The organism is Lysinibacillus alkalisoli (genome assembly GCF_014643595.1).
Lineage (GTDB): Bacteria > Bacillota > Bacilli > Bacillales_A > Planococcaceae > Metalysinibacillus > Metalysinibacillus alkalisoli.
This window is the reverse complement of the sequence record NZ_BMJT01000002.1, coordinates 57,672-115,342: the sequence shown is the minus strand read 5'-3', so window position 1 is coordinate 115,342 and position 57,671 is coordinate 57,672. Positions and strand designations below refer to the sequence as shown.

Genomic DNA, 57,671 nt, shown 5'->3' with positions numbered 1-57,671 from the left:
AAACTACTACGCAAAAGTAGGATAAAAGGTTTCATACTTTTACATTTCATTGTACAATAAAAGAGTAAAACTGTACGTTTTTTTAAAGGAGGGCATTCACAATGTCAACAGTATTCGGAATTGGTTTCCTTGCATTATTAGCATACTTAACATCATTAAACTTTACAAACTAAAGGAAGGGCGAGCACAAATTTGTGCTCGTTCTCTTTTTTACACTACCCTTTTCATGCTACACTTACACTAAAGGGGGAATGTAAATGATTAACAAAGATGAAGCTTGTTTAGTGATTGTGGATGTACAAGGGAAATTGGCAGAAATGGTGTACGATAGTGAAAGACTTCTTGCTAATATTGAACGTTTGGTACAGGCCGTTACCATTTTTAATGTGCCTATTTTATGGTTAGAGCAATATCCTAAAGGTTTAGGTAAAACCTCAGAACAAATTGCTCAACATTTAACCCATCAACAACCTATTGAAAAAATCGAGTTTAATGCTTGTTTAAACGCTCAATTTACCAATGCCCTACAACAAACGGCACGTAAACAAATGATTGTTTGCGGTATTGAATCTCATATTTGTGTCTACCAAACTGCTGCTTCACTACAACAACTTGGTTATGAAGTAGAAGTCGTTGTAGATGCTGTATCCTCGCGCACAGAAGCGAATAAAAGGATTGGCATTGATAAGATGAAGGCAAAAGGAATTGCCCCAACAGCTACAGAAAGTGTCATTTATGAGTTAATGGCACGTGCTGGCACACCAGAGTTCAAACAAATCTTACCACTTATTAAATAACAGTAAAAAGGAAAAGGAATACCGCATTTGTGGTATTCCTTTTTATATGAGTATTTATTTTTACGCTTTTCACAGACCTCGTTCGCCTCATATACCATACAGAAAGCATGCTTATACAAAATAAAGCAATCTGCTTTGGCGCTCATACTATGGCTATTTCTTTTTCCACGACTATTCATCAATTTGCCACTTTATCTTGTATAGCCTCGCGCTGCTTAGCAACACTTATTGTAATAGCCTGTGTTACAACATTGTTTTTATTTTGACGCAAACGTAGATTCGCTTGACCGGTAATATTTGGATTAAACTGCATGTTAATCTGCTTTGTTGCCACACCTTGTGCATTTGCTAACATGGAGAAGGGGGTACTATATCCGTAACTTGTTGGCCAAGAGCCATTTATATTTTGTACTTTAGCAATTTGCTGACCACCTGTAATATAAGCACCTAATGTGATATCTGTTATCATTTGGTTTGGTTGCAATCCTTCAATTTTTACGGTTACAGTTTCTGTTGTATGATTTGCCATTATAGCATTATGCAATAACCTATAAAGTGGCTCTGCTATAGGTAACTCACTTGAACCAAATGAACCCGCAGCAAAGGAAGTTGCCTCATACCAACGATAGGTTGGTAATGGATTTGACCATGGTTCTTGTTGAGGTTCCGTTGAATGAAGAGGTTCTTCTATCGCTAATTGTGGCGATACTGTATCACGTGAGATATTTGTTTCCATAAATGACTGATAATCTTCTTGATTGGCTAACCAGTCTACCATATTTAACAGTAATGTACCATTATCGGCATCGGTAAAACCATCATATGTTTTCTTTATTTTTCCTGTCTCTTCATTGCGATATTTTGGTGTAGCATCCTCTACAGGTGATGAGTCACCAATGAAAGCAGCCTTACCTGCACCTAACTTAGCAATCGCAGCATATGCGCCCTCTGCAATACCTCCGCCATGGTATACTCCTTGGTCAACAGATGGCCCCCACTTATGAGTTGTTGTTAAACCATTTGGCATATGCACAATCCCTTTTGCTTGTTGAGGATTCGTAATTGCTAAAGTTGAACCTGCATGCATGGTCACTGTTGACACACCTGTTGTGATATTAAATGTATCTTGCGCGTTAACAACTGCTGTTGTTTTAATATCGCCAAGGGCATTATAACGGAAACGAATACCAAAGTTATCACTTAACCAGTCTGTACTCGCTATACCTTGCATGGCATTTGAATTTTTCTCAGATACTGACATCCCTTTTGTAGGATCTGTATAGGCACCTCTACGATAACCATTCATTACTTCTGAAGAATCCCAGCGATTTTTATTACGATCTGCATTATAATGGTCAGAAATAAAGAAAATACTACCTCCGTTTTCCACATAGGCAATCATAGCATCTTGCTCAGACTTTTTAAAAGGGATATTAGCTTCGGGAATAATAAATACATCATAGTTTTGTAAGTCTTGCCATGTAAATGGTGTTGTTTTACGCAACTCTGTTACGTAATAACCTCTACTTGCAATCCCTTCTGCAAAGTCAGAAAATGCACCATCAATTACCCAATCCGCTTGCCCAGCAGTTTGAGCATGCATATTATCGAAGAGTACAGATTGGCCATTCGGCTGTGTTGGCACAATCTCTGGTGCAGGGTCGTCTAAACCTTCTGCATACGTTGTACTAACGCTGACTATATTTACACACAAAAGCATAGTAATAATAGCAATAAACTTGTTTGGTATTTTCATTATTTTCCCTCCTCTCTGCTATTACACTCCCACATTAGCAAATTACTGTTATAAAAATTTGAATATATCGTAAATTTTTGATTAACATAAGTAAATCCCATTGATAAATCCAACTAAAAGATACTAATCTCTTTTATCATTTTAGTATGGAACTTTATCCGATTAATAATACATATTACTCAATTTTTTATTATAAAAAAGCAATGATTTCACCTAATCTTTGGTGTGAATCATTGCTTTTTGAAATTAAACTATAGCCATTATATGCAATCATTAATGTATATTTTTCTCCCTTATTCAAGGATTGCATAAAGTGTGAAAATAATGTCCCCCATAATCTAAAACGCTATATAGACGATTAGCGCCATAACTTGCATTTGTTTGGTTACTTAGTGTCCCTGCAAACACAGATATTGATACTAGACTAATTGTTGCGGCTAATCCTATAGTTGCTATTTTTTTCAACAAAATAAACTACCTTTTTTATATTTAAAGGAAATATATTTATATAATGGTAATAAATTAAACAAAAGATATAATAAATGGAATATAATATTTCAAATGAAATGATTTATCAATATCACCACTCTATATCTGTAGAGCAAGATAAGTGTACTGTTACAATCAAGGTTATTTTATGATGATTGACGAATAACAATATCACCGTTCGTCGCTTCTGTTTGGATTTGTTGTGTACCTTTGCCCATATTGATCGTTGTTGCCTTGCTAAATTCTTGCTTAATATCGCCTATATCAATAACAATATCACCTGATGTGACATTGGCTTTTATGCTAAAATCTTTATTTTTTTCTGGGAGTTGTATGTTTTGCTCTCCACTTGTTGTATGAGCTTTTATGGTGCCATCCCACTTTATAAAGTCTATGACAATGTCACCACTCGTAGCTATCATGGTTGCATTTGTTGTTGCAATTTCACGAAATGTTTGCTCTCCACTTGTCGTTTCAACTTCAAGTTGTGCAGCTTTTAGCGCATTGGCTGTAATATCACCACTTGTGGCATGTAAGGTTATTGTTTGTGCTTCACTATTATGTAATGTGACGTCACCACTTGTCGTTATCATTTTATGTTGTTCACTCGTAATATTCTTGGCTATAATATCACCACTTGTCGCTACCATCTCCATTTTCATGGCATGAATATAGTTTGCCTTAATATCACCACTTGTGGCATTCGCTATTATCGATTGTGCAGTCCTTATTTCTTTGATGACTTGATCCCCTGATGACGTTTTTAACGTAATATTTGTTATTTTATTTGGCACATATACTGTCATTTTTACATTTTTCGCTCTACTCCATGCAAAGATACTAATATGATTGCTTGGCTTATATGTAAGCTCAATAGTATCTTCGCTTTTTTCGACGTGTAGCTTCGTCATTTCTTTATACTTGGGTGACACCTGCCCTGTGACAGCTACCGTAATGTTATGTTGGTCTGTTGCCACAACTTCAATGTCGGCATTAGTTGTTTCAACTGCAATAGCTTGCTTATGCTGTAGCGGGATTTCCATCTCCTCTGAGACATCAACACGTGTTACGTTCATATAATTCTAGACAATTGCTATTATAGCTACTGCACCTAATCCTATTACTACTTTCTTATTCATACTTGAACCACCTTTCTGTTCTGTTATACCATATTGTACCCGTTGCATATAGCAACTCTTATGCCATTTACGCAACGTAAAGGCAATAACATTAGATATCTAACAGAACAAGTCATACTCTAACACAAATGATAACCATCCCTCTTAGTGATGAATATAAAAACATGTTTGCATCATTTGTGCAAACATGTTTCTCATGCGATTATGACTTAATATCACGCGTGGCAAGTACGCGAATAAAAGTATGAAACATAATATAACAATCCAAACGCCACCCTCTATGCTCCACATAATATTGGTCATAGTATACTTTTTGTTCATCTGTGATAAAATCGCGTCCATTAATTTGAGCATAACCTGTTAAACCTGGCTTTACAGATTCAATATTACACATTTCGCGCATTTCAATTAATTCGTATTGAGTGTACAGTGCCGGTCTCGGACCAACAAAAGACATATCGCCTCTTATAATATTAATGAGTTGTGGTAATTCATCCAAGCTCGTTTTACGTAAAAAGCGTCCACTTGGTGTAATATATTGCGCATGGTTAGCTAAAGCATCAGTAGCAACATTGGGTGTATTGATGTACATGGTGCGAAACTTCCAAATATAAAAATTTTGATGATGTTGCCCTGCGCGTTTTTGTTTGAATATGATAGGCCCAGGTGAATCATATTTAATCCAAACAGCAATCATTATCATTGGCACACAAGTTACTACTACTAATAATGTTGCTAATACAACGTCAGAAAAACGTTTCATACAGAAGGCGTCACCCTTTCGCTTGTCGTTTGCAAAGTATGATAGACATCTACTTGTTTTTGTAAAACGATAGCTTCATCAAATTGATTTAAGAATATAGCGCGGCTTTTTGCACCGTATTGTTGAATAAGTATTGGTGTTGAGAGTAAATATGCCATACACTCTTTTAAGCTATCCACATCTGCTGGCTCACATAATAGCCCATTCACGGCATGACTAACTTCTTCACGACACCCTCTAATATTAGTTGCAATAATCGCTTTACCCATTGCCATCGCTTCAATAATCGAACGTGGCAAACCCTCACGATAGGAGGGCAAGACAAAAATATCTGCCGCATGTAGTAACGCTGGGATATCATGTCGTAAGCCTAAAAATAGGATGCGTGGATGATGGGTTGTGAGATTAGCTAAACTACGATCACCATTTACTGTATCACCTACAATAAGAAGATATGCCTCTTGCTGAGGTAATTGTTCAAATGCTTGAATTAACTCTTCCACACCTTTCTCCTTCACAAGACGACCCACAAAAATAAAAACAGGTGCTTGTTGGTCAATCCCTAGCTGGTCCCGAATTATGGAATGCTTATAATGCGCTGGATTAAATTTATTGCGGTCTACACCGTTACTAATATGTGTTAAATATTGCGGTGCTTTAAAGCGCTTTTCTACTGCTAATGTATAATCCTCGATACTTTGAAAAAAGATTTCGTCGGTAAAAAGGCGAGCAAACACTTTCTCTAAATGATAAGCTACAGCATATTGCCATTTGGGCATATTATCATGAAAATAAAAGCCATGCGCAGTATAAATAATAGTAGGAACGCCTGCTAATTTTGCCGCAAAACGCGCAATTAAACTAGCTATTGGCGTATGTGCATGTACCACATCATATCGCTCTTGGCGCAATAACTGATAGAGTGCCGCAATACTTTTAACATGAGCTGTTATTTGTAAACTGCGACTAAATGGAATGTGATGTACTTGATAGGCTTGTAACATTGCTTGACTCTCATCACTTACACAGCAAGCAATATGTGTCGTGTACCCCTTGTTTTGTAATGTATCTACGAGTGGTAATAAAAATTTTTGTGCTGTAAAATCAATGGCTGTCACTTGTAAAACCTTCATAATTAAAGTAGCCCCTTTCGCTTTAACAACGTGATTTCTTGTCGTATGCCTTGCTCAAAACTTCGTGGTTGATAGCCAAAGACTTGCGTTGCTTTATTGTGTGGATATGCTTTATCTTCTTGTAAACGCTTGACTTGTTCTTCTTTAATAATGGATTGTGGTAGCCATGTCACAATTTTTTGTGCCCAAGTAAGGGGCACATAACAAAGGACTATAGAGCGATTCAATTCACGTGCAATCAACTGCACAATAGCTTTATACGTCTTGACACTTCCGCCAGATAAATCAAAATCCATATTACGTATGTTTTTTTGCTGATAAATATCATAAATCGCTTGTGCCAAATCTTCTACATGTACAGGTTGCATCGTTGACTCCCCTGAGCCAAACATTGGAAATACACGACTACACTGTAAAAAACGAATGAGTTTATGCATATTATGGTCTTGGTCATTACCATAAATCATTGTCGGTCTTACAATCACATAAGGTACATGGTATGACTGAGAAAAAATGGTATGCTCAATTTCTTCATACTGTGCTCTTGCTTCTTGATAGATTGAATAAACACCTGTAGTATGGACAGCAATTACACGTTTCACTGCATATTGCTCTGCAAGTTGCATGAGCATTGGTGTAAAGCGAATATTAGCAATGTGTATCATTTCTGTAATAGGATATTTTGTGAGCAATTGTGCCACCAAATCTTTATCCGATAAATCGCCATGTATATAAATCACATGAGCAGTTGATTGTTTTGAACGATCTCTTGTGATGGTTACAATAGGGAAATCACTTTCCTGACATAGTGCGAGAAATTGTTGCCCTGTGTTACCTGTTAACCCTGTTACAAATAACATTGACTCCCCACCTCATAACTTTAATGAAAATTTAACGAAATCAATCGCTACCTCATCTACTGGACGTTTCATATCATCTTCAATCCAGCGTACTACCATACCCACTAGAGCAATCAATATATAACGTGTATCATTTTCAATAGTTTTACCTTTTTTAATAAAACGGACGGGACGGTCTTTGTTATATAAAAACAAGTAGTAACGTTCAAAAAGATCACTCAAGTCACGCAGTACTTTAATATGCCCTGTATCACCAAATAAAGTCTTAGTGACATTTTTCTCTTTGCGTAAATAACTTAACATCGCGGTAATTGGCGGTAATGGCGTTGTTGTGTATAACTCAATTTTTTTGTTAATATAGGTCGGGCTTTTAAGAGCACTTAAAATATGCTCAATTTGTTTCATATAACGTTGATAAAAAATAGTATATAATTCTTGTTTATCTTTAAAATATAAATAAAATGTTGCACGATTGATTTGAGCTTGATTTGTGATATCTAACACCGTTATTTTGTCGTAATGTTGATCCTTCAATAATTTCTTAAATGCTTCAAAAATATACTCTTTAGCATCGATCGCTTCATGCTTTTTAAACGGCATTTCATTCACTCCTTAGCGATTAATTTCCCATAGCTTTTGCTCTGTGCCTTCTAAGTCATCATAAATCACTTCATAAGGACCATCACCAATCGCGTTAAACGATACAACACCTTCTGTTTTCTCGCCGGATTTAAGTGCTTGTCCTAAGTTGTTGTCTGCCGCAACAGCTAAGTTATCGCCATCTGCATTTTGTATATTTAATACAAGTGCATCAAATAATCGTTCATCTTCAAACTGATTTTCTACATCTAAATGTAAAGTTAACGTATCGTCTTTTACAGATGTAGATGATAATTTTAAGACAAAATCGTTAACCGTCATCTCTTTATAATCTTCTTTAATATCGCCCGTTTTAATCGTTGTTTTTTTGGCTTGCTCATCGCCACTATCTTGCTGTTTGGTACATGCTGTTACAATAGCTAAAGTTATCGCTAAAATCGTAATTGTCTTTGTTAATTTCCACATCACATATCACTCCATTTTGAAATAGTGAGGGTAAAGCGATAACTCGCCCTACCCTCTACCATAAAGTTATTTAACGATAAACGTTGCTGAACCTGATTTTAATTTCTCGTAATTACGTACCGTAATTTCATCGCCTGCTTTTAGCTTACGCAGTTCATTGCCTACTTTAAAGTATTTACGATTAATGGTAAATGCACCATCTGCTACTTCATAAACCGATAAATTTTGGCCATTTAGCGATAACATCACTTTTGTTACAGATTTGTCTGTCGTGCCTGTAATTACACCATTATCTGCATCAACATTTAAGATTTCAATTGGCGCTACTTCAGCTTCCGATACGGTTGTTTCAACAAAGTAATGTTGTTTACCTGAATCATAAGCAGAAATTTTAACAATATCTCCTGCGCCAAATAATTTTTTATTACCTGCGTTATCATATACATACTTGCGCTCAAATGAATACTTGCCTTCCGCAGTCACTGTCGCCACTTGTAAATCATGTCCATTGACATTTAAAAGTACTCGATTAACGTTGGGGCCTGCTGTACCCGTAATCGTTGTCATATCAAAGTTACGTGGGTCAACTTGTATATCTTGTACAGTAATCTCTAAGTTAGCTGCAGTCACTACCGTCTCAGCAGCTACTATCTTTTCACCACCAGCTCCAAAATGCTCCACACGGATCACATCGCCAGCGCCTAATACTTTTTTATTGCCATCTTTGTCATAAACATATTTGCGGTCAAATGTAAATGTACCATCCGCTGCTACATCAGCTGTTACTAAAGAGTGACCATTCACAATTAATTTAACTTTTTTCGTTGCTTTTGGTGCTGTACCTGTAATCACATAATTAAATTCTTCAATACCATTGATTGAAATCTCACCTGTATCTGTTGCCTCGGCAGGTGGTGTTTTCACATGACCTGAATCTCCTTTATTTCCATCTTTATCTGTTGGAGTAACCGTTAAATCTTTGTCTGGACCTACCGTACCTGGCACATCAATAGAGAAGTTGCCATCACCATCTGCTGTACCTGTACCCACTTCTGTACCATTAGCATCTGTAATGACTACCTCTGCGCCTGGTTCTGTTTTACCTGTTACAGTATAACCATCGTCTGGATTACCCGTTACCTTTAAGTCAGTAGGTGCTTCAGGGCCCGTTGTATCACTATCCTTCGGTGTTTTCGTTGTAGCACCATCACCTTCACCGGCATCATTTTGTGCCTTAACGGTTAAGTCTTGCTCACCGCCTACTGTACCTGGCACAGTAACAGTAAAGTTACCATTATTGTCTGCTGTACCTGTACCGACTTTATTATTATCTTTGTCGTAGACATTCACCGTTGCACCTGGCTCTGCCTTACCTTTTACCTCATAGCCATCTGTGGAGTTACCTGTTGTTGCTACATCTGTTGGGGCTGATGGAGCTACTGCTTGGTCTTTCGGTGTTTTCGTCGTAGTGCCATTACCTTCACCTGCATTATTTTGTGCCTTAACAGTTAAATCTGCCTCTTGACCAACACTACCCGGAACCTGTACGGTAAATGTACCGTCAGTATGAGTAGTACCTGTGCCTACTTTATTATTATCTTTGTCGTAGATATTTACGGTTGCACCTGGTTCTGCTTTACCTGTTACGGTATAACCTGACGTCGAATTACCTGTTGTTGCTACATCTGTTGGAGCAGATGGAGCTACTGCTTGGTCTTTCGGCGTTTTTGTTGTTGTGCTATCGCCTTCACCTGCACTATTTTCACCTTTAACCGTTAAATCTTGCTCTGGACCTACTGTGCCTGGCACAGTAACAGTAAAGTTACCATTATTGTCTGCTGTACCTGTACCGACTTTGTTATTATCTTTATCGTAGACATTCACCGTTGCACCTGGCTCTGTTTTACCTGTTACTTCGTAGCCATCTGTAGAGTTACCTGTTGTTGCTACATCTGTTGGGGCTGATGGAGCTACTGCTTGGTCTTTCGGTGTTGTCACTGTACCTTGTTTTTCACCATAATCATTTTTCGCTGTTACTGTAAGTGTCACTTCTTGCCCAACTGAACCATCAACTGCGATTGTAAATGAACCATCTGCTCCTGAAGTTGTTGTGCCTACTGTTTTACCTGTACTATCTTTAATCGTTACTGTTGTATTTGGTGTTGTTGTTCCTTTTACTTCGTAACCTGTTGTTGAGTCACCTGTTACAGGATCTAGCGTTAATGTGGGTTGTAATGCCGTTGTGTCACCTTTGTAATACAATGTGCTCTTACCATCTGCACCACTTAAAATATCTAAGTCAAGTACATTGCCATGTACCACTGAGCCAGCAAACTGAGCATCTAATGAAGGATTATTTTTTAAATAAGCTACATCGCCATTAATTTTTGTCGGTAATTTGACACGCGTATCCCCTAATACAGCTGCATCTGCTAATTGATTAACTAAGGCTCCTCCTACTGTTAAACCGCCTTTAGCCACTTCAATAGCTCCTTTTGCTGCAAGCTTGGCTGGAGCAAATAAAGTATCAATTAAACCATTAACAACCGTTCTCGGATTCAACGGTCCTAATATAGGTGTATCTGGTACTAATGTAATATCAACATTTATAGCATTCACAGCTGCTTGTAAGTCCGTTAACACACGATTAATACTTTGTGCGATGATTGGTCCTAATCCACCATTTAACTCCGCTTTTACAATGCGACCATCTGGCGTAACTGTAATTGGCGCTTTAAACTGACCTTGCCCAAATTCTGATAAGTTCTCAAGTAAATTTAAATTATCTCTTACTTCTTTTACATTAATTTTTACCAAATGTCCGACAACTTTATTATCAATAATGGAAGCTACAGCATCGAGCAAAGTGTTTGTTGTTGTAATAACGGTTTGGATACCTTGGACTTCATTAATGCGTAGCGTAATGGATGAATCAATACTTGCCTCACCATTCGCCTGTACATGTCCTGCTAACTCTTCTGGTACTGTAATAACAGCTGTTTTCTTGCCGCTTACTACTGCTGAAGCATTAGCTAAAGCTTTACCTTCGATATCAAAGATAACTTCTTGCGAGCCGTTTTGATTTAAGTCAAAACGATGTGTCGCTGTAGTTCCTCCATCATTTGTCAACTTTGTATCGCTAAGTAACTCAATATCAAGAAGCGCAGCGTCTGCTTGATTTTCTGTCACTTTAATTTTCCCATCTTCTCCTACTACTACTGCAAGTGGTGATGCGACAACGCTTAATGCTAATACTGAGGCAGCCATACTTGTAACCCATTTTGATTTATACTTCACCATTTTGTTCTCTCCGTTTCTATTAGTAGTTTGCTCCGTTACCGATGTATCATCAACTTCATCTATTTTTGCGACACTTGTGGTAAAACACCACCTCCTTTAATTTTTTTCATTTTATAGTACAGCTTGATTAGCCACAACTTTATAATTATTATGTTTCATTGCTTTTAACGACATGTGTTTAACGTCAAACATAATACTCTTATTACCTTTTAACAAATGTGTAAACGGAAATTTTTCATCATATTGCCTAATATATTGCTGATGTGGTGTAGCTAGCACAACAATATTTGCAGGCATCAGCTCATTATAAGGCATTAATTCAATACCAAATTGTTCAAGAACTTGCGCCTTATCGGCATAACTATCATGGACTTGAACGTTCATACCACGCACTTTTAACTCATGAATCACCTTGACAATTTGTGTGTTACGAATATCTGGCACATTCGGTTTAAAGGTAATCCCTAAAATTGTGACAACGGCTCCTTTTACAGTCATATTTTGATTTTTCATTTCTTGTAAAATTTTATGAATCATATAGTTAGCCATATTATTATTAATATCACGACCACTTAAAATCATTTTAGGTGTCACTTGGTACTCTTTTGCTTTATAAGCAAGATAATAAGGGTCCACCCCAATGCAATGACCACCTACTAGCCCTGGTGTAAAGGGCAAGAAATTCCATTTTGTACTTGCGGCATCTAATACTGCCTTTGTATCAATATCCATCGCATCTAATAACATCGCAACCTCATTCATAAAGGCAATATTAATATCTCGCTGGGTATTCTCAATCACCTTAGCCGCTTCCGCTACTTTAATAGACGGGGCTTTATGTACACCCGCTTTTACAACAGTGCGATAGAGCTGTGCAATCTTTTCCGTTGTGAGCTCATCCATACCTGCTACTACTTTCATGATTGACGTAAAATTATTTTGTTTATCCCCCGGATTAATACGCTCTGGCGAATAGCCAATGAAGAAGTCTGTGCCTGCTTTCATATGTGAAAAACGCTCTAATAATGGCAAACATTCTTCTTCTGTTAAACCTGGGTATACGGTAGATTCGAAAATAACTGTAGCGCCAGGCTTGATATGCTGTCCTACCATTTTACTTGCCTTTAAAATTGGCTCTAAATAAGGTAAGTTATAAGCATCTAGTGGTGTTGGTACAGCAACGATAATGTAATCACATTCACTGAGTAGTGAAGGTGCTGTCGTAAAGAAAACATTCGATGTTAATAATTCAAATGGCTCCACTTCTTTTGTTGTGTCATAACCTTGTTTTAACGTTGTAATTCGTTCCTCGTTAATATCAAATCCAATGACAGGAAAATGCTTACCAAATGCAACAGCTACTGGTAAACCGACATACCCTAATCCGACAACGCCCACTTTACTTTGATTCATACGAAAATGCCTCCTCCATTTGATAATGTGCTATATACCATGCGACAAACTGTTCAATTCCTTCAACAATAGATGTGTTGGCACGAAAACCTGTTGCCCGTTGTAATGGTGTAATATCAGCAAATGTATTTATCACATCTCCTTGTTGTAAAGGCATGAAATTTTTTCGAGCTGTCATACCGAGTGTTTTCTCTAATGTCTCAATAAAATCAAGTAGCAGTACGGGCTGATTGTTGCCAATATTAAAGACATCATACGGGATACTTCCTTGAGGTATAACATGAAGCAATCGGAAAATTCCGTCTACTATGTCGTCAATATACGTAAAATCACGCAACATCTCGCCATTATTATAAATATCTATAGGTTCTCCATTGATAATCTTCTCCGTAAATGTAAAGAGTGCCATATCAGGTCGCCCCCAAGGCCCATATGCTGTGAAAAAGCGTAATCCTGTTGTGGGGATTTGATATAAACTGCTATAGCTATGTGCCATTAATTCATTAGATTTCTTCGTTGCGGCATATAAACTAATCGGTTGGTCTACTTGATCTTGTGCAGCAAACGGCAAACGATCATTTGCGCCGTAAACGGAACTAGAGGAAGCATATAACACATGAGATACACGATACTGTCTAGCACATTCTAAAATATAAAAATAACCTACAATATTTGACTGTATATAAGCTTCTGGGTTAGTAATGCTGTAACGCACACCTGCTTGCGCTGCTAAATGAATGATGCGTTCAAACACATGCTGTTGAAATACATATTGCAGGGCTACTTGATCGGTAATATCCACTTTATAAAACGTAAAGTGTTTATGTTGCAGCTGTTGCAACCGTTTTTCTTTTAATGTCACATCATAATAATCATTGATGTTATCAATACCGATAACCTCATACCCTTCATGCAATAAACGTTGTGCTGTATGAAAGCCGATAAATCCCGCTACACCTGTCACTAAAATTTTCATGTGACTCCCCCCTCGCTCCGCTTTGCCATGGCTGGCTCTGCATTTGCAAAATCTAAAATATATGCTTTTAGTTGTGTTTCTGGTACATGCCAAACTTCATGAAAAAAAGTGGTTAAATATGCTGGCTCGCAACAAGGTGTACGCATCACATAAATTTTATTAAATGCTTTACGTAAAATTTTTTCATGAGTGCCTTGTAAGGATTCGTGCAATTTCTCTCCTGCTCGCATACCCGTCACCTTAATTTCAATAGCTGACGCTGATAAACCTGATAAATGGATTAAACTTTTAGCAAGTTCTATTATTTTCACAGGTTCACCCATATCCAATACGAATACTTCTCCACCTTCTGTTAATGCGGAAGCTTGTAACACTAAACGAGAGGCTTCTGGTATGGTCATAAAGTATCTCGTCATACGCTCGTCTGTAATCGTAATAGGTCCCCCTCTTGTGATTTGTTGTTGAAAAAGTGGAATTACCGAACCACGAGAACCTAATACATTACCAAAACGTACGATGGCAAATTTTGTAGTGCCTGTTAACGCTAATTGTTGAATAACCATCTCTGCAATACGCTTAGTAGCTCCCATAATATTAGGTGGGTCTACTGCTTTATCAGAAGAAATTAATACAAAACGCTCTACTGCATGTCGCTTAGCTGCAGTGGCAACAATTTTTGTTCCGAAAACATTGTTTTTCACACTTTCTCTTGCATTATCTTCCATCAATGGCACATGTTTATGCGCTGCCGCATGATAAACAATATGTGGTTGGTATTGTGCCATGACATCATTAATGGCGGATTCGTCACGAATATCAGCAATCACTTTTACTAAAGGAATACTTGTACTACTTTTCAGCTCTTCATAGATTGCATAAATCGAGTTTTCGCCATGACCAAGTAAAATTAACTGGTCAGGTTGCAAGTTTGCTAATTGACGGCAAATTTCTGAACCAATCGAGCCCCCCGCACCTGTCACAAGCACGGTGCGCTTTGTTACTGTACTTCGTAAAGCTTCTTCATCCAATGTCACTTCATCACGTCCAAGCAAATCATCAATGTTAATGTCTCTCACTTTATTAATGGCAACATTGTGTATGAGCATCTCTTCTAACGAAGGAACAATACGAGTTTTTAGCCCTGTTGTCACACAAAGTTGCATAATCTTTGCTAACCTCTCTTTTGATAGGGATGGAATAGCAATTAAAATTTGTTCTACTTGTAGTTTAGCCACTGTACTTGGCAAGAGTTTAATTTCACTGAGGACGGGTATTTGATGAATTTCATAACCAATTTTTTGATAGTCATCATCCACAAAGCCAATGATTTGATAGGAAGAATGATTTTTTAATCGTTGTACGACTAAACGCCCTGCTTCACCTGCACCAATTACAATCGTACGTATTCGATTTTCTTGAGGTTGTACTTTAGGGATTTGCCATTGTATTGCTGCACGTGAACACCAAATGAGTGTGATCGCAATTGTTGTAAATACAATGCCTGCTACTAGATTTCCAACAACAAGAAAAGTAGGTATACTTAATGCTGCTGTAATGCTAAGTACATGTATTAATAATTGATGGCTCGGCATTGTCCTCATATCTCTATAATAAAAATGAGATAATTGCGACATGGTTATAAATGCAATTAACAATGTTATATAGCTAATCCAAAATGTTTTAGCGTTATACTCTAATAATAAAAAATGTGTAGTGACATGAGCTATGCTGAGCACTAAAACATCCATTACCATCCATTTTTTATTTCGTTTAATTCCTTTCAATCGCCATCACTCCGTTACTTTCCATCATCTTACTGATTTAGCTACAATATAACACAGTTTTTTCAAATATAAGGATTTTATTGTAGTATAAAATCCCTCCAAATATCATTTTTATATTATATTTTTAGGTAGTATAAAGTAATATTTTTTTCGAGAATCCCTATTTGCCAAGCTAACACATTGTTATTAATACAAATGATAAAAGGTAACAAAACTCGCTAATTTGATATTTTAATGATGTATGTTACACATTAATACAAGCAATTTCCATATATTACTGACTTTTATCTACCAAAAAAGGTTGTTTTCTTTTATTTTTTTATTATGGATAAACAAAACTAACAATAACATTCAAATTCTTTTGTTTTATTTGAGTACAAAGAACTATAATAACAAAACATATTTTTAAATCTTCAGATATTACATCTATTTTTAATGTTATGCATTAAAAATAACTATGTTTTTTCACCTATTTTTTGAATATATCATAAGTTTCATTACTTTTTACTTATTTTTCACTTCTCATTAATCACGAATAAAGTATGAGTTTAAATGATGTAATCTTTATGTTTTTATCCCTTTTTTTAACTATAATGAATAAAAACAATATTAAAATGCTGAAATTTATTATATTATAAAAATTTTTTCTCCGAAAATAAACGTTTTTCATTATGTGAATTTCGCCCACCACATTTATTATATTAATATATTTAAAATTGTATTTTACGTTTAAAAATGATTAAAAAATCAATTTCATAAAAAAATATCATTTATTCATGAATAAACAGATTAACTATTATAAAATAAAACACCAAAAAAGCTAACGAAAATATCTTTTTTCGCTAGCTTTTTCTTTAGATTTACGTTAATGCTGTGTAATAATGAGCAAAAGCTTGTTGACGTTTGACTGTATTAGTTGTCATGTTAAAACGTTGTACAAATGTATAATTTCGCTTGGCATGTTGTTGCCATAACTGTTCGTTGTGGAGTAATGCCTGTATTTTGGTTGCTAGTTGTTGTGGAGACTGCTTTTTTACTAATGCCGTATGGTCTAATAATTCAGGGATCCCACCTACTTGTGTCGCCACTACAGGCAAGCCATGACTCATTGCCTCCATAATGCTGCGCCCCAATGCTTCTGTATGACTTGGCTGTACATACAATTGTAACTTACGATACCATTGATCCATTAATGTGCGGTCTATAATTCCTTCATGTATAACTGTAATGTATTGGTAAGTTAATGGTGGAAGTTTTCCCTCCCCTAATAAATACACTGTAATCGGTATTTGTTGCTGATCTAATATACGTAGCGCGTGAAATAAATCATAGTGCCCTTTATATTTGGTATGCAAAGAGCCTATCATACCTATATTAAAAGTTGTGGTACGTTTAATCGGCAATTGTTTGCTTAAATTTGTATTGTATACCGTGAAGGCCTGCCCATTACTAGGATAAACAGCTTGTAAATAATTTTCTGTCACATAAATGGCTGTATAGGCATTTGCAATTATCTTCTTCATACGCTTGTCAATAAAAGAGGCTAATAAACGGTAACCTTTATTACCATGCCAACGATAAGCCTCTAAAGCGTTCCCTACTACCTCCACCAAATAAGGCTTATTCATTTGTAAACAAGCCTGCCCCATAGCTAATCCAAAATGGGAAGGTAAGCGAATGACAATGGCCTCACTGTTAGCGATTATTTCTTTGCAATGGGCTACAGTAGACCACCACTTTTTATACACATCTTTTGTTTGTTCAATATGTTCTAAAGGCTGGATGTGTAACTCAGGTATGTGAATTGGCAATAAATTTGTAGAGGATTGATAAGGTTGCACAATGGGATAGATGGTAATATGTTTGGCTACTTTTTGATATTGCCACCAAGTTTGATTAGTAAAATTTTTCGAATAATAATCCACCCCATCATACATCATCTTTAAATCGTAAATATAAGTTAGTTTCATGATTTATTTTCCTTTCGCCATACCACCTTATTGTTAATATAGTAAATGAACATCGTTAACAATAAAGTAAATGAAATATCATTTAATAAAATACCTGCATTTTGTCCCATCATAAAGCCTAATCTTGTAATGGGTATTGTTAAAAAAAACACCAGTTCTATTCTTTGCTGGCGTTGCATCACACGATAAAGATATAAAGCAAAACAAATAAAGCCAACATGCAACAATGGGGCAAAGACAAAGCCAAAATAATAATTCCCTTGCCCAATCATCGGTATAATTTGTGCCACATGGTCAGAGAAATAAATACGATAATTGTATAAGTAATTACTAAATTCAAAACCTTCCATCTGCTTAAACAACACATTCAGACCCATCACTGGTCGTCCTAAATCATATAATAAGTTCCCCCATGTTGCTGCATCGGGGAAATAATGAGGTAACTCTGAAGCAAGCGCGACATTATAAGGTCCACCTGCATAAATTTGCAACATATCGGTAAGATCAACTAACCTGTCTCCACCTCTTGTAATGGAGACTGTATTTCGGTACGTTGTAATATTAATAAAAATAAAGAATAAAAGCGCGATTGTACTCATAATATAAGGTAAAGCTCGACGTTGAAATAATCGATAAAATAAGTACAAACTCGCGATAGCACTAATTAAGAAATCAGACCGATTGTCACCAAATAACAAACAGATATGCAATAATACAATGATAAAGCTCCATACAACCCATCTAGTTTGATTTGTTTTTTGATATTTTTGATACACGTTACTAAGCAACAATAAAAATAAAATAGACTTACCTGCAATTAACATAAATTGCACTACACTAACAACAAAACCTCCCTCACCAATATCTAACATATTGGCGTGAGGCATAATAAAAGCAAATGTGCGTAAACTTGATGGCATAAGCACAACGACTACGCCACATAATACAAGATAAAACCAATAAAATTGTTTTTGGGGTGGCAGTAAAATACGATTTTTTGCTACAGATACATGTGGTACTTTTATTGTTTTTTTAGGATAAAAACATAGAGCAATTGTCAATGTTGTAATGAGTAACTCCCACATCATAATCGTAATCGCATAAGTAAATGACTGCGGTAAAGGATCCACTGGAGAGCGCCCCACATACCAACCTGATGCCACAATAAGATATGGTAATAGGGTATAACGTAAAAAGGCAACAAAAGTGAAACTCATAATAAATGTATTAAAACGATAAAATAATAAGGGGAGTAATATAAAACTAAAAGCAAAATAATACAAGAGTGGTAATAAAAACAACCACTCATACCCCGCAAACAATACATTTTGATTCACATATATCGTAATATAAATGGTCATGCCTAACATAACCGCATTAATGATTAATTGAGCAACCATCTTCATACGCGTGCTACATCACTTTCTTGTAAGGGTTTTATCGCTTTAGCGGGAGCACCTGCTGCAAAATAATACGCACTAATGTCTTTCGTAACACTTGAACAAGCACCGATAATGACACCTTCCCCTATTGTTACTCCCTTTGTAATTACACTATTACTTGCAATCCAACTTCCCTTGCCAATGTGAATTGGTGCCAACTCTGTCTTTGTATTACTCACACGCCCTTGACTATAGTGATGTTTTGTTGTCGCAATTACCACCATGGGAGATAAAATAACACCATCTTCTAACGTTAACCCGCCTGCTGCGTTAATCCAACATTGATGCGCAATATATACATCGTCTCCCACAGTCATATGCCACATCACATTAATCGTGACACCTTTAGCTATTTGAAAGTTACGCCCACATTGTTTAAAAAAAGGGCGCATACAAAACCCACGAATCTGATTACTTATTTTTAAATTCGGCAATAAGGCTAACAGTAGCTGTAAAATGTGTAATACAATGAAATATTTTATAAACTTATAAAGTCGACTCACATAGCTCCCTCCTGACTTGCTAACCACTTCGTAAAATAGGCGCGCTTTATCATATATTGTGCAGCACTGCTAATAATCATGGCTAAAGCAGCACCTGTAACACCGTAATAATTAATACATAATAATGAGACTGGTACTGTAATTAACATTCCACATAAAGCAAAATACAATTGCTTACGCAAAATCGTAACACTAATAAATAGCGTATCCATATTCCAATTAAGGGCATTAAAGAAAATACAGATCGACATCCAAACGAGTAATACAGCATGTTGACCATAAGGCTCCCCATAAAATAGGGTTAATAAAAATTTACCTGCTACGAGGCTCACTACTAATAAGGCAACACTTAATACTATAGCCATCCCTAATAATGGACCACGTAACGTTTTTATTATTTTATGCCAATTTTGTTGAGCCACATGACGACTAAAATAGGATAAAAAATTTTGTGAAACAGCTCCCATCACAATATTGGCTACTACAGTAATATAAGCAATTGCTGAGAAGATCCCTAACATTTGTGGTGATGTAACGTACTCCAAGATATACCGCGGAAAGAAAGCATTAAATGAGACTACTAATTGCGTTAGGCCTAAGGGGATGCCCATTTGTAATACACGATAGATTTGTTGCTTTGTTGCTGTTTTCTTATGTGAAAAAGCCATCGTAAAGTAATAATATTCAATGGGTAAAAACAACAAAAATAATACGACTTGAATACGTAATCCCCAAATCAATGATGTAGTCTGAGCTATTGTCAACCAAAAGCTTAACAATAATAATAATTGTTTTATCATTGTGAACACGGCGATATAACGCATTCTTTGCGCGCGATGTGCCAATGCATACATTAAATCTGAAATTAATTCCATACCCTTTATTACACTAACCATCATGATTACTGCCATAAAACTCGGGTAAAAAATAGCAACAATTATAATGATAACAAGTAAGGAGAACAAACCAACACCATTCCGTGCTATTGTGTAAGCGCGGTAATTTGGTGTTACATCACTAACGTAAACGGAACGCAACTTCATATTGGCAAATAGCATGATTGGCGATGTCACAGCTAACGCCAATGCATAAGCCCCTACATCATATGTGGTTAAATATTGTGCAATGACTACAAGCATTAGCCACTTTACTAATGCCGTTACCATATTGGCACTGAATGTCCATGTAATTTTTTTGAGCATATCATTCCCTCACCTTAGTTGCCACCATCTTCTCTTTGTTATTTGTGGCAGTGGCACTTCTACTCGTTCATTACATAATATTTGATAATTATTATGTTGATACTCTATCCAGTTATGCGACTTTTCTGCTTGATGGAAAGCAGCTTCTGCTGCACGCATATAAAAAGTGCGGTGGGTGCTATCATGTGCATCTGAACCAATAAAATGAACAGCGCCCATTGCTACTAATTGCCATGCTGTCTTTTGTACATGCTTCCCGTAATAGCCGACAAGAGAAGGCGCCGTAACTTGAGTATAAGCGCCTAAATGAATGAGTCTCATTACTGTTTGCGGGCTCTTTATAATCATTTGTTGACGCTCCGGATGAGCAATAATAGGTAAATAACCTTGTACTTGTAACTCATGCAATACCTCATCGATATCACTTGGCAAATGACGGCTTGGTAGTTCTAATAACACATAACGACTATTCCCTAACGGCAACGCCTCACCATCGATAATTTTTTGTACGGTTCTCTTATTCAGTGTAATTTCATGCCCTGCCACTAATCGAATACCTAATTGTTGCGCTGAAATATATTGCTGTAAGTGAGCAACTTGCTGTTGCACTATAGTAGCAGGTACATGTAATGCACCTTTATCAAAATGGCTTGTTGCACATATTGTAGTAATGCCTTCTGCTGCTGCTTTTTTCAACATTTCTGTTGTTTCTTCAAAGGTTGTAGGTCCATCATCTACCCCGTATAAAATATGGCAATGGGTATCAATCATAATAATCACTCACTTTGTACATATTCACTGTAGTAGTAAATGTCTTTATTTTGTTCCACATTATTTAACACAACACCTAATAAGTGAGCATCTACTTTTTTCAAGAGAGAGACCGCTTTTTTCGCCATTTTCTTATCGGATTTTGTAGGGTCAATGACTAAGATCGTGCCATCCACTCGATTAGCTAATACTTGTGCATCGGTCACTGCTAACACAGGTGATGTATCAATAATAATCCAGTCATAGTGTTGCTCTGCCGTTCGTAAAAGTGCATGAAAAGCTTGCGAACCTAACATCTCAGAGGGGTTAGGCGGTATTGGTCCACTTGTTAACACATGTAAACTTGTATCTTCAATTTGTTGGATGCAATCTTGTAATGTGGCCTGACCGGATAACACAAAAGAGAGGCCTGTAATATTACTTAAATGAAAGGTAAAATGTACTGTGGGCTTACGCATGTCCGCATCTATAAATAATACGTTTTGACCTTCCTCTGCAAATAAATAAGCCAAATTGGCTGCTGTTGTTGATTTTCCCTCGGCTTGTACAGCAGAGGTAACCACAAGCGTCTGTAACTTCGTTGTATTTGAAAATTTAATGTTGGTGCGTAATGTACGATATTGTTCTGAAATAATAGAGCGTGATTGCCCTTTTACAATGAGTTGCCGACCTACCGTTTGTGCTATTGTCATCTACTCTCCACCTTTTCTCAAGATACGTTGCCAAAGATTACGTTGTGTAGTCACATTTGGCATTTTATTAATTACACCAATTACAGGTACACCAAGCTCCAACTCTAGTTCTTTTTCTGATTTAAACTTGTTATTAAATAAAATGAATAAAACATTGAGGACAATGCCAAACAAAGCACCAATTACAGCACCCAATACAAGATTTAGCGCGTGATTTGGTGAAACAGGGATCAGGCTATTTTTCACTTTAGCTTCAGCTAAAACTTGCACATTATCTACATCCATTAACTTTCCTATTTCTTTTGTAAATATTGTCGCAATGGCATTAGCCGTATCAACTGCAAAAGAAGCATTTTGATCACGTACATAAATATTTAACACTTTAGAATTCTCCTCACTTGAGACAGCAATCTTCTTACGCAATTGTTGGATTGGTGCTATAAAATCAATCTCTTTTGCCACATCTTCTAAAATTACATCACTCTTTAGGATAGCAATGTAAGTATTCATGAGTTGCAAATCATTTTGTGTTGCTTGATACTGTGTCACATTCTCTTCTTTTTGTTTATTAATCAATAACTGGGTCATCGCCTCATATTTTGGTGTAATCACCACGAAAGTTAAAACTGCACTAAAGGCAATACCTATTAGCGCCAGTAAAACAAGCAGTGACCACCGCTTTTTAAGTGCGAGTAATAATTCTTCCATACTAAATGTTGATTCCATAAAAACACCTCGCCTTTAAATAAAATTGGATTTTTTGTAATAATTGTGTATATATTATAAAAAACGATAATTCTTTGTCATCTTTACACATTCCTTTAGTCGATTATCAATAAACATACCTATACTAGTTATTAAGGGGGATTTTATATTGGTTAAAAAGAAACAGTGGTGGAAGTGGCTTTTAGTCATAGTTGTTGTAATAACTGTAGTAATTACAAGTTTTTTATATCATCAATATCGCAAATTTGAGCAAAATTTCACCAATACTCAAATTGAATATAAAAGTAAAGCACGCAAAAAAAGCGATGATAAGCTCATCGAAAATAAGCGTCCTATTTCTTTACTCCTATTAGGCATTGACGAAAGACAAAATGATAGTGGGCGCTCTGATTCTATTGTCGTAGCTACCTTAAATCCCACAAAGGAAAATGCCAAGTTAATTAGCATTCCTCGTGATACTTATGTGGCGATTGCTGGAATGGAAATGTCAGATAAAATCAATCATGCCTATGCCTTTAAAGGCATAAACGGAGCAACTGAAACTGTAGAACAATTACTAAACATTCCGATTGATTATGTCATGACAATGAATATGGAAGGGCTTGTTGATTTAGTAGACTTAACAGGTGGAATAACAATTGATAGTCCTTTTGCTTTTAAAGCTAATTTGCATACTTTTAATAAGGGAAAAAATCATTTAAACGGTGAAGCCGCACTTGCTTACGCGAGAATGCGTAAAAATGATCCCAATGGAGACTTTGGTCGTCAAGAACGACAAAAACAAGTCATTGCGCAACTAGCAAATAACATAAAATCTTTTAATACATTAGCTAAATTAGATGAGATGATGATTATTTTAGGTAGTAATATTAAAACTAATATTGAAATGAAAGAGTTAAATCGCTTACGTACCGACTATTTAATGCCTATGCAAACATACGACAACTTACAATTTAATAAAGGTCAAGGCACTACCAAAAATGGCATTTATTATTTTGAACTTAATACGCAAGAGCTCGAACAAATTTCTGCAACTTTACAAAAACATTTAGCATTATAACGCAACTTTTCAACTACTCACTCGTATTACATATTAAATACGCTTTAGGAGGTTAAAAGATGCAATCTTTAACAAAAAAACGCTTAAAAGCATTTGCCATTGATATCGCAGTATCAACAGTCGTGTCACTAGGCGTAGAAACGCTACTACGTAAAAAGATTAAAAGTGAGTTTGTACATGCCGTTGTAACACCAACTGTCGTAATGTATGGCTTAGAGTACGTACAAATGCGAAAATGCGGCCAAACATTAGGTTATAAACAACAAGGTTTAACATTAACTGATGAGGAAGGTAATACACCAACTTGTGAACAATTAACGAAACGTATGTTTTATCGTGATTATGTAAGCACTGTAAAGTATTTAACGGATCGTAAACAATTTGAACAAAAGGAAGGGGCTATTTTACCTCATGATGCATTTACTCATACGGTTGTACATGAAGGCAACACAAAGTAAAAATACCCCTAAACAGTCGTAAATAATAAAAATACGCTGCGTCAATAATATTGACGAGCGTATTTTTTATGAGGAAAATGCAATTATAACGTCACCCTATACCATAAAATACTAGACTCTGTTATTACTTTGTCATCTATCATTCGTTACTTGGATCTACCCTGAACGATTTGTATTATTTTTCTGCTGCTAAAAAATTATTTAGAATTCAGTCTATTATATGCTCCATTCTCATTATTATATGCTATAATTTTAGTCAAATTTGTAGTAGTACAAGGAGTGCTTGACATGATAAAGTCACTGATTTCTATGACTTTACTTTTGCTACTATCTGGCTGTTCTCAATTGCGTACATTAGATGCGGACTATTTGCCAATTGGAAAGGTTTCTTGGTATGATGAAGATTATGTGATGATACGTGGCGACTATCAGTGGGTGGCGGAGGATAAAGAGGTTACCTACTTTACTGGCCCAAGTGTCGATGCGCTCGTCAAAGATTTTGAACAGATGTATGCGCTTGCAGGTGATGAATTACAACTCCATTTTCCTGAACCTCCGCTGGACATTATAATCCAACAAGAAAATGAAGATGGTACCATACATAACATTCAAATAAAAAATCAAGCATTTACCTTACCTACTGAAAAAGGTTCTTATATTTATGAAATTGAGGCAAAGTGGGATAAAGGCGAAGTTATTTATGTCTTTAATGTGGATGTACAATAAGACTAGCGATAAAAGGCAACCCAGTACTTATACTGCGTTGCCTTTTATCATTAATGAGGGAGAACAAACAATTGAATGACAAACAATACCGCAAAAATATATAAGAGTGGATGTACGACTTTCGCTTGACCACGCACAATTTTAACAAGTGGATAAGAGATAAAACCTAGTGCAATACCTGTTGCAATACTTGAAGTCAACGGCATCGTTAAAATTACTAAAAATGCAGGAAATGCCTCATCCATCTCATGCCAATCAATTTGTTTCACTGCACCAATCATTAAGCTACCTACAATAATAAGGGCTGGTGATGTAATGGCCGCAACGCCTGAAAGTGAACCGACTAATGGACCAAAAAATGAAGCGACCATAAATAATATAGCTACCGTTAATGTAGTTAAACCTGTGCGCCCACCTGCCGCGACGCCTGCTGATGATTCGATATAGGCCGTTGTTGGGCTTGTACCAAACATTGCCCCCACTGTAGAAGCAAAAGAATCGGCTAATAATGCATGTCTGGCTTTTGGCAATGTTTCTCCCTTCATCAATCCTGCCTGCCTTGCTACACCAATCATTGTCCCTGTTGTATCAAACAATGTAACTAAAATAAAAGAGAAAACAACGCCATATAACCCATAGGAAATGACGTCACTAATAGCGGTAATGGGATTCCAAACTAAAATCCCTTCAGGTAAATGAGGGACTGCTACGACTTTGTCAATCGTTAATTGCCCTGTCACTACAGCGACAATTGCGGTAATGATCATACCAATAAAGAGTGCACCATGCACTTTTCTAACCATTAAAATTAAACTAATCGCTAGCCCAAACAAAGTTAATAAGACAGCTGGGCTAGTTAAGTTACCTAAAGCTACTAAATTCACTTCATTTGCCACTACAATATGAGACATACGTAAACCAATAAAAGCAATAAATAAACCGATACCTGCTGTAATCGCTAATTTTAAATTTTTAGGTATTGCAATAATCAACTTCTCTCTAAAAGGCGTTAAACTTAACAAGATAAAAATAAGCCCTGCGACAAAAACAGCTGAAAAAGCAGTCATATAGTTGATATGCTCACTTGATGCCACAACCGCTGTAAAATATGCATTTAACCCCATACCTGGAGCAATTGCAATAGGATAGTTAGCCATTAACGCCATCCATAATGTACCGATTACAGCTGAAATAATAGTTGCCATAAAAACTTGGTCAATCGGCACACCTGCATCTGCCAAAATAACGGGATTGACAATGACAACATAGACCATCGTTAAAAACGTTGTTGTACCTGCCATCACTTCGGTTTTAATTGTGGTTTGATTTTCTTCCAGTTTAAACATGCTATCGCCTCCTAAAAGCGAATGATTTTAAAGAACTTTTATATATTATTCGCTTTTAAATGTTTTTGCAAGCTTTTTTTACTGTATTCATCCTATTACTTCCACACTTTCTATTATCAAAACCATTTCCCAAGAAATAATATTAAAAAACTGCACCTCACAAAGGTACAGTTTGTTTTGTCATCTCTTATTTTGTTATTATGAAATTTTAAATTCATTTGTCATCTCTTGTAAAGAAACTGCTAATTGTGCTAATTGTTCTGAAGCGTTGGCCATTTCGCCCATAGCTGATGCTTGTTCTTCTGTAATAGCTGAAACCGTTAATGTTAATTCATTCACCTCATTAGAATCCTCATAAATCGTTTTCACCTTCGTCACCACATTTTCTAGTTCCTGAGCTACATGTTTTGCGCCATCATTAGCTTCTTCGACATTGTGTTTTAACGTTGTCATTGTATGAGCAATCTGTGTAAAACTTGTGCCTGCTTCTGTGACTGATGTCACACCAGATGTTGTGATTTGTTTACTGGCTTCCATCATACTAACTGTATCTTTCATTTGAGATTGAATAGTGGTCACAATTTCATGAATACCTAGTGACGCTTGACTCGTTTCATTAGCTAACTTCTTTACTTCATCTGCTACAACTGCAAAGCCCTTACCAGCTTCACCAGCTCGTGCTGCTTCAATGGCTGCATTTAATGCCAATAAATTTGTTTGATCTGATATGGTCACAATTAATTTAGCAATCTCGCCAATTTGTAAAGAATGTTGTTGTAGATCATCTACCATAGCAGCACTAGTGGTAATTTGTTCGTGTAATTGTTTGATCTCTTGAATTAACTGTGTCATTTGTTCAGAACCTTGTGAGGCCTTATTGGCTGTAGCATGGGATTGTGTTGTAGCTTGATGTAATTGTTGTACAGCATCTGTGACATTGTGTGATAATGCTGTAATTACTTTATGCAATTGTTCACTTTCTTGTAATTGTGAGCTTGTATTCTCTGCCACTTGTTGAATGGATGTGGCTACTTCTGTCACACTATGATTGACTTCATTGGCACTTGCTGTTAATTCTTCAGCTGTAGCTGCTACTACTTCTGAGCCACTAGTAATTTGCTGAACAATGCCTCTCAAATTACTTACAGATGTATTATAATGTGTGGCTAATTCACCGAACTCATCTTTTGTTTGTAAATCATATACTTGTGTTAAATCACCTGTAGCTAAATAAGCAATATGTTCGTTTGTTACTGCCATTTCTTGGCGCAGATAACGTGCAATCATATAAATTAAACCTACTGTTAGCAAAATAATGACAGCACTAATGCTCACTTGAATGTACATCGATGTTGTGACACCTGCAAAGAATTCTTCCTTTGGTACAATTAAGACGACTTGCCACGGTACATCTACTAACTTTGCTGTAGATATGACATATGTTATCCCATCTTTTATAATTTCGTCATATTTCTTTGTAATATCTAGCCCTAACTCTTCTTGGGCAGTTATTTTTTGGATTTTTTCATTATCTGGATTTGTTAGAAATTTACCTTCTGCATCTAGCAAAAAGGCATAACCACTGTCTTTAATTTTAATATCGGCTATTAATGATTGGATAGAATCCAACACTAGATCTCCTGATATAACGCCAACGGTCTTATTTTTTATAGTGATAGGCTCACTAAAAGAAACAAAAATTTGATCTAAATTTTCATCATAAGAGGGAGGTTGATTATTTAGTTCCTTTAGCCCAGATCGATACCATGGTTGGTCATGAAAGCTATACCCCTCTTTTTCATAATCTCTTGATAACTCATACTTTTTACCTTCATTTGTTTTATGCAAATAAGGACCAAATAATTCACCCTGTTTAAAATCTTTTTCAAACCATAAACCTACACCATAACTTACATCACTAGTATCTAGCACTTGTTTAGCGATTTGTGCAAATTGCTCTCTTGTCATAGTACCGTCTGTTGCTTCTACGCTTGAACGTACAACATGCATGAGATTTTGATGTGCTGCAATGCGGTCATCAATGGCTTCTTGTGCCTTTGTAGCTAGTAAATTCATCTCTTCTCGACTTGCTTGTTGTACTTGTTTAACATCGCTACGATAATTTTGCCATGTTAACAGTAGAAGAAAAGCAACCAGAATAGGAATTAATATCCCTATTTTATAAAAAATCTTCGCATTACCTAATACTTTACGCATAGTGCAGCACCTCTTTTTACTTAATAATGTATCACAAAACATAAAATATGCGTACTACACTTCTGTAAAAAATATATTTTTTTATTGTTAATAACATCTAAAGACCTATTATTTAAGTTACTCCCTTGTACGATATTAGCTTCACAGTTGACTGTGCAATTTGGTACAATAGCCATATTAGGAGGTCTTTTTATGACAATGACTTTACAACAAATTCAATTTCAAAGTAGTATCCCTCACTATGGTGGGCGTGATTATACAATACCTCAACATTGCCCACATTGCGGTATTACAGTATCACCCTACTCACTGCGCGCTTCTGGGATTGATTATACTAAACATGAAGAATTTATTTTTTTACTACATAAATGTAAAGGCTGTGACGAAAAATTTTTAACAACACATATTTTAAATAAAAATACGAAGGAAATACAATTTCGCTCCATTTATCCACCAGCGATGCACACAGCCATTTCATCAACTATTATTCAATTTTCATCTAATTTTATTGAGATTTTTAAACAAGCTCATACAGCTGAACTTGAAAACCATAACCAACTGGCAGCAGCAGGTTATCGATTAGCATTAGAGGTGTTAGTAAAAGACTATGCAAAGCTCATTCAACCTACACATTTAGATAAAATTAAACAAATGTCATTAGTAGATTGTGCCGAAACCTATTTCCCTGATTTATTTGCACTTATCCAAAATGATTTAACTACTGTATTAAGTAGTGACTATATGACTTATACGCAAACATGCCCTACTGAATTTAACGAGCTCAAATATTATCTCGATATTTTCTTACAAAATATTGAGATGAAACTTAAAATTCGACAAGCTACAGTACCCGTTACTAATGAGGACTCATATACATAAAAAATCCGCCTAATTGGCGGATTTTCTATTTAACAATGAAATGTTAAAGGATATCTAAAGTTTTATGGTAATAATTTAACACCTTTAGCAATACATAAAACACCTTCATCATGTGAAAGAACTTTTGTTTCAATACCCTTTATCCTTGGCATAAAGAAAAATTGTACTTTCGTTATTGTATCTTTCGCAAGTTGAATGATAAATCGTTCATGGCTAACTACATCCAATAAATATAACACATCTTCAGCTTCTTCTATTAATACTATAAGGTCTAATGATACAATTACCATTTGCCAAAAGTAATACACTAAAAACATGCATAATTAGCAAATCAAACAATGATCCTTACTTTTCCATCTCAAACGAACAACTCAAAACAGACAATCCGAGTAATCGTCTCTTGCTCTTAGTAGATTCATAAGCATTTAGTTTGCGATAATAAGTTTTAACATACGTGTCTATACGCCGTGCTGTTTTAAGTTGAGCCAATCTTAGCATATCAGATTAATGATAGTCCATCTTCAATACGGTAATCAATATGTAAAAAATGAATGCCGAATACTGTCATATCATGGGTGGCATATAAGTTACCCTCACGCTCAAATAACTTAAAATCTTCATGTAATGGCAATTTCATTACACCAAAACGCGTAGATAAATATGTGCCTGCATCTCCACTGCCGCGACTAGTTAAATATAAGCCGTGCTGATGAGCATCTATTCTCAGAATACCGTGCATACAACTAAAAGGTAGTGGTAATGCAATATTCATATAAGTACGATCACTGTGATGTGTCGCGTACACTGCTCGAAAAACGATAGCACCATTAATTGAACGCTGCCAAACTCTTGGCTTCTCACGACCATCTATTTTAGGATCTATCATATGAATTTGCCCATCCATCTTTACCTCATCTTTTGTAATAGGTAAATGTAGCTGCGCCATATATTTACTAATTAGATGAAAAACAATGGCCAAGGGGCGAAACCATACAGCCCATTTTACACGAGCATATAACTGGTATGACATTGTATCTTCATAAAAACGTAGTACTTTTGGTGCTACTTGCTTACGCGTTACAAATAAAGACATATCATCAACTAACGCATGATATTTTTCTTGATAGGGCGTATTCTTTCCTGTTAAGTTGCTGATTGGAAACGAAGGTGAAGCATAGGCTACTGGCATATATAATATCCATGTCAACACTATACTCATACCAAAAACATAGCAATTAATACGACCATGAAATTGTAACATATCAGGAATGGTCACTAAACCACTGCCTGTAAAATTACTAAAGGCATATAAAAGAGACCAAATAATGGTGAAACAAATCGCACCAATTGCTATACGGAATGGCCAGCGTATGATTTTAGGGATCGGCGTGTTAAATAATAAGAAGAACCACATAAATAGTGCTAAAACATAAAAGCTTGCTCCGATAATTTCAATCCAACGAGAAAAAGTAATACCCATCGCTACTACAAGAGGTCCTGTTACGATAATAAAAGCGATTGGGAAATAGCACTTCCCTTTATACATTCGACCAAAAAGACCTACTGTAATGACTAATAAAAAGGCTGAATAATGAAAATGAATAGCTGTTAGCCATGTAATTAGTTCACTAAAACCTGTATTTATTTTAGCTTGATAAGCAAAAAACCAAGCGCCTCCCATAGCTAAATAAATGATACCAATATCAATACAACATTCCTCTATAGCAACAAAACCACGTGCCATAAAACGGCGAATTCCTAACCATGCGATATAACAAGTCACGATAAAATAAATACCAGCCAACCACCACGCTTCTTGGCTATAAAAAGTTAAGAGTAATACCGCTACTTGACCAACTACAATCACTATGCGGTCCATATAGCGTAAGTTAAGAATTTGTTCTAATAGTATAGGGACAAAGACAAGTTGGGCAATCGTTAAATAATAATACATGGCACTTTGGGGCGATAATGTATATGCTACTCCTAATAACATAATACCAATTATAGGCGTAATAGCTTTAGAATGACGTAGTGAAATACCCTGCATAATGCATTATTCCTCCAATCCATGGATTGTTAATACTAACATGAATGGTATATACATCTTGACGTTCATCGTAACCTTCTTCAACAACAACATGTCCTTGCAAAAACGGAGGCAATGCGATTTCTGTTGATTTTATACAAAATCTTTGCACACCTGAACGAATAAGTAGCCGCCCTTCTTTTGTAACATGCATATGCAAGTCAGAATAAAATAGCGCTGGTGTGCCTAAATAATCTTTCACCTTAGTAAAATTAGCATCGATTGTCATTGTGGCGTTAAAATAACGCGTTTGATTTGCAAAATGAAAGGCGCGCTCCCAGTAAACTTCTGTCTCGCCTTGTGCATTCATACGGCTTATATTCGTAATATGAAATGGAATTGCTCTCCCCTGCTCTGGAAATAAAAAATGATATTTTGTTGCCATTGTATAAAAGGGCTTTAACCAAAATGGCCCTCCTTTAACCCTATGCATTACACCTTGAGCTTGAAACATTGCGCCTGTTGGAATGGTATAACGCTGTTGTAACTTAGGGTGCAATCTTTTAAAATCTTGACCAAGTAAGCGCTGATAAATACTCATTCATTCACTCTTCTTTCTCTTGCAGCTTTTTGTACTAGGTACCTCATATACAAGTAATACACCAATAATAGAGAGAATAAAAAGCGCAGCATTAAAAGTAAACATATTAAAGGGTGCTGTAATAGTTGCTCCCACTGTATAAGCGATTATGGTTAAGATAGGAAAACCAATCACTTGAAGTTGTAATAAACGTTTTTTATGAAAAGGCAATAACCATACCATAGCAAATAGTACTTCCAGTACACCAACCGCTCTAACAACCCATAAGGTAATCTCACTTTTACCCAATGTCAAATACTGTACCATTGCGACTTCTTCAGGGTGCATTATCAATAATTTAGGTACGATACCTTGATAAGCCCAGATAAAAGCCATTACTGCGTAAATTAATATACAAGCAAAAAATCGTCGATACTGTGTTTTAGGTGACTCTCCCTGCTCTAACCAACGTTTTAGCACATCAAAACTTAATGCTGTACCGTATGCTATTAATGGGCGAAATAGTCGATCAATAATACGCCCAAAACGCGGTGTGTAATCATACTGTGTTAAAAATATGACTGTCTCTTTCTCAGGTCGATATTGCCAATAGCCTTTGCCTTCTCTTATCGGCGAAATCTTTTGCGATGTACCAAAGTGTAAAGATGACGTTTTAATTCCGTTTTTTTCATGAGTCCCTTTGCTTACACCCCAACCACTTACCTTTATTCCTGGCATTACACGCGTGCAATATGTAAAATGCTGATCTGCTATTGGTGATGTTTTAGGTTGATAGGTAATGGATGTAAAGCGCAAATCCCATTGTTCATGTAAATGAGGGGTTTGAGTATATCGCCATACTTCGTCAAGAGAGGCTTGGATTTCCGTCTCTACATAAATGGTATTTCTTTTCATTTTTTCACCTCTTTCTATGTTATTATACCAAAGTCAAACAAAAAACGAGCCACACAGTACTATGTGCCACTCGTTCTATACAATCTTATAAGAAAGTCGTTAATTCTGCTGCTGGAATACGTGAAGAACCATAAGCTTCGCCAGCTTTTTTACCTAATGACAATAATACAGCTGGAAATTCATGCTCACCTAATGCGTAACGTTTATGGAACTCTGCTTTATTAAAACCGCCCATTGGCACGGTATCTAATCCTTGATCTTTAGCTAGTAACATAATTTGCATGCTAATAAGACCTGTATCAAATGTTGCAATTTGTGTTAACACATCTATGGGTAATTTTTCATATGTTTTAGTTGTATTAGCAATCATCATATCACGCTGTTCTTCACTTAAATGTCCTTCATCTACACTTTGTTGTTGAATGCGTGTCACTTGCTTATACATTTCACGATTGCCAATTACTGCAATAACAGCTGAAGCTGTTTCCACTTGCTCTTGATTAAATGCCATTGCACGTAATTCTTTTTTATGCTCTTGATCCGTAAAGACAATGAAGCGCCATGGCTGTAGATTGCTACTAGATGGAGCAGTTACTGCATGTTGTAAGATATTTTGAATTTCTTCTTGCGTTAATGTGTGTGTATCATCATATTTACGTACCGATTTGCGTTCATACATTGTTTGTACAATGGTAGATTGTGTAGTTGTTGTCATAAAAATAAAAGCCTCCTCTAGTTACTTACTTTATGTAAGTTTACATTCGATAGCTTACCAAAAGTAAGTAAAATCGTCAATGAATATGATACAATTACATAGAGTAGGAGGGATTTTATGACTTCACCATCGGAACATTTATGCACGGTCTATCATGATACGGTAGAATTTATTGGCAAGCGCTGGATGGGGGCTATTTTATACGTGCTTATACAAGGCCCTCAGCGTTACCACACCATTCATGAAAATATCCCAGGTATTTCAGATCGTTTATTAACGGAACGCCTCAATGAATTATTAACTGCTGGTCTTGTAGAAAAAACTTATTTAGAATCCTCAAAGAAAAAAGTACAGTATGCGCTCACAGAAAAAGGACAAGCTTTCCAAGTAGTTGTAGAGGCCATTCAAACATGGGCAACCTATATCGAAACAATTACAGAAAAGCAACACACATCTCAACAGTAAACCATTTATGACCTTGTCAATAACAGCAAAAAAGTACTACGAGAGATCACTATTCTCTGTAGTACTTCTTTTTATTAATTGCGTTCACATGCCCAGCCATCTTGGTCGCGGTCATGTTTATCAGCATAAGCAGGATGCCCACGCTTTACACCATTTGGGTAATATTTACGCATTTCTGTACAATTTTTAAACATTGTAGGTGCACCAGGTATGATATACTCACCATCGTTTGGGTTACCCGGCTTAGGTTCAGGCTTTGGCGTAGGCGCTGTAGGACGCTCTTCTTCAAATAGTGCGCGGTTCATAAAAACAGCGAAATGTGCACGCGACAGCGTTTGATTCGGTCTAAAAGTCCCGTCTTCATAACCTGTTGTAATACGAGATTTTACCATTGCACCAATGAACGTATTGTAACCGTTTGTTAAAGAGACATCATTAAAAACGGTAGTCGTTTGCAATGGTAATGCAAATGTATTGGCTAAAATCTTAGCCATCTGCCCTCTTGTTAACGCTTTGCCTGGATTAAAATGATCACCCGCTCCATCAATGATGCCTGCTTGATAAAGAGCTTGAATATACGCATGATTTGGATGGTCTTCTGGCACATCTTTAAACCATTTTGGACTTCTTCTTTCAGGCAAGTCAACTGCGCTAGCAATCATCTTAGCTACTTGCGCACGCGTAATATTTTTTTGCGGTTTAAATGTTCCATCACTATAGCCATTAATTATTTTCATATTTGCTAATTTTGTAATGGCTTTTTGCTGTTCAGAATTTGTTGGTAAGTCACTAAATGTAGCCGCCATACCTTGTGGTGCGGTACTAAAAAGTAAACTTAACACCAATGTTCCTGATAATAAAATTTTTCTCATTATTTTACACCCCCAAAATTTATTCTAACATAATTTTTATTTTCCTCTAGCTTTATTTTCCTTTTCATGTATAATGATTGTCACATACGAATATGAATTCTTCGGGGTCGGGTGTAAATCCCAACCGGCGGTATAGCCCGCGAGCTTTTTTAAGCAGGATTTGGTGTGATTCCAAAGCCGACAGTACAGTCTGGATGAGAGAAGGATGTATAAAATGTTAGCAATACTGCTAATGTTTATTTGTGCAACACTTTTTGACCTCGCCATGATTCGTATGGGAGGTTTTTTTAATTGAATGAGTTCCTTCGGGGTCGGGTGTAAGTCCCAACCGGCGGTACAGCCCGCGAGCTTTTTTAAGCAGGATTTGGTGTGATTCCAAAGCCGACAGTATAGTCTGGATGAGAGAAGGAATACACGCTTTAGCATGATATTTTGCTAGGGTTTGTTTGTGTATGCCTTTTACCCCAACCTATGATAACGGTTGGGTTTTTTTTATTAAATAAGGTTCCTTCGGGGTCGGGTGTAAGTCCCAACCGGCGGTATAGCCCGCGAGCTTTTTTAAGCAGGATTTGGTGTGATTCCAAAGCCGACAGTACAGTCTGGATGAGAGAAGGTTTAGGCAAAGCGACGTGTTTCACGTAGGCTTATTTGTTGATGCCTATCCCCCGTATGTTGTATCATACGGGATTTTTTTATGGAGGTGAAAGAAAATTGACTGACGAAAATTATATGCAAACGGCATTACAATTAGCAACGCAAGCAAAAGGACAAACTTCACCTAACCCTGCTGTCGGTTGTGTCATCGTAAAACATAACCGCATTGTAGGTTTAGGCACACACTTACGAGCTGGTGAAGCACATGCCGAAATCCACGCTCTGCATATGGCGGGTCATGATGCTGAGCAAGCTACAGTATATGTCACATTAGAACCATGCCAACATCAAGGACGTACAGGAGCCTGTGTAGATGCCCTTTTACAAGCACAAGTGAAAAGGGTTGTAGTGGCAACACTTGATGCTAACCCACTAGTCGCAGGTAGTGGTGTAAAAAAATTACGTGATAATGGCATTGAGGTCATAGTCGGTGTCTGTGAACGTGAGGCGCAACAAATTAACGAAGCTTTTTTTCACTATATTACAACAAAAATGCCTTTCGTAACGCTTAAACAAGCTATTTCACTTGATGGGAAAATTAGTGCAAATAAGGGACAACAAACGGCGATTACAGGTAATATCGTACAGCAAGATGTTCATAACGCAAGAGCCGAACATGATGCCTTATTAGTTGGGAGCCAAACCATATTGACCGATAATCCTTTACTAACCAATCGTTTAAGTGCTAATAAAAAACAACCGATTCGTATTGTAATTGACCGTCAGGGACTACTTCCACAACATGTTAACGTCATAAAAGATACTACAGTACCCACTTGGCTTTTCACAACAAAGTCGTATTCTTTTACTGCTCACCATGTTCGTGTATTTTTAGCTAACAATTGGTCTTTGGAAGATGTCTTAACAACAATAGCCCAAGCTGGTATTATGACGCTTTATGTAGAAGGTGGGCAACAAATCGCCACCTCTTTTATTCAACAACAATTGGTACAACGTTATGTTTTATATATCGCGCCTTTATTATTAGGGACTGGAGCTGTCTCTATGGCTGCCACAACTACACATAATCAACTACGCATAAAAGAGACAGCAACACTTGGTAACGATATAAAAATCACAATGGAGGTGGACACATGTTCACAGGGATCATTGAAGAATTAGGGCATATTCAAGCAATACAGAAAGAAAGACAGGCAATGCAGCTCGTTATAAATGCACAACAAATTGTGACTGATTTACACATCGGCGATAGTATTGCGGTTAATGGTGTATGTTTAACCGTTACCTCTTTTACAACTACGTATTTTAAAGCAGATATTATGCCAGAAACTGTTAAAGCAACGACTTTGCATACGTTACAACGAGGGGATGTTGTTAATTTAGAAAGAGCTATGCTAGCAAATGGACGATTCGGCGGGCACTTTGTCAGTGGACATATCGATGAGGTTGGCATAATTAAACGCATAAAACCTGTAGCTAATGCCGTGTATATTGATATTGCAATTTCACCAAGTAGTAGTGCATTATGCTTTGAACGTGGCTCTATTGCGATAGATGGCATTAGCTTAACCTTATTTCGTGTACAAGGACTACTCATTACCCTCTCTCTCATACCTCACACGTATCAACAAACGACTTTGGGGCAAAAACGTGTAGGCGATGGTGTCAACATTGAAACGGATTTACTTGGTAAACACGTAGCACAACAAAGACAACAAGTAGCATCAACAATTACAGCTGATTTTTTACAAAGACATGGTTTTTAAGGAGGCCTATGACATGTTTAATACGATTGAAGAAGCTTTATATGCGTTAACACAAGGGGAAGTAATTATTGTAGTGGATGACGAAGATCGTGAAAATGAAGGCGATTTACTCGCATTAGCTGATTATGCTGATGGAGATGTTATCAATTTTATGGCAACGCATGGAAAAGGACTTATTTGCACCCCCATTCACCGTACATTAGCTGATCAACTCCAATTACATCCGATGGTTTCTCATAATACTGACAATCACCAAACCGCTTTTACAGTAACTATTGACCATCAAACAACAACGACAGGTATTAGTGCCTTTGAACGTGCAGATACGATTGCAGCTATGCTGAATCCCTATGCCGTAGCCGAAGAATTTCGTCGCCCCGGTCATATCTTTCCATTAGTGGCTAAAGAAGGTGGTGTCTTAACACGTAATGGACATACAGAAGCTGCAGTTGATCTGGCACAATTAGCAGGCGCTACACCTGCTGGCGTCATTTGCGAAGTAATGAAGGAAAATGGAGAAATGGCGAGACTACCTGAATTATTAATACTGGCTCAAAAGTTCAACCTTAAGCTCATTACAATTGCAGATTTAATACAATATCGTCAACGCATCGTACGCGAAGCTACCATAAACCTCCCCACTGCATTCGGAAACTTTAAAATGATTGGTTATGGTAATACAATTGACAATAAAGAACATCTCACCTTATTTAAAGGAGACATACACAAACAACCTCCTCTTGTACGCATTCACTCGGAATGTTTGACAGGTGATGTCTTTGCTTCATTGCGCTGTGATTGTGGCCCTCAACTCCAAACAGCTATGCAGCAAATCGAACAAGAAGGAGCAGGTATTATTTTATATATGCGTCAAGAAGGACGCGGCATTGGTTTGATTAATAAGCTTAAAACCTACGAGCTACAAGAAGAAGGTATGGATACTGTAGAAGCAAATAAAGCACTTGGTTTTGCGGCAGAGTTACGTGACTATGCACTATGTGCCCAAATGTTGCGTGATTTAGGCGTAACCACTATTCGGCTGCTCACTAATAACCCTGATAAGGTCACACAACTTGAAGAACATGGCATTATAATAGCGGAGCGCCTACCACTTATAGCTGGTTTATCGCCTATTAATGCTACGTATATGCAAACAAAACAACAAAAAATGGCACATTTACTGGAGGCAAATCATAAATGATAAAAACAATTGAAGCCCAACTTATTGGCACAAACTTAACCATTGGTATTGTAGTTGGTCGGTTTAATGAATTTATTAACGATAAATTATTGGCGGGTGCAGTTGATGCGCTTAAACGTCATGGTGTACAAGAGGCTAACATTGAGGTGGTATGGGTACCAGGAGCATTTGAAGTACCTTTCCTTGCTAAAAAAATGGCGACAACTCAAAAATATGATGCCATCATTGGTTTAGGTACAGTCATTCGTGGGTCTACTACACATTATGATTATGTTTGTAATGAAGCGGCTAAAGGCATTGCTCAAGTCGGTTTAACTACTGATGTCCCTACTATTTTTGGTATTGTAACGACTGAGGATATCGAACAGGCGATTGAGCGAGCAGGCACCAAATCTGGCAATAAAGGTTATGATGCTGCAATAGCTGCCATTGAAATGGCAAATTTAAGTCGAATTTTCGAATAAAATAAAAACACTCTTAACTTACTTTACATTAGCGACATTTCATTGTACCGTTTGATAAGAGGTGAAAACAATGAAAAAACTACTTGTATTACTGACAGCTGTTGTATTATTAGCCGCATGTGGTGCACCAAAAGACGAGCAAGACGTGTATAGCGTAAAAGAACGTGGTGCTATCAAACAAATTGAGGAAATTATCGTACTTGCAGAAGTTACTGATGAAAAACGTGACCCTAAAACAGCTAATTATAAAATGAAAGTATTAGGTAGCATTTATTATGTATGGTTAGAAGACGGTGTTGACGAGGGCTACCTCATGTATGAATCTGATAAAAAACAAGTTGTCTATAAAATAGACAATGCGACTAAAGTAAAAGATACGCTAGATAAAATTAAACCAGCATAAGAAAAAGTGTTATCGAGCATATTCGATAACACTTTTTCATTGATGTTTTCTAACCAATATAAAGTCAACAACAGGTACTAAAATTAAGGACATCCCCATAATCATCAGTGTAGTCGGATGAACCATGTGATAGGTAACTTGCTCAATAACTGCTGCACCTAAAATAACAACGAGCAAAATATAATAGCTGATTTTTGTACTCTGCCCTTGAATGCGACGACCTATTTTTTCATTCTGTTGTATGCCGCCCTCTTCATCTTTTTCTTGCCATGTCATACTCGAAAACAATAAACCAGTTAGCACACCCACCGTAGCAACATCTGTAAGGTTTATCGCTTGCGCTTTCATTATTTTTACGCCAATATAAGCTACAACAATGGTTAATGCAAAGCTAGTCACACCGATTTTTAATACGCGGATACGCACTTGTCATCTCCTTATCTACGTTCTATTATCGCTAGTATTTGCTATAAAAAATGCCCTTAATGGTAGATTAAGGACATTTTCTTGCATTATGTTTAGAAAAAAGAAACACCCGACAAGTCGGGTATCTCTTGGTTTACTAAGTATGCGCTTTAATCAAAGATTAAAGTTTTGTTACGTTAGCAGCTTGTGGTCCGCGGTTGCCATCTACAACTTCGAATTCCACTTTTTGACCTTCGTCAAGTGTTTTGAAACCTTCACCTAAAATTGCTGAGAAGTGTACGAATACGTCGTTTTCGCCGTCTACTTCGATGAAGCCAAAACCTTTTTCTGAGTTAAACCATTTTACTGTACCTTGTTTCATTTGAGAAAACCTCCAAAAAATAAATGTAACAATATGCAAATCTTCATAGATATAAAAATCCACATATTACAAAAAGTATCGAACCTAACCCGATCACTCTTTGTAATATGTGAATCTCTGGTTTCCGATGAATCTTTAAATTGTTAAACTTAGTATATCGCTCATTCATAAATTTGTCAATTAAATATGCAAATTAATCTTTGATTATAAATAAACCGTGATAAATTTGCGCATCATCTTCACAAGCTTCACAATATACAATCTCATCATCTGACCAAAATACGTTGTATTGCTCTTTCGTTTGTTCATGGTCATACATTGCTTTAAATTTCATGATTAAAGCTTGTAATGCCTCATTCGCTTCGTTTTCTGTAGTATAGCTCATACGCTGCTCGATTTGTTCTTCCCAACCTTCAAACTGCCACCAAGGCTCATAATCCGCTACCATATAAATGACATGATACATGTTAACTCGACCTTTCCTTCTATATAAAGTAGTTCCAAAGACTGCGCAATAGTAATGACATTATTTTAATCATACGTCATTTTTTTGTATTACGCTATTTATTACGCTTCATATGATAAATAGGTTTCAAAAACCGTATATTAGCTAATTTTTGTACCAAATTAAGTAGTCATATGATACTATTAAAATACAAAATACTTAATGCGATTAGTAGGAGGTTATTCTTGGATGTTCAGTTCTTTGAGACCTAAAGCTGAGTTAGATGACTTATTAAAACGCGGTACAGATTTACCTGTCACCGGGCGTTTCAAAGATAATTTAGCATTTAATCACTTTACAAAAAAAAGTCAGGCACATTTAAAAGAGTTATATGAAAAACTGCAAAATATTCAACCCTCTATGCAGCAGATTTTCACTAATTATCTCGCTGAGATTTCACCAACAGGCGCCAACCGTATTGAAATGAAATATGTAGAGCGTTACTTAGAGATGTTCTTTCTTTATGAACGCGATATTAAATATGTGGATGCAACCGTTAAATTTTTCAACATGTTCCGTGAACGTGGTTATGAGGCAGGTAAGGTAATAGTTGTCTTTAATCAGTTTGCCTTTTATGTGACTACACATATTTTACATAACTTCGGTTTAAAACCTAATACTGCTTTTCAGTACTTACGCTCCTTCCAAGCAGCAATTAATGTCGATCAACAATTGTTAGTAGAGGCACAAGATGAGCGCTTAATGGAAAAAGTAGTTGGCGAGATTTCTACACTAATGGATGCCAATGCTAAAATTATGTATATGAAAGACCTTGTCTTTAGTTTGGATCGCCAAGGCGAAGAATTGCAGTCATCTACTGCCGCTACTGAACAAATTGCTGCCTCTATTAACGAAGTAGCTCGTTCATCTGCACGCATATCAGAAAAAACAACAGAATCTGTCGATAATGCGGTTACAGGTAAAAATGCAATTGAACATGCCTTGTCTGAAATCTTTAAAACAGAAGAAACATTCTCTTCTATTGTAAGTTCTTTTGCTGAATTGCAAAAACGAGTTAATGATATTGAAAGTGTAGTGACATTGATTAACCAAATTGCTGACCAAACGAACTTGCTAGCGCTTAATGCCTCTATTGAAGCAGCAAGAGCGGGTGAGCATGGTAAAGGTTTTGCTGTTGTTGCTCAAGAAGTACGTAAATTAGCTGAAGGTACAGTATCTGCGTTAAGTGAAGTATCATCTAATGTACAACACTTAAAGAGTTATTCTAACGATGTATCAAAATCTATTACTGAAACGACAGGCATTATTAAAGAAGCCACTACAGAAGCTCGCGAGTCACTACCGCTCCTTAATGCCATTGTCGATGCTATTGAGGATATTAATTTAGATGTGACCAATACAGCCGCTATTTCTGAAGAACAAGCAGCCGCAATCGATGAAGTATCTACACGGATGGTAGAGATTTCTGATTTACAAGAAGATATTCGTGAACATGGTTCTAAAACGTCTGTCGATATTCATGCTATGGGACAAGAAATTAATCGTTTCCGTCTCAATTTGATTGAGCAAAACAATATTCAATTATCTAGTATTGCTTTATTACAACTATCAAAAGCTGACCATATTTTATGGAAATGGCGCGTATACAATATGTTCCTTGGACTTGAACAAATTGACCCAAGCTCTGTGACCAGCCACCATGACTGTCGCTTAGGAAAATGGTACGACTTACCTCGTACAAAAGAACGTTTCAGCAACTCTAAAGATTATATTGACTTAGAGCCTTATCACATTGATGTGCATAACAATGCTAAACTTGCCGTTGAAGCGTATAATCGTGGCAATATTGCAGAAGGCGAGAACTATTTAAAAGAATTAGAAGTAGCTTCTCAACATGTGTTGCACTATATTAATCATTTAATTGAACAACTCGAACAAGAACGTTTAATGCGCTAAGTATTAGCCGTCCTCTCATAGGGCGGCTTTTTTCTTGTGAAGTTTCTGTTTTATAAACATAAATCGAAACTTTTTAGTCAAATTACCGTATAATAAAGTAGAGATATAAGGAGGGGTTTTATTATGTTATCCATTGGTCAAGGCTTCCTTCGCCATTTTATAAATATTTTTAGTGCTAGTGTCTTAACAGGTGGTGCATTGTCGACATTCACATTATCAGGTTGGTTTGTGATACCTGTATTTGCCGGGATTTATGGCATTACAAACTTAACTATGCGCAGTATTCAAAAGTTCCGTAAACGTCGTCACTCAGGGTTAACACGTGTTGAGTTTAAACATGTTGATGAACAATTAAAAATTGCCAATCAAAAAATCGCAGTGCTCAACAAATACTATTTACAAGTTCGCTCTATGAATTCCTTTAAACAATTACACGAAATCGCGCGCGTATCAAAAAATATTGTGAAATTAGTACGTGCAGAGCCAGCTAAATTTTTCGCAGCTGAGTCATTCTTTTATGCGCATTTAGACTCTGCGGTAACATTAACAGAAAAATATAGCTTGCTATCTCGCCAACCTGTAAAAGATAGCGAGTTAACCATTGCATTAGCAGATACAAGAGAGACATTAAATGACTTAACTGAACTCTTAAAACTTGATTTAAAACAAACTATTGCTAGCGATATTGAGACATTACATTTAGAAATTGACTTTGCTAAACATTCACAACAAAAACGAAAAAAAGAGTTGGAATGGCGAGGCGATGATCAATGACAAACACCTATGAACTATTAACACCTGAAGAACAAGGGCTCGCTTTAAAACTTGCTGGTGAACTCAATTTAAAAGATTATAATACTGTCCTACAATTTGGCAAGCGTACACAATTAGCTATCTCGCAATTTTCGGATCGATTGCTTTTTCAAATGAAGAAAAGTGATGTCTCACGTATTGGTGGCACATTACAAAATTTAATCACAACGATTCGTGCTGTAGACCCAAGTGATTTTGATGAGGAAGAAACAGGTTTTTTACGCAAACTATTTAAACGTAAAAGCTTATCTCCACAACTCATTATGAATTATGAACGCATTAATGTGCAAATTGACCGTATTGATATTCAATTACAACATGCCAAAAAGCAACTGCTTGAGGATATTGACACATTAGAGCAGTTATTTACTGTCAATCAATCCTACTATCATGACTTAAATACGCATATTGCAGCTGGTGAAATGAAAATGCTCGACTTTGAACGCAATGTGTTACCTGCTTTTGAACAAGAAGCTCGCGAAAATCCAACAGGTTTTGCACCTCAACATTATGAAGATGCCAAAGCGCAGCTAGAAAGCTTAGAAAAACGTCTTTATGATTTGCAAATCGCACGTGAGCTGACCATTCAAGCTGCACCACAAATTCGGATGATTCAGCAAGCTAATCAGCAACTTGCTGAAAAAATTCAAATGTCGATTATGACAACAGTCCCTCTTTGGAAAAGCCAAATGAGTATGTTAATTAATCTACAGCGTGAAAAACAACATAAGCGCTTACAGCAACGTATGGCACAAGCAAATGAGGCAATGCAGTCGCATACGAATGCCATACCAAGTGTAAAAGCATTAAAAAGCACACAAAATGAGTTGTTACAACAAGTTGAAGAAACATTACAATTACAACATGAAACAACAGTACAAAAACAGGAAGTCGAACAACATATGCGTTCTTTAGTAAAATAATAAAAAATGTGAGGCGATTTTGAAAATCGTCTCACATTTTTTTGCTTTCAATTATATCAATTGATTCATTTAGCCAAGAAAGTTGTCACTTGAATTTGATATTTTGCATCAAAATCACGTTATGTCCCAGCCTCTTTTTGTTATACTTAAGCAAAGTATGTTTTATAATAGCCACCAATATGACCTGTATTGTCAATAACAAAAATAAACTCTTCTGTCTCATTTTTGACTTCATACGTTTTACCGACAGTTAATACATTAGATACTAAGTATTTAGCTGCATCTGTATGTGTACAAGTGACTGTACGAATAGTTGGTGCGTCTTTCCAATTTAAATGTAACATATTTATTTCTCTCCTAACACATAAGTTATTATTAGTTTAGCTCATTTTACAACATTTGTGGAGAGCTGGAGGTGAAGTTCTTGATTTTATTAGGTGGGTTTAGCGGTGTACCTGTATGGTTTTTTATTATTGCATTTGCTCTTATTATATTTTTTATCATTTTATCTGAATGGAACTCTCGTAAGTGACATAATTTATGTTAACTATAATAAAATTAAAGTTGACTCAAATGATTTATTTCTCTACAATTAATGCTATACGCATAATTAAAGGAGGAATTCGATGTCAACATCTGTCAATCAACCAACCAAATCGACTAAATTTACTACTCTCGATCTCGTTTATTGTGGTGTATTTTCCACATTGATGATGATTGGAGCAAATATTACTGCATTCGCACCTTTTATGGTTATAGGTGGCGTCCCTATTACATTACAATCTTTTTTTGCTACATTAGCTGGTTTATTGTTAGGTGCGCGTAAAGGAGCCATTGCTATGCTCGTTTACACATTAGTCGGTTTGGCAGGAGCACCTGTTTTTGCACAATTTAAAGGTGGGTTTTCTACTGTGCTATCGCCAACATTCGGCTTTATTATTGTCTTTATTTTAATTGCTTATATTATTGGAAAAATGACAGAAAAAAAAGCTAGCATTAAACGCTATGTCACAGCTTCTCTCATTGGTACTATTATCACTTACATTATAGGAACAAATTGGATGTATATTGCCTATCTATTTTGGTTTGATGCTCCTACTGGTTTTAATTACTGGATGGCTTGGGCTTGGATGCTTGGGCCTCTACCGAAAGATATTTTACTTGGTATTTTTGCGGGATTCTTTGGTTTTCGCATGCATAACATATTACGTATCAATAAATATTAATTACTCTTATAACCATATAAAAAAGCACACATGAATTTAATCGTTTTCATGTGTGCTTTTTATATTATTGATTATTGAGTTGTTTGGTTAATACTTCTACCTTAGCTTCGATTTGTTGCAATGTTGTTGAATTATTAATCGCATTTCGTATTATAGCATATAACACAAATGAATTGATTACTGTAAAAATAATAATCAGTAAAATAAATTCTCCCATCTGGCTACCCTCCTCTTACTATCTCTTTTATCATAACAATTTTATCCATTAAATCAAAATGATTATAAAAGAAGGTAATACCATTCATTACTTAGTATAGGATGAACATAAGCAGCATTCTTATTTTACATTAATCTGTTAGTGATGTTTGCCAAAAAAACTGAGCTTTACACCAGCGTAATACCTTTTTACTCAAATAAGCGAACCAAATAAACAAACCACTCAATACAATACCAAATGGTACGCTTAATGCAACTGGCACATACGCCATTGATACTTCAGTAAAGCCTAGTGTACGTATCACACCAGCTATGACCGCCAAAATGGCACATACTATCATCCCAATATATAACACTGTAAAAATCAACGTCAGTATGAGTGCAATGGGTACTTTAATATACTTCAATAACTTCACCCACTTTCGCCATAGGATGAATATGATAACTTTTTTTGTAGTACACTTTATCAATTTTACACTTTGCTCCAATACGTATTACATCTGCATGTACTGTATTTGCTTTCACAGCCTCAAGTATTACTTCTTGTCCTATTATTGCATTACAATGACACTGCTTGAATAATGTCCACATAGGTTTAATATGAATTATTTCCGCTTGTAAAGTTTGTATAGCACTTGTACCACTCAATAATAAGGTAAAGTGCTTAGCTTCAATTTGTTGAATATGTAAATTTCCACGATGTTTTAACACTGTGGTCTCAAGCTTATGAGCTTTAATCAAACCATCACTTTCTATTTGTTGTACCTTGATATCTTGCGCCTTCAATACCCCTCTACTTATCACGTTTACTGCTTGTAAATCTCCTTTAATAAAACAACTACCTGTACTTTTCAGTTGCTCAATTGCGACATCATGCTGATAGGTTTTATGCCCTTGTATTACAACTTGGCTTATGTGTTTAGTATTAACCATTTACTTCATCTCCTATATATTTTAATAACTAAAATATATATTATTTAAAGTATTTATTCAAGCTTTTTATCACAAAAAAGAAGAGTCGCCAATTAGCGACTCTTCTTATCATTATCAATTATCGTAATTTGTAATCGTTTGCATAAGTTGATTTACTTGCTTGAGCGTTGTAGTAATATGCTCGATTTTATCTGTCGAAAACTTGTGAAACAATGATTCGACTAATAAATATCCTTCATCTGTTAGCCGAATCTTGACGACACGACGATCTTGCTGGTCACGTGCACGCATCACGAGCGACTGTTTTTCTAATTTATCACAGATTGCTGTAACTGCACCAGGTGTAACACCAACAAAATCAGCAATTTCTGTTACTTTCATGCCTCCATTTACTGCTAGTTGGACTAACAATGTCAATTGACTAGCTGGTAATACTTCATCTGCTGTTAACAATTGTAAAAATTGTTTTGATTGATGTTGGATTTGCACAATCTCTTCCATCATTGTTTTATACTCATTCATCATCATCACTGCCTATTTTATATGATGTTATTATCATAACGCAAAACAGGGAGTTGGTGTTATCTTTTATTTTTTAGCAGCTTTGATGTGACGTTTCATCTCTGTAAAATCTGCATCGATGGCTTCATTTTTTTCATAGGTGATTAGACTGACAATAACAGTAATAACCATACCTAAAGCAAACCCCGGTACAATCTCGTAAATTGTGCTTTTTAGCACCTCCATACTACCCCAAATAAACGAGACAATCGCTCCTGTCACCATACCTGCCATTGCTCCTTTAGCTGTAATTTTACGCCAATATAAACTTAATAAAATAACAGGACCAAAAGCACTACCAAATCCCGCCCAAGCAAATGATACTAACTCCAAAATAGATTCATTATTCGGCCAAGCTAATAAAATAGCAACAATTGATACCGTTAAAACGGCTAAACGTCCTAACAATACATAATGTTTCTCATCGTGCGCCTTTTTATCAAATACTTTATATAAGTCTTCAATCAAGGCAGAGGAAGTGACGATTAACTGTGAGGAAATTGTGCTCATTACAGCAGATAACACAGCGGCTAAAATCACACCTGAAATAATTGGATGGAATAAAATCTGCCCTAACACAATAAAAATAGTTTCATGATCAGCTAATGTTTCGCCTTGCTGTAAAAAATAAGCATAGCCTACTAATGCTGTTGCAGCTGCACCCACTAAACTAAGAAACATCCAACTCATGCCAATGAGGCGTGCACGTTTTGTTTCTTTAATCGTTTTAATGGCCATAAAACGAACGATAATATGAGGCTGACCAAAATAACCTAATCCCCAGGCCAAAGACGAAATCACCCCTAAAAAAGTCACACCTTTCACTAAACTTAAATGTGTAGCATCTGCTTGGCGAATTGTTTCGATCGTTTCGCTTATCCCACCTGTTAATGTTAATCCTACAATTGGCACTAAAATAAGAGATAAGAACATAATCAGCCCTTGCACAACATCTGTATAACTTACTGCTAAGAAGCCACCAAATAGCGTATAGGCGACGACAACGGCTGCCACAATTAACAAACCATAATGATAATTTAATGAAAAAGAACTCTCAAAAAATTTACCTCCTGATACCATACCTGAGGAAACGTAGAATGTAAAAAATACTAATATAATAATACTAGAAAAAATACGAAGCAATCGACTTGTATCGCCAAGGCGATTCTCTAAAAAGCTTGGAATCGTAATCGTGTTATTAACAGCAGTATAAGCACGTAAACGAGGAGCCACAATCAGCCAGTTCATGTAAGCACCCATCAGTAAGCCTATGGCCATCCATGCTTCTGCTAAACCTGTTAAATAAATGGCACCTGGTAATGCCATTAATAACCACCCCGACATATCTGCCGCGCCTGCGCTTAATGCTGTAGTTAATGGACCAAGTGAACGTCCACCTAACATATAATCGGTTAGGCTTGCTGTACGCCGATAAGCATACCACCCAATGTAAAGTAGTAATGCCATATATAATATGATGGCAATCAATTGATATGTTTGTTCTTGTGTCATCCTCTACCTCATTTCATTTTGTATAATAAGAGCATAAAAAAGGTATTGCTCTCCTATAAGCAATACCCTTTTTTCTAACTTGTAGTCCGTTGTAAGAACACTTTTGTACGTTCATGTTGCGGTGCTGTTAAAACTTGTTCTGGTGTCCCTTGTTCCACAATAACGCCTTTATCCATAAAAACAATGCGATCTGATACTTCTCTAGCAAATTGCATCTCATGCGTAACAATTAACATTGTATTCCCTTCGTCTGCTAATTGACGCATTACTTTTAATACTTCGCCTACCATTTCTGGGTCAAGCGCAGATGTTGGCTCATCAAATAACATGACATCTGGGTTCATGGACAAAGCCCTTGCAATGGCTACACGTTGCTTTTGCCCGCCTGATAGCTGATTAGGTCTTGCATTAACATATGCTTCCATACCTACTGTTTGCAAATAAGTTGTTGCTGTTTTTATCGCTTCCTCTTTTGAGCGCTTTAACACTTTAATCTGACCTAAAATACAATTCTCTAATACATTTAAATTATTAAATAAGTTAAATTGCTGAAACACCATACCTAAATGAGTGCGATATGCTTCAATATTTTTCATCTCTTGTAAAATATCTTTACCTTTGTATATGATCTCCCCACCATTTGGCGTCTCTAATAAGTTTACACAGCGTAATAATGTTGACTTACCCGAGCCTGAAGAACCAATTAGACAAACTACTTCTCCTTTATTCACATGAAAATTCACATCTTTTAGTACCTCATTATTACCAAATGACTTACTAAGATGTTTAATATCAATCACTGTATCCATTATAAAACCTCCTTCTTATCATAAGCTTGAGGCCCATCTAAGCGCTTTGCCATGTAACGTAGTAAACGTGTTGCTGTGAATGTCATAATTAAATACAATATGCTCGCAATAAAGAAAGTTTCAAAGTAGCGGAAGTTAGCGCCTGATATTGACTTTGCTTGGAAAAACAACTCATTAACGCCAATTACACTTAACACAGCAGTATCTTTAATATTCATCACGAGTTGATTGCCCGTCGCTGGTAAGCTGTTGCGCCAAACTTGTGGTAATACAACGTATACCATTGTTTGAAAATGAGTCATCCCAACAGCTTGTGCTGCCTCATATTGCCCTTTCTCAATCGCAATAATACCACCGCGCACAATCTCTGCCATATAAGCACCTGTGTTAAGAGATACGACCAATATCCCTGCTGTTAAAATATTTAAGTCAATACCAAATGCAAGATCTAATCCAAAATAAACGATCATCGCTTGTACCATCATCGGTGTGCCACGGAAAAACTCAACATAACACGTTAAAATAAAATTAATGACACGTAAAATATAATTTTTTACGGTTTGTTTTTTCGGTATCGTATCAATAATCCCAATAATAAAACCGATTACCGCACCGACAATCGTACCAACGATTGCGATTAGCAGCGTGATGCCCATGGCACGTAAAAATAAATGCCAGTTATTCTCTACAATTGAAAACATCCATTCTAGACTCATGTTTTCCCTCCTGCTCATCGCTAAAATTAAAATTAGGGGCGCAACGACGCCCCTTGTAGTAAATCGCCCATTTATTGAGCTGCTGGCTGTTGCTGAATTGCCTCTTCCATGATTTGTTGACGTTCTTCTTCTGAAATGCCTTTTAAAATCTCATTAATTTTGTCTTTATTACTATCATCCTTGCGTAGGCCAACAGCAATAGATGATTCTGTCGGGTCTGCTTCAAATCCTTTATCAAACACAACATAAGTGAAGTCTGTTAATGCTTGCGATGCTGAAATACCTTCTGGACGCTCAGATACATAACCATCAATTTTGCCTGACATTAATGCATTGCGCATAGAAGGGAAATTGTCCATAGCTGTTTGTTTTTCAACACCTGTAATTTGATCAATAACATCATAGTGAGATGTATTTAACTGCCCTGTTACTTTAGCACCTTTAAAATCTTGAATAGAACCGGTCTCAATAAAATCTGTACCATCTTCATATTTTACAAATGTATTATCTTTACGCACGACCATCACAAAGTCTGATTGATAATAAATATCAGAGAAATCAATCGTTTCTTTACGTTCTTTTGTTGGGGACATACCCGCCATAATAGCGTCGATTTTATTAGACTGTAAAGCAGGTACTAAACCATCCCACTCCATTTTGACAATAACTAATTCTTTTCCTAAACCTTCTGCTACCTTTTTAGCAAAAGTAATATCATAGCCACCTGCGTACTCTTGGCTACCTGCAATTTTTATAGCACCGTTATCATCGTTTGGCTGTGTCCAGTTGTAAGGAGGATAGCCCGCTTCCATACCTACACGGAACTCCTCTTTTTTACCTGCTTTATCTCCACCATCCGTTGCATCGCCTTGACCATCACCTTTACTACAAGCTACTAGTGCCATTGTTGCGAATATTGCGATAATAAATAATAGCAAACTTTTCTTCATGTTATTCTCTCCTTCTATTGTAAAATAAAAACGACCTAAGCGTAAACTTAGGTCGTATCTTTACAATTGCCCAAATCCACATATTTTATCATCTCAGATAGCTCAACTTAACAATGATGTTAAGACAGTCCTGTAATTATTCATTACAGACCCAGCATGCAAGTACTAGCTTCTTACACACTTCGGCGACATTTCCTTCTTCTTTGCGTCATCGTTTGCTTCTCCTCAACAAAGAACTAATAAATATCGCGCCTCTACCTCATAAAATATGAGGTATTTATTTATTTGATTAGTTGTAATCTTATCGAACTATAGTAGTACTGTCAACAACTTTTTTATAAAAATGTATTTTTATACGTTTATTTGACCGATAAAAAGACAATAGTAATGATAAGGAGGTGAAGATGTGGGTAAGAAAAATCATTTTTTCTTAATACTTTTTTTAACTATTCTTTTTGCGAGTTGCCAATTATATATGAATTTGTATGACAAACTTCCTTTTCAACGTTTTACTTGGCAAACATGGCAATGGTTCAATTTATTATTACTAGCCTTGGCTACATTTTTTACATATGAATATCACACACGTTACCCTGCTGATGTACGTTTGTATACGGCACTTAGTTTACTCGTGATTAACACTATTGTTTTATTATTAGTTATCATTCAACATTCACTATTTTAAAAAAAGCATCACCGATTTTGTCGGCGATGCTCTTCTCTTATTTATGAATTTAACAATAAATCTTCTGGATTTTCGATTAAGTCTTTCACCATCTTCAGGAAGCTTACGGAATCTTTACCGTCAATAATACGGTGGTCGTAAGAAAGGGCTACATACATCATAGGACGGATTTCAATCTCACCATTTACAGCGATTGGACGCTGAACGATAGAGTGCATACCAAGAATACCTGGCTGTGTGCCATTCATGATTGGTGTGGACATTAATGAGCCAAATACGCCGCCATTTGTAATCGTGAATGAGCCGCCTGCCATGTCGTTTAGACCTAGTTTTTTATCACGTGCTTTACCTGCTAAATCTTTAATATCTCGCTCGATTTGTGCAAAGTTTTTGCGGTCTGCATCACGAATTACTGGCACTACTAAACCTTCTTCTGTTGATACAGCAATACCTACGTCATAGAAGTTATTTAAGTGAATCTCATCACCAGCAATTTGTGCGTTAACATATGGATATTTCTTAAGCGCTGCAACAACTGCTTTTGTAAAGATTGACATGAAACCTAATTTAATATCATTCTCTTTAACAAATTGTTCTTGTTTGCGTTTACGTAAAGCCATAATGTTTGTCATATCAATTTCGTTAAATGTTGTTAACATTGCTGTTGATTGTTTAACTTCTAATAAACGCTTAGCAATCGTTTGACGACGACGCGTCATTTTTTCTACAGTTACACGATCTGACTGGCCTGCTGGTGTAAATACCATTGGACCACTCGTTGCCACTGGTGCTGGTGTTACAGCTTGTGGTGCTGGCTTAGAACCATGAGCTGCTACATCTTGTACACGCACACGTCCTTGTGGGTCTACTGGAGAGATAGCTGCTAAATCGATACCTTTTTCACGTGCTAACTTACGTGCTGCTGGTGAAGCTACTACACGCTCACCTGAAACTTCTTCTACAGGTGCTGGTGCTGCCTCCGCTTTTGGTGTTTCTGTCTTTGGTGCTTCTTTTACTTCCTCTGCTTTTGGCGCTGGCGCTGTACCTTCGCCTGCTTCAACTACTGCGATGGTTTGACCAACTAATACAGTGTCGCCTTCTTCTGCAAGAATTTGTGTTAACACACCTTCTTCTTCAGAAATGATTTCAGCGTTTACTTTATCTGTTTCTAACTCAACGATAAATTCACCTTTTTCAACACGGTCTCCAACTTTTTTAACCCACTGGGCAATTGTACCTTCTGTAATCGATTCTGCTAACTCAGGGACTTTAATTTCAGCCACTTTCATTTCCTCCTTTGATTTCAAAAACACATACCAAAATTTATAGTGAAACTAAAACCTGTTTCATAAACAGGCTCTAGCCTGACCTTATTTTACTTTGCTGCTACTGCTTCTTCAATTAAACGAGCTTGCTCAGCTTTATGCGCATCCATATCGCCTTCTGCTGTTGATGACATTGCTTTACGGCCAACATACTGCAGTTTTTTACCTTCTGCTAATTCATACATATACGGTGTTGCATATAAGTATGATCCTTGGTTTTTCGGCTCTTCTTGTACCCATACCAATTCCTTAGCGTTAGGGAAACGTGCAATAATATCAGCTATTTTTTGTTGTGGGAATGGATACAATTGTTCGACACGTACAATGTGTAGGTGATCGAAACCTTCTCCGTCTTTAATGCGATCCGCTAAATCAATAGCTACTTTACCACTTGCAAATAAAATGCGTTCTACTTTTTCTGGATTTGCACCTAATCCTGGTTGTTCAATAACCGTTTGGAAAGTACCTTCTGCTAGTTGCTCTTTTGTTGCTGCTGCTAAAGGATGACGCAATAAATATTTTGGCGATACAACAACTAATGGGCGCACACCTTCTGTACCTAACATTTTTGCTTGACGTCGTAATAAATGGTAGTAGTTACCTGCTGTTGAACAATTGGCTACTGTCCAGTTATTTTCTGCCGAAAGCTGTAAGAAACGTTCGACACGACTTGATGAGTGCTCTGGGCCTTGTCCTTCATAACCATGTGGCAATAACATCACTAGACCTGATTTTTGACCCCATTTTGCTCGACTTGATGAAATAAAGTTATCAAACATCACTTGTGCCATATTAGCGAAGTCACCAAATTGTGCTTCCCAAATCGCTAATGTTGTATCATTTTCCATGTTATAACCGTACTCATAACCTACAACACCAGCTTCTGTTAATGGTGAATTATAAACAGCAAACGATGCTTTAGCATCTGAAATATGACGAAGTGGTGTATACTCTTCACCATTGTTTTTGTCATGGATGACTAAGTGGCGTTGAGAGAACGTACCACGTTGTGCATCTTGACCTGAGAAGCGAACAGCATTTCCGTCTTGCGTAATTGTAGCAAATGCTAATGTTTCTGCATGGCCCCAGTCAATTTTACCTGTTTCAAACGCTTCTTCACGTTTTTTCAAAATACGAGATAATTTATTTTGTGGCTCAAAACCTTGTGGCCAATTTAATAATTCTTCATTAATTTGTTTTAAATTATCAAGAGATGTAGTCGTATCAACTGTTGGATAGCCTTGTTCAACCGCTTCTGGCATCTCAATAGCAATCGGTTCTTTAGTTTTACCTACTTCTTTAACATGATCATAAGAAGCTTGCATCTCTGCATAAATCTCTTTATCTAATTGCTCAACAGACTCTGCTGTTACTACACCTTCAGATGCTAACTGCTCACCATAAAGCACACGCACTGTTGGGTGTTTAGGAACAATTTTATATGTTTCTGGGTTTGTCACTGTTGGATCGTCTGTTTCGTTATGACCATAGCGACGGTAGCCAATTAAATCAATCAACACGTCTTTGCCAAATTTTTGACGATATTCAAATGCAAAGCGAGCCACTTGAACAACAGCCTCTGGCACATCCGCATTCACATGAATTACTGGTACTTCATATCCTTTCGCTGGGTCAGAAGAATAAACAGAAGAACGTGAATCGTATGTTTCAGTTGTAAAGCCAATCATATTATTAGAAATTACGTGTACAGAACCACCTGTTGAAAAGCCTTCTGTTTTAGCAAAGTTTAATGTTTCTGTCACAATACCTTGACCTGGGAATGCCGCATCACCATGAACTAAAATAGCCATTGCTTTAGAAGCGTCATGCTGTGGTTCACCCGCGACTGTTGTCACTTCTTGTGCTGCACGTGTTTGACCTGTTACAACAGGACTTGCTACTTCTAAGTGAGAAGGGTTGTAAGCTAGTTTAACTGTGTAGTCAGATGATACAATTTTCGTAGCACCCATGTGATATTTAACGTCATTTGTCCAACCTTTTGTAATTTTTAATGAGCCGTCTGTTGGTAAGAAATACTCATTAGAAACATGTGCAAAGTCAGCAAACATCATATCATATGGTTTTTGCAAGACATGCGTTAACACGTTAAGTCGTCCACGGTGCGCCATGCCAATTTGTAACGAGTTCATTTTCGCTTCTTGAGATAGACGATTTAATTCATCAATCAAAATGACTAATGTATCTAAGCCTTCAATTGAGAAGCGTTTTTGCCCTACAAATGTCTTATGGATAAATTTTTCGAAACCTTCAACGCGTGTTAAGCGATTTAATATAGCTTTCTTTTCATCTGTAGTTAATGGTGTATTCAGTGCACCTGATTCAATTTTTGCTTGTAACCATTCGCGCTCTTCATCAATTACAACATGCCCATACTCATAAGCAATATGGTTAGTATAAATTGAACGCAAGTAATCAATAGCTTGTTTACCATTGGTAACGTTTGCAGGAACATTTTGGAAGAATAAAGTTGCTGGCAAAGCTACTAAGTCCGCATCTGTTAAACCAAACTTTTTAGGGTCGATATGAGAAAAATCTAGCTTACGGTCTTTAAGTGGGTAAATATCGGCTGCTAAGTGACCATGCAGACGGATCTCTTCTGCTAGACGTACGGCTGCTAAAATTTTTTCAAAGTTTGCTGGTGCTGTATTTGTTGCTGTCTGTACTGGTGCTGAGCCATCTGTAAATGTCGGCGCACCATATTGTTCAAAAAGCGCTACTAATTCTGGTTCCACTTCTTCTGGTGCCTGTAGATATTGATCATACTTGTCCATAACGTAACCAAGGTTAGGTCCCTCAAAAGCTGACCAAGGATACCCTACAGGTGAAACATTGTTCGACATGAAAAATTACCTCCAAATTTTTGCCTTTCACGGCAGTTGCCATAGTTGAGTTTTTATGAATCATTCAAATCATATTTTACCACTCTTTACTAGTGTTGCACAGCAATTGAACCGTGCATCCTATAAAGAACTTTTTCATATCAATATTACTACTCTTCGCAGAAAAAACAACTGTTTTTCTCAAATTAAGTAACATTTTAATACAGGGCACTTTTTTCAGGCGATTTCGCATAAGCATATGGGATTTCGATTGTAAATGTTGTCCCTTTTCCCACCTTGCTTGTCACTGTAATTGTGCCATTGACATTTTGCAATAACAACTTCACAATACTTAAGCCTAAACCACTTCCATCGATGCGTTGACGTGCATCATCCACACGATAAAAACGGTCAAAAATATGGGGAATATCTTTTTCACTAATCCCAATGCCATTATCTGTTATCGAAAACTGTAAATACTTAGGGAATGTCTCACTCGTAATAATGATCGTTGGCGACTCGCTATAATGAATAGCATTAACTATGATATTTTGCAAAATTTGCGTTAGTGCACTAGGTGTAATCGCTAAGTTTACTTGTGCAATAGCCATGCACTTTATTTCAGCTGTCGGATGTGCCATTTTAATGGTTGTTATCGTTTGATGAACGACTTCATAAAACGCAGCTTGGCTCTCTTCGGTTGGTTCTGTACGGCGTGCTAATGCCAATAATTCTTCCATCAGCGTACGCATACGTTTCGTTTCGTCTAATGCTAATTGCAATGATTCATCTAAAATTTCAGGGTCATTTTTTCCCCAGCGTTGAATGAGAGAAAGATGCCCTTCAATTGCATGTAGCGGTGTACGCAACTCATGTGAAGCATCTGACACGAACTGATTTTGCTGCTTAAACGCTGTTTCAAGCTCTGTCATCATAGCGTCATAAATGGTAAGTAACTCCCCGATCTCATCATCTTTTGTATAATGTAATGTGGTAGGTTGAAAACCATTTATAATGACTGCTCGCATCGCGTCTCGTAATGCATTTATTGGTCGAATAAACCAACTTGCTAAATAATAACCGATTGAAATGGATACAATTAAGGCACCAATCCCTGCTAACAACATTGCTGTTAATAAGTATCGCATCATGCCCTGGAACTTAGTCAACGGATGAATTAATTGGATGTATCCATCGAAAAAACCAATTTGTATAGGTGTTGTAGAGACAAATGCTTTTGTGCCATCAATTGTGTGTTCATCAAACTCCAGCTCTAGTGGTGCAGCTTTTGTCACATCGTTAATACTCAATACTTCTTGACCCTCTTTGCTAAAAATACGCACCGTTTGATTTTGGTCAATAATAGATGTTAACATACCTCTTTGCTGATTCAACTCTGCCATCGTTAATTGATTACCTGCTACATTCAAATACGTAGTTACATCGACAAGTGTACGTTTT

The 57,671-nt window shown here is 36.6% G+C and carries 57 protein-coding genes and 4 riboswitches (1 of these 61 only partly in view); of the genes, 16 read left to right on the top strand and 41 right to left on the bottom strand.

Annotated elements, in window-relative coordinates; all coding sequences use genetic code 11:
- Positions 1-257 precede the first annotated feature (257 nt).
- The gene (locus tag IEW44_RS02995) at positions 258-797 is read left to right on the top strand and encodes a hydrolase (RefSeq protein ID WP_188613544.1); all 540 of its coding nucleotides are present in this window, start codon (positions 258-260) and stop codon (positions 795-797) included.
- 178 nt (positions 798-975) lie between these two features.
- On the opposite strand, the gene IEW44_RS02990 is transcribed toward IEW44_RS02995, so the two are convergent.
- The 18 genes from IEW44_RS02990 to IEW44_RS02905 all read right to left on the bottom strand — a co-directional run bounded on the left by IEW44_RS02990 (position 976) and on the right by IEW44_RS02905 (position 22,781).
- Positions 976-2,553 carry a DNA-binding protein gene (locus tag IEW44_RS02990; RefSeq protein ID WP_188613543.1) on the bottom strand — a complete coding sequence of 526 codons (1,578 nt, stop codon included), beginning with the start codon at positions 2,551-2,553 and terminating at the stop codon, positions 976-978.
- A 635-nt stretch (positions 2,554-3,188) separates the two neighbouring features.
- Positions 3,189-4,118 carry a DUF4097 family beta strand repeat-containing protein gene (locus IEW44_RS02985; protein ID WP_188613542.1) on the bottom strand — a complete coding sequence of 310 codons (930 nt, stop codon included), beginning with the start codon at positions 4,116-4,118 and terminating at the stop codon, positions 3,189-3,191.
- A gap of 265 nt (positions 4,119-4,383) precedes the next feature.
- Positions 4,384-4,944 carry a sugar transferase gene (locus tag IEW44_RS02980; RefSeq protein WP_188613541.1) on the bottom strand — a complete coding sequence of 187 codons (561 nt, stop codon included), beginning with the start codon at positions 4,942-4,944 and terminating at the stop codon, positions 4,384-4,386.
- A complete protein-coding gene (locus IEW44_RS02975; protein WP_188613540.1) occupies positions 4,941-6,077 on the bottom strand; it encodes a glycosyltransferase family 4 protein in 1,137 nt (378 codons plus the stop codon). Before IEW44_RS02975 ends, IEW44_RS02980 begins: the two co-directional genes overlap by 4 nt.
- 2 nt (positions 6,078-6,079) lie before the next feature.
- The gene (locus tag IEW44_RS02970) at positions 6,080-6,937 is read right to left on the bottom strand and encodes an NAD-dependent epimerase/dehydratase family protein (protein ID WP_188613539.1); all 858 of its coding nucleotides are present in this window, start codon (positions 6,935-6,937) and stop codon (positions 6,080-6,082) included.
- A gap of 12 nt (positions 6,938-6,949) precedes the next feature.
- A complete protein-coding gene (locus IEW44_RS02965) occupies positions 6,950-7,537 on the bottom strand; it encodes a TetR/AcrR family transcriptional regulator (protein WP_188613538.1) in 588 nt (195 codons plus the stop codon).
- A 12-nt stretch (positions 7,538-7,549) separates the two neighbouring features.
- Positions 7,550-8,002, bottom strand: coding sequence for a DUF4352 domain-containing protein (locus IEW44_RS02960; RefSeq protein WP_188613537.1), 453 nt, complete (start codon positions 8,000-8,002; stop codon positions 7,550-7,552).
- Positions 8,003-8,068: 66 nt separating this feature from the next.
- Positions 8,069-11,302 (bottom strand): adhesive domain-containing protein, encoded by a 3,234-nt coding sequence (locus IEW44_RS02955; protein WP_188613536.1) that lies wholly within the window; start codon positions 11,300-11,302, stop codon positions 8,069-8,071.
- A 111-nt stretch (positions 11,303-11,413) separates the two neighbouring features.
- Positions 11,414-12,715 (bottom strand): nucleotide sugar dehydrogenase, encoded by a 1,302-nt coding sequence (locus tag IEW44_RS02950; protein ID WP_188613535.1) that lies wholly within the window; start codon positions 12,713-12,715, stop codon positions 11,414-11,416.
- Entirely contained in the window at positions 12,702-13,691 is a 990-nt protein-coding gene (locus tag IEW44_RS02945; protein ID WP_188613534.1) for an SDR family NAD(P)-dependent oxidoreductase, read from the bottom strand. The genes IEW44_RS02950 and IEW44_RS02945 overlap by 14 nt, the downstream gene beginning before the upstream one ends.
- Positions 13,688-15,475: a polysaccharide biosynthesis protein gene (locus IEW44_RS02940; RefSeq protein WP_229704139.1), complete on the bottom strand. Its 1,788-nt coding sequence runs from the start codon at positions 15,473-15,475 to the stop codon at positions 13,688-13,690. The genes IEW44_RS02945 and IEW44_RS02940 overlap by 4 nt, the downstream gene beginning before the upstream one ends.
- A gap of 860 nt (positions 15,476-16,335) precedes the next feature.
- The gene (locus tag IEW44_RS02935; protein ID WP_188613533.1) at positions 16,336-17,445 is read right to left on the bottom strand and encodes a glycosyltransferase; all 1,110 of its coding nucleotides are present in this window, start codon (positions 17,443-17,445) and stop codon (positions 16,336-16,338) included.
- Positions 17,442-18,851: a capsule biosynthesis protein CapI gene (locus tag IEW44_RS02930; protein WP_188613532.1), complete on the bottom strand. Its 1,410-nt coding sequence runs from the start codon at positions 18,849-18,851 to the stop codon at positions 17,442-17,444. The genes IEW44_RS02935 and IEW44_RS02930 overlap by 4 nt, the downstream gene beginning before the upstream one ends.
- Positions 18,848-19,390, bottom strand: a complete 543-nt coding sequence (locus IEW44_RS02925; RefSeq protein ID WP_188613531.1) for an acyltransferase — start codon at positions 19,388-19,390, stop codon at positions 18,848-18,850. Before IEW44_RS02925 ends, IEW44_RS02930 begins: the two co-directional genes overlap by 4 nt.
- Positions 19,387-20,592, bottom strand: coding sequence for a lipopolysaccharide biosynthesis protein (locus tag IEW44_RS02920; protein ID WP_188613530.1), 1,206 nt, complete (start codon positions 20,590-20,592; stop codon positions 19,387-19,389). Before IEW44_RS02920 ends, IEW44_RS02925 begins: the two co-directional genes overlap by 4 nt.
- A 9-nt stretch (positions 20,593-20,601) precedes the next feature.
- Positions 20,602-21,363 (bottom strand): tyrosine-protein phosphatase, encoded by a 762-nt coding sequence (locus IEW44_RS02915; protein WP_188613529.1) that lies wholly within the window; start codon positions 21,361-21,363, stop codon positions 20,602-20,604.
- A gap of 5 nt (positions 21,364-21,368) precedes the next feature.
- Positions 21,369-22,055: a CpsD/CapB family tyrosine-protein kinase gene (locus IEW44_RS02910; protein WP_188613528.1), complete on the bottom strand. Its 687-nt coding sequence runs from the start codon at positions 22,053-22,055 to the stop codon at positions 21,369-21,371.
- Complete coding sequence (locus IEW44_RS02905; protein ID WP_188613527.1) at positions 22,056-22,781, bottom strand: YveK family protein; 726 nt, start codon at positions 22,779-22,781, stop codon at positions 22,056-22,058.
- Between the two features lie 148 nt (positions 22,782-22,929).
- On the opposite strand from IEW44_RS02905, the gene IEW44_RS02900 reads away from it, so the two are divergent.
- The 3 genes from IEW44_RS02900 (at position 22,930) to IEW44_RS02890 (ending at position 25,025) form a co-directional block, all read left to right on the top strand.
- Positions 22,930-23,841, top strand: a complete 912-nt coding sequence (locus IEW44_RS02900; RefSeq protein WP_188613526.1) for an LCP family glycopolymer transferase — start codon at positions 22,930-22,932, stop codon at positions 23,839-23,841.
- A 59-nt stretch (positions 23,842-23,900) separates the two neighbouring features.
- Positions 23,901-24,299 carry an RDD family protein gene (locus tag IEW44_RS02895; protein WP_188613525.1) on the top strand — a complete coding sequence of 133 codons (399 nt, stop codon included), beginning with the start codon at positions 23,901-23,903 and terminating at the stop codon, positions 24,297-24,299.
- A 288-nt stretch (positions 24,300-24,587) separates the two neighbouring features.
- The gene (locus tag IEW44_RS02890) at positions 24,588-25,025 is read left to right on the top strand and encodes a hypothetical protein (RefSeq protein WP_188613524.1); all 438 of its coding nucleotides are present in this window, start codon (positions 24,588-24,590) and stop codon (positions 25,023-25,025) included.
- A gap of 50 nt (positions 25,026-25,075) precedes the next feature.
- Here IEW44_RS02890 and IEW44_RS02885 read toward each other — a convergent pair whose 3' ends face one another.
- Together IEW44_RS02885 and IEW44_RS02880 are read right to left on the bottom strand one after the other, a co-directional pair.
- On the bottom strand, positions 25,076-26,371 hold the full coding sequence (locus IEW44_RS02885) for an NCS2 family permease (protein ID WP_188613523.1): 1,296 nt from the start codon (positions 26,369-26,371) through the stop codon (positions 25,076-25,078).
- A 198-nt stretch (positions 26,372-26,569) separates the two neighbouring features.
- Positions 26,570-28,588: a methyl-accepting chemotaxis protein gene (locus tag IEW44_RS02880; RefSeq protein WP_188613522.1), complete on the bottom strand. Its 2,019-nt coding sequence runs from the start codon at positions 28,586-28,588 to the stop codon at positions 26,570-26,572.
- A 192-nt stretch (positions 28,589-28,780) separates the two neighbouring features.
- On the opposite strand from IEW44_RS02880, the gene IEW44_RS02875 reads away from it, so the two are divergent.
- Positions 28,781-29,467 (top strand): hypothetical protein, encoded by a 687-nt coding sequence (locus IEW44_RS02875; protein ID WP_188613521.1) that lies wholly within the window; start codon positions 28,781-28,783, stop codon positions 29,465-29,467.
- Positions 29,468-29,529: 62 nt separating this feature from the next.
- On the opposite strand, the gene IEW44_RS02870 is transcribed toward IEW44_RS02875, so the two are convergent.
- The 5 genes from IEW44_RS02870 to IEW44_RS02850 form a co-directional block, all read right to left on the bottom strand.
- Complete coding sequence (locus IEW44_RS02870) at positions 29,530-29,775, bottom strand: hypothetical protein (protein WP_188613520.1); 246 nt, start codon at positions 29,773-29,775, stop codon at positions 29,530-29,532.
- Between the two features lie 191 nt (positions 29,776-29,966).
- The gene (locus IEW44_RS02865; protein ID WP_188613519.1) at positions 29,967-31,517 is read right to left on the bottom strand and encodes a YndJ family protein; all 1,551 of its coding nucleotides are present in this window, start codon (positions 31,515-31,517) and stop codon (positions 29,967-29,969) included.
- A complete protein-coding gene (locus IEW44_RS02860) occupies positions 31,489-32,097 on the bottom strand; it encodes a DUF4166 domain-containing protein (protein ID WP_188613518.1) in 609 nt (202 codons plus the stop codon). The genes IEW44_RS02865 and IEW44_RS02860 overlap by 29 nt, the downstream gene beginning before the upstream one ends.
- Positions 32,098-32,991: a DoxX-like family protein gene (locus tag IEW44_RS02855; RefSeq protein ID WP_188613517.1), complete on the bottom strand. Its 894-nt coding sequence runs from the start codon at positions 32,989-32,991 to the stop codon at positions 32,098-32,100.
- Positions 32,992-33,076: 85 nt separating this feature from the next.
- Positions 33,077-33,706, bottom strand: coding sequence for a nitroreductase family protein (locus IEW44_RS02850; RefSeq protein ID WP_188613516.1), 630 nt, complete (start codon positions 33,704-33,706; stop codon positions 33,077-33,079).
- Between the two features lie 117 nt (positions 33,707-33,823).
- Here IEW44_RS02850 and IEW44_RS02845 point away from each other — a divergent pair, with 117 nt between their 5' ends.
- Positions 33,824-34,171 (top strand): winged helix-turn-helix transcriptional regulator, encoded by a 348-nt coding sequence (locus IEW44_RS02845; protein ID WP_188613515.1) that lies wholly within the window; start codon positions 33,824-33,826, stop codon positions 34,169-34,171.
- Positions 34,172-34,245: 74 nt separating this feature from the next.
- Here IEW44_RS02845 and IEW44_RS16065 read toward each other — a convergent pair whose 3' ends face one another.
- Positions 34,246-35,043, bottom strand: a complete 798-nt coding sequence (locus tag IEW44_RS16065) for an S-layer homology domain-containing protein (RefSeq protein WP_188613514.1) — start codon at positions 35,041-35,043, stop codon at positions 34,246-34,248.
- A gap of 93 nt (positions 35,044-35,136) precedes the next feature.
- Positions 35,137-35,253: riboswitch (FMN riboswitch) on the top strand.
- Between the two features lie 87 nt (positions 35,254-35,340).
- Positions 35,341-35,457: riboswitch (FMN riboswitch) on the top strand.
- Positions 35,458-35,545: 88 nt separating this feature from the next.
- Positions 35,546-35,662, top strand: a riboswitch (FMN riboswitch).
- Between the two features lie 92 nt (positions 35,663-35,754).
- On the opposite strand from IEW44_RS16065, the gene ribD reads away from it, so the two are divergent.
- The 5 genes from ribD (at position 35,755) to IEW44_RS02815 (ending at position 39,492) form a co-directional block, all read left to right on the top strand.
- Complete coding sequence (gene ribD, locus IEW44_RS02835) at positions 35,755-36,819, top strand: bifunctional diaminohydroxyphosphoribosylaminopyrimidine deaminase/5-amino-6-(5-phosphoribosylamino)uracil reductase RibD (RefSeq protein WP_188613513.1); 1,065 nt, start codon at positions 35,755-35,757, stop codon at positions 36,817-36,819.
- A complete protein-coding gene (gene ribE / locus IEW44_RS02830) occupies positions 36,792-37,424 on the top strand; it encodes a riboflavin synthase (RefSeq protein ID WP_188613512.1) in 633 nt (210 codons plus the stop codon). The genes ribD and ribE overlap by 28 nt, the downstream gene beginning before the upstream one ends.
- Positions 37,425-37,437: 13 nt before the next feature.
- A complete protein-coding gene (locus IEW44_RS02825; protein WP_188613511.1) occupies positions 37,438-38,625 on the top strand; it encodes a bifunctional 3,4-dihydroxy-2-butanone-4-phosphate synthase/GTP cyclohydrolase II in 1,188 nt (395 codons plus the stop codon).
- Positions 38,622-39,089 carry a 6,7-dimethyl-8-ribityllumazine synthase gene (gene ribH, locus IEW44_RS02820; protein WP_373286123.1) on the top strand — a complete coding sequence of 156 codons (468 nt, stop codon included), beginning with the start codon at positions 38,622-38,624 and terminating at the stop codon, positions 39,087-39,089. The genes IEW44_RS02825 and ribH overlap by 4 nt, the downstream gene beginning before the upstream one ends.
- 70 nt (positions 39,090-39,159) lie before the next feature.
- Positions 39,160-39,492: a hypothetical protein gene (locus IEW44_RS02815; protein ID WP_188613510.1), complete on the top strand. Its 333-nt coding sequence runs from the start codon at positions 39,160-39,162 to the stop codon at positions 39,490-39,492.
- Positions 39,493-39,528: 36 nt separating this feature from the next.
- Here IEW44_RS02815 and IEW44_RS02810 read toward each other — a convergent pair whose 3' ends face one another.
- The 3 genes from IEW44_RS02810 to IEW44_RS02800 form a co-directional block, all read right to left on the bottom strand.
- Positions 39,529-39,918 carry a hypothetical protein gene (locus tag IEW44_RS02810; RefSeq protein ID WP_188613509.1) on the bottom strand — a complete coding sequence of 130 codons (390 nt, stop codon included), beginning with the start codon at positions 39,916-39,918 and terminating at the stop codon, positions 39,529-39,531.
- 160 nt (positions 39,919-40,078) lie between these two features.
- On the bottom strand, positions 40,079-40,279 hold the full coding sequence (locus IEW44_RS02805; protein WP_188613508.1) for a cold-shock protein: 201 nt from the start codon (positions 40,277-40,279) through the stop codon (positions 40,079-40,081).
- A gap of 193 nt (positions 40,280-40,472) precedes the next feature.
- Complete coding sequence (locus IEW44_RS02800; protein ID WP_188613507.1) at positions 40,473-40,745, bottom strand: DUF1033 family protein; 273 nt, start codon at positions 40,743-40,745, stop codon at positions 40,473-40,475.
- A gap of 228 nt (positions 40,746-40,973) precedes the next feature.
- Between IEW44_RS02800 and IEW44_RS02795 the strand changes: the two genes are divergently transcribed.
- The 3 genes from IEW44_RS02795 (at position 40,974) to IEW44_RS02785 (ending at position 44,437) form a co-directional block, all read left to right on the top strand.
- Complete coding sequence (locus IEW44_RS02795; RefSeq protein ID WP_188613506.1) at positions 40,974-42,701, top strand: globin-coupled sensor protein; 1,728 nt, start codon at positions 40,974-40,976, stop codon at positions 42,699-42,701.
- Between the two features lie 123 nt (positions 42,702-42,824).
- A complete protein-coding gene (locus tag IEW44_RS02790; RefSeq protein WP_188613505.1) occupies positions 42,825-43,475 on the top strand; it encodes a 5-bromo-4-chloroindolyl phosphate hydrolysis family protein in 651 nt (216 codons plus the stop codon).
- Positions 43,472-44,437 (top strand): toxic anion resistance protein, encoded by a 966-nt coding sequence (locus tag IEW44_RS02785; RefSeq protein ID WP_188613504.1) that lies wholly within the window; start codon positions 43,472-43,474, stop codon positions 44,435-44,437. Before IEW44_RS02790 ends, IEW44_RS02785 begins: the two co-directional genes overlap by 4 nt.
- 146 nt (positions 44,438-44,583) lie before the next feature.
- On the opposite strand, the gene IEW44_RS02780 is transcribed toward IEW44_RS02785, so the two are convergent.
- The gene (locus IEW44_RS02780; RefSeq protein ID WP_188613503.1) at positions 44,584-44,781 is read right to left on the bottom strand and encodes a DUF6501 family protein; all 198 of its coding nucleotides are present in this window, start codon (positions 44,779-44,781) and stop codon (positions 44,584-44,586) included.
- Positions 44,782-45,063: 282 nt separating this feature from the next.
- Here IEW44_RS02780 and IEW44_RS02775 point away from each other — a divergent pair, with 282 nt between their 5' ends.
- Entirely contained in the window at positions 45,064-45,663 is a 600-nt protein-coding gene (locus IEW44_RS02775) for a biotin transporter BioY (RefSeq protein ID WP_188613502.1), read from the top strand.
- 64 nt (positions 45,664-45,727) lie between these two features.
- On the opposite strand, the gene IEW44_RS02770 is transcribed toward IEW44_RS02775, so the two are convergent.
- The 8 genes from IEW44_RS02770 to IEW44_RS02735 form a co-directional block, all read right to left on the bottom strand.
- On the bottom strand, positions 45,728-45,880 hold the full coding sequence (locus tag IEW44_RS02770) for a hypothetical protein (protein WP_188613501.1): 153 nt from the start codon (positions 45,878-45,880) through the stop codon (positions 45,728-45,730).
- A 130-nt stretch (positions 45,881-46,010) separates the two neighbouring features.
- Positions 46,011-46,286 carry a hypothetical protein gene (locus IEW44_RS02765; protein WP_188613500.1) on the bottom strand — a complete coding sequence of 92 codons (276 nt, stop codon included), beginning with the start codon at positions 46,284-46,286 and terminating at the stop codon, positions 46,011-46,013.
- The gene (locus tag IEW44_RS02760; protein WP_188613499.1) at positions 46,273-46,812 is read right to left on the bottom strand and encodes a hypothetical protein; all 540 of its coding nucleotides are present in this window, start codon (positions 46,810-46,812) and stop codon (positions 46,273-46,275) included. The genes IEW44_RS02765 and IEW44_RS02760 overlap by 14 nt, the downstream gene beginning before the upstream one ends.
- 114 nt (positions 46,813-46,926) lie before the next feature.
- Positions 46,927-47,334: a MarR family winged helix-turn-helix transcriptional regulator gene (locus IEW44_RS02755; protein WP_229704138.1), complete on the bottom strand. Its 408-nt coding sequence runs from the start codon at positions 47,332-47,334 to the stop codon at positions 46,927-46,929.
- Between the two features lie 66 nt (positions 47,335-47,400).
- Positions 47,401-48,885: a sodium/proline symporter PutP gene (gene putP / locus IEW44_RS02750; protein WP_188613497.1), complete on the bottom strand. Its 1,485-nt coding sequence runs from the start codon at positions 48,883-48,885 to the stop codon at positions 47,401-47,403.
- 74 nt (positions 48,886-48,959) lie between these two features.
- The gene (locus IEW44_RS02745; protein ID WP_308421624.1) at positions 48,960-49,694 is read right to left on the bottom strand and encodes an amino acid ABC transporter ATP-binding protein; all 735 of its coding nucleotides are present in this window, start codon (positions 49,692-49,694) and stop codon (positions 48,960-48,962) included.
- A complete protein-coding gene (locus IEW44_RS02740) occupies positions 49,694-50,410 on the bottom strand; it encodes an amino acid ABC transporter permease (RefSeq protein ID WP_188613496.1) in 717 nt (238 codons plus the stop codon). The genes IEW44_RS02745 and IEW44_RS02740 overlap by 1 nt, the downstream gene beginning before the upstream one ends.
- 71 nt (positions 50,411-50,481) lie before the next feature.
- The gene (locus IEW44_RS02735; protein ID WP_188613495.1) at positions 50,482-51,360 is read right to left on the bottom strand and encodes a transporter substrate-binding domain-containing protein; all 879 of its coding nucleotides are present in this window, start codon (positions 51,358-51,360) and stop codon (positions 50,482-50,484) included.
- A 90-nt stretch (positions 51,361-51,450) separates the two neighbouring features.
- Positions 51,451-51,625, bottom strand: a riboswitch (Lysine riboswitch).
- Between the two features lie 141 nt (positions 51,626-51,766).
- Here IEW44_RS02735 and IEW44_RS02730 point away from each other — a divergent pair.
- Positions 51,767-52,045: a hypothetical protein gene (locus tag IEW44_RS02730; protein WP_188613494.1), complete on the top strand. Its 279-nt coding sequence runs from the start codon at positions 51,767-51,769 to the stop codon at positions 52,043-52,045.
- A 41-nt stretch (positions 52,046-52,086) separates the two neighbouring features.
- Here the strand turns inward: IEW44_RS02730 and odhB are convergent, their stop codons facing one another.
- From odhB to IEW44_RS02715, 3 genes are all read right to left on the bottom strand, one after another.
- Positions 52,087-53,328, bottom strand: a complete 1,242-nt coding sequence (gene odhB / locus IEW44_RS02725) for a 2-oxoglutarate dehydrogenase complex dihydrolipoyllysine-residue succinyltransferase (RefSeq protein WP_188613493.1) — start codon at positions 53,326-53,328, stop codon at positions 52,087-52,089.
- 92 nt (positions 53,329-53,420) lie between these two features.
- Positions 53,421-56,231 (bottom strand): 2-oxoglutarate dehydrogenase E1 component, encoded by a 2,811-nt coding sequence (locus IEW44_RS02720; protein WP_188613492.1) that lies wholly within the window; start codon positions 56,229-56,231, stop codon positions 53,421-53,423.
- A 197-nt stretch (positions 56,232-56,428) separates the two neighbouring features.
- Positions 56,429-57,671: the 3' portion of a HAMP domain-containing sensor histidine kinase gene (locus IEW44_RS02715; RefSeq protein WP_188613491.1), read on the bottom strand. 134 nt of this gene lie beyond the right edge of the window; only the last 1,243 of its 1,377 coding nucleotides appear in the window; its start codon lies off the right edge, out of view — the gene reads right to left on this strand; it ends in the stop codon at positions 56,429-56,431.

Coding starts and splice junctions, on each gene's coding strand:
- IEW44_RS02910 (WP_188613528.1), bottom strand. CDS start 22,055: ATGACAATAGCACAAACGGTAGGTCGGCAACTCATTGTAAAAGGGCAA.
- IEW44_RS02755 (WP_229704138.1), bottom strand. CDS start 47,334: ATGAATGAGTATAAAACAATGATGGAAGAGATTGTGCAAATCCAACAT.
- IEW44_RS02950 (WP_188613535.1), bottom strand. CDS start 12,715: ATGAATCAAAGTAAAGTGGGCGTTGTCGGATTAGGGTATGTCGGTTTA.
- IEW44_RS02980 (WP_188613541.1), bottom strand. CDS start 4,944: ATGAAACGTTTTTCTGACGTTGTATTAGCAACATTATTAGTAGTAGTA.
- IEW44_RS02795 (WP_188613506.1), top strand. CDS start 40,974: ATGTTCAGTTCTTTGAGACCTAAAGCTGAGTTAGATGACTTATTAAAA.
- IEW44_RS02800 (WP_188613507.1), bottom strand. CDS start 40,745: ATGTATCATGTCATTTATATGGTAGCGGATTATGAGCCTTGGTGGCAG.
- IEW44_RS02785 (WP_188613504.1), top strand. CDS start 43,472: ATGACAAACACCTATGAACTATTAACACCTGAAGAACAAGGGCTCGCT.
- IEW44_RS02860 (WP_188613518.1), bottom strand. CDS start 32,097: ATGAGTATTTATCAGCGCTTACTTGGTCAAGATTTTAAAAGATTGCAC.
- IEW44_RS02955 (WP_188613536.1), bottom strand. CDS start 11,302: ATGGTGAAGTATAAATCAAAATGGGTTACAAGTATGGCTGCCTCAGTA.
- IEW44_RS02890 (WP_188613524.1), top strand. CDS start 24,588: ATGATAAAGTCACTGATTTCTATGACTTTACTTTTGCTACTATCTGGC.
- putP (WP_188613497.1), bottom strand. CDS start 48,885: ATGACACAAGAACAAACATATCAATTGATTGCCATCATATTATATATG.
- IEW44_RS02855 (WP_188613517.1), bottom strand. CDS start 32,991: ATGAAAAGAAATACCATTTATGTAGAGACGGAAATCCAAGCCTCTCTT.
- ribH (WP_373286123.1), top strand. CDS start 38,622: ATGATAAAAACAATTGAAGCCCAACTTATTGGCACAAACTTAACCATT.
- IEW44_RS02735 (WP_188613495.1), bottom strand. CDS start 51,360: ATGAAGAAAAGTTTGCTATTATTTATTATCGCAATATTCGCAACAATG.
- IEW44_RS02865 (WP_188613519.1), bottom strand. CDS start 31,517: ATGCAGGGTATTTCACTACGTCATTCTAAAGCTATTACGCCTATAATT.
- IEW44_RS02815 (WP_188613510.1), top strand. CDS start 39,160: ATGAAAAAACTACTTGTATTACTGACAGCTGTTGTATTATTAGCCGCA.
- ribE (WP_188613512.1), top strand. CDS start 36,792: ATGTTCACAGGGATCATTGAAGAATTAGGGCATATTCAAGCAATACAG.
- IEW44_RS02845 (WP_188613515.1), top strand. CDS start 33,824: ATGACTTCACCATCGGAACATTTATGCACGGTCTATCATGATACGGTA.
- IEW44_RS02720 (WP_188613492.1), bottom strand. CDS start 56,231: ATGTCGAACAATGTTTCACCTGTAGGGTATCCTTGGTCAGCTTTTGAG.
- IEW44_RS02905 (WP_188613527.1), bottom strand. CDS start 22,781: ATGGAATCAACATTTAGTATGGAAGAATTATTACTCGCACTTAAAAAG.
- IEW44_RS02945 (WP_188613534.1), bottom strand. CDS start 13,691: ATGAAAATTTTAGTGACAGGTGTAGCGGGATTTATCGGCTTTCATACA.
- IEW44_RS02780 (WP_188613503.1), bottom strand. CDS start 44,781: ATGTTACATTTAAATTGGAAAGACGCACCAACTATTCGTACAGTCACT.
- IEW44_RS02760 (WP_188613499.1), bottom strand. CDS start 46,812: ATGGTTAATACTAAACACATAAGCCAAGTTGTAATACAAGGGCATAAA.
- IEW44_RS02990 (WP_188613543.1), bottom strand. CDS start 2,553: ATGAAAATACCAAACAAGTTTATTGCTATTATTACTATGCTTTTGTGT.
- IEW44_RS02770 (WP_188613501.1), bottom strand. CDS start 45,880: ATGGGAGAATTTATTTTACTGATTATTATTTTTACAGTAATCAATTCA.
- IEW44_RS02775 (WP_188613502.1), top strand. CDS start 45,064: ATGTCAACATCTGTCAATCAACCAACCAAATCGACTAAATTTACTACT.
- IEW44_RS02790 (WP_188613505.1), top strand. CDS start 42,825: ATGTTATCCATTGGTCAAGGCTTCCTTCGCCATTTTATAAATATTTTT.
- IEW44_RS02895 (WP_188613525.1), top strand. CDS start 23,901: ATGCAATCTTTAACAAAAAAACGCTTAAAAGCATTTGCCATTGATATC.
- IEW44_RS02875 (WP_188613521.1), top strand. CDS start 28,781: ATGACAATGACTTTACAACAAATTCAATTTCAAAGTAGTATCCCTCAC.
- IEW44_RS02880 (WP_188613522.1), bottom strand. CDS start 28,588: ATGCGTAAAGTATTAGGTAATGCGAAGATTTTTTATAAAATAGGGATA.
- IEW44_RS02970 (WP_188613539.1), bottom strand. CDS start 6,937: ATGTTATTTGTAACAGGGTTAACAGGTAACACAGGGCAACAATTTCTC.
- IEW44_RS02920 (WP_188613530.1), bottom strand. CDS start 20,592: ATGCTCAAAAAAATTACATGGACATTCAGTGCCAATATGGTAACGGCA.
- IEW44_RS02965 (WP_188613538.1), bottom strand. CDS start 7,537: ATGCCGTTTAAAAAGCATGAAGCGATCGATGCTAAAGAGTATATTTTT.
- IEW44_RS02985 (WP_188613542.1), bottom strand. CDS start 4,118: ATGAACGTAACACGTGTTGATGTCTCAGAGGAGATGGAAATCCCGCTA.
- IEW44_RS02850 (WP_188613516.1), bottom strand. CDS start 33,706: ATGACAACAACTACACAATCTACCATTGTACAAACAATGTATGAACGC.
- IEW44_RS02975 (WP_188613540.1), bottom strand. CDS start 6,077: ATGAAGGTTTTACAAGTGACAGCCATTGATTTTACAGCACAAAAATTT.
- IEW44_RS02935 (WP_188613533.1), bottom strand. CDS start 17,445: ATGAAACTAACTTATATTTACGATTTAAAGATGATGTATGATGGGGTG.
- IEW44_RS02825 (WP_188613511.1), top strand. CDS start 37,438: ATGTTTAATACGATTGAAGAAGCTTTATATGCGTTAACACAAGGGGAA.
- IEW44_RS02740 (WP_188613496.1), bottom strand. CDS start 50,410: ATGAGTCTAGAATGGATGTTTTCAATTGTAGAGAATAACTGGCATTTA.
- IEW44_RS02930 (WP_188613532.1), bottom strand. CDS start 18,851: ATGAAGATGGTTGCTCAATTAATCATTAATGCGGTTATGTTAGGCATG.
- IEW44_RS02805 (WP_188613508.1), bottom strand. CDS start 40,279: ATGAAACAAGGTACAGTAAAATGGTTTAACTCAGAAAAAGGTTTTGGC.
- IEW44_RS02995 (WP_188613544.1), top strand. CDS start 258: ATGATTAACAAAGATGAAGCTTGTTTAGTGATTGTGGATGTACAAGGG.
- IEW44_RS16065 (WP_188613514.1), bottom strand. CDS start 35,043: ATGAGAAAAATTTTATTATCAGGAACATTGGTGTTAAGTTTACTTTTT.
- IEW44_RS02915 (WP_188613529.1), bottom strand. CDS start 21,363: ATGATTGATACCCATTGCCATATTTTATACGGGGTAGATGATGGACCT.
- IEW44_RS02960 (WP_188613537.1), bottom strand. CDS start 8,002: ATGTGGAAATTAACAAAGACAATTACGATTTTAGCGATAACTTTAGCT.
- IEW44_RS02745 (WP_308421624.1), bottom strand. CDS start 49,694: ATGGATACAGTGATTGATATTAAACATCTTAGTAAGTCATTTGGTAAT.
- IEW44_RS02885 (WP_188613523.1), bottom strand. CDS start 26,371: ATGTTTAAACTGGAAGAAAATCAAACCACAATTAAAACCGAAGTGATG.